At 60.8% G+C, this 56,232-nt stretch carries 57 protein-coding genes (2 of these 57 cut by a window edge); 35 read left to right on the forward strand and 22 right to left on the reverse strand.

Annotated features, from left to right (window positions below; genetic code table 11):
• From kdgD to HXW87_RS08190, 5 genes are all read left to right on the forward strand, one after another.
• Positions 1-398, forward strand: partial view of a 5-dehydro-4-deoxyglucarate dehydratase gene (gene kdgD, locus HXW87_RS08170; RefSeq protein WP_047291262.1) — the 3' portion only. It extends 514 nt beyond the left edge of the window; the window shows 398 of its 912 coding nt (coding positions 515-912); the start codon falls outside the window, past its left edge; the stop codon is at positions 396-398.
• 74 nt (positions 399-472) lie between these two features.
• A complete protein-coding gene (locus tag HXW87_RS08175; protein WP_239778735.1) occupies positions 473-1,918 on the forward strand; it encodes an aldehyde dehydrogenase family protein in 1,446 nt (481 codons plus the stop codon).
• Between the two features lie 159 nt (positions 1,919-2,077).
• A complete protein-coding gene (locus HXW87_RS08180) occupies positions 2,078-3,442 on the forward strand; it encodes an MFS transporter (RefSeq protein ID WP_095667497.1) in 1,365 nt (454 codons plus the stop codon).
• A gap of 11 nt (positions 3,443-3,453) precedes the next feature.
• Entirely contained in the window at positions 3,454-5,007 is a 1,554-nt protein-coding gene (gene garD / locus HXW87_RS08185; protein WP_121183706.1) for a galactarate dehydratase, read from the forward strand.
• Positions 5,008-5,159: 152 nt separating this feature from the next.
• The gene (locus tag HXW87_RS08190; protein WP_121183708.1) at positions 5,160-6,101 is read left to right on the forward strand and encodes an AEC family transporter; all 942 of its coding nucleotides are present in this window, start codon (positions 5,160-5,162) and stop codon (positions 6,099-6,101) included.
• A gap of 85 nt (positions 6,102-6,186) precedes the next feature.
• On the opposite strand, the gene HXW87_RS08195 is transcribed toward HXW87_RS08190, so the two are convergent.
• The 6 genes from HXW87_RS08195 to gatC form a co-directional block, all read right to left on the reverse strand.
• Positions 6,187-6,564, reverse strand: coding sequence for a carboxymuconolactone decarboxylase family protein (locus HXW87_RS08195; protein ID WP_007966091.1), 378 nt, complete (start codon positions 6,562-6,564; stop codon positions 6,187-6,189).
• Positions 6,561-7,622, reverse strand: coding sequence for a calcium/sodium antiporter (locus HXW87_RS08200; RefSeq protein WP_047291277.1), 1,062 nt, complete (start codon positions 7,620-7,622; stop codon positions 6,561-6,563). The genes HXW87_RS08195 and HXW87_RS08200 overlap by 4 nt, the downstream gene beginning before the upstream one ends.
• Before the next feature lie 46 nt (positions 7,623-7,668).
• A complete protein-coding gene (locus HXW87_RS08205; RefSeq protein ID WP_041072815.1) occupies positions 7,669-8,043 on the reverse strand; it encodes a septal ring lytic transglycosylase RlpA family protein in 375 nt (124 codons plus the stop codon).
• Between the two features lie 229 nt (positions 8,044-8,272).
• A complete protein-coding gene (gene gatB, locus HXW87_RS08210; RefSeq protein ID WP_103521629.1) occupies positions 8,273-9,718 on the reverse strand; it encodes an Asp-tRNA(Asn)/Glu-tRNA(Gln) amidotransferase subunit GatB in 1,446 nt (481 codons plus the stop codon).
• A 10-nt stretch (positions 9,719-9,728) separates the two neighbouring features.
• Positions 9,729-11,180 carry an Asp-tRNA(Asn)/Glu-tRNA(Gln) amidotransferase subunit GatA gene (gatA, locus tag HXW87_RS08215; protein ID WP_239778736.1) on the reverse strand — a complete coding sequence of 484 codons (1,452 nt, stop codon included), beginning with the start codon at positions 11,178-11,180 and terminating at the stop codon, positions 9,729-9,731.
• A 16-nt stretch (positions 11,181-11,196) separates the two neighbouring features.
• The gene (gene gatC, locus HXW87_RS08220; RefSeq protein ID WP_003221657.1) at positions 11,197-11,484 is read right to left on the reverse strand and encodes an Asp-tRNA(Asn)/Glu-tRNA(Gln) amidotransferase subunit GatC; all 288 of its coding nucleotides are present in this window, start codon (positions 11,482-11,484) and stop codon (positions 11,197-11,199) included.
• 211 nt (positions 11,485-11,695) lie between these two features.
• Between gatC and mreB the strand changes: the two genes are divergently transcribed.
• The 8 genes from mreB (at position 11,696) to tldD (ending at position 22,974) form a co-directional block, all read left to right on the forward strand.
• Complete coding sequence (gene mreB / locus HXW87_RS08225; RefSeq protein ID WP_002555108.1) at positions 11,696-12,733, forward strand: rod shape-determining protein MreB; 1,038 nt, start codon at positions 11,696-11,698, stop codon at positions 12,731-12,733.
• A 177-nt stretch (positions 12,734-12,910) separates the two neighbouring features.
• Complete coding sequence (mreC, locus tag HXW87_RS08230; RefSeq protein ID WP_230679356.1) at positions 12,911-14,002, forward strand: rod shape-determining protein MreC; 1,092 nt, start codon at positions 12,911-12,913, stop codon at positions 14,000-14,002.
• Entirely contained in the window at positions 14,002-14,493 is a 492-nt protein-coding gene (mreD, locus tag HXW87_RS08235; RefSeq protein WP_003221660.1) for a rod shape-determining protein MreD, read from the forward strand. Before mreC ends, mreD begins: the two co-directional genes overlap by 1 nt.
• 44 nt (positions 14,494-14,537) lie before the next feature.
• The gene (locus HXW87_RS08240; protein WP_095667491.1) at positions 14,538-15,134 is read left to right on the forward strand and encodes a Maf family protein; all 597 of its coding nucleotides are present in this window, start codon (positions 14,538-14,540) and stop codon (positions 15,132-15,134) included.
• 58 nt (positions 15,135-15,192) lie between these two features.
• Positions 15,193-16,650: a ribonuclease G gene (gene rng / locus HXW87_RS08245; RefSeq protein WP_007961585.1), complete on the forward strand. Its 1,458-nt coding sequence runs from the start codon at positions 15,193-15,195 to the stop codon at positions 16,648-16,650.
• Between the two features lie 75 nt (positions 16,651-16,725).
• On the forward strand, positions 16,726-20,529 hold the full coding sequence (locus tag HXW87_RS08250) for a YhdP family protein (protein WP_239778737.1): 3,804 nt from the start codon (positions 16,726-16,728) through the stop codon (positions 20,527-20,529).
• Positions 20,530-20,666: 137 nt separating this feature from the next.
• Positions 20,667-21,527 carry a carbon-nitrogen hydrolase family protein gene (locus HXW87_RS08255; RefSeq protein ID WP_047291290.1) on the forward strand — a complete coding sequence of 287 codons (861 nt, stop codon included), beginning with the start codon at positions 20,667-20,669 and terminating at the stop codon, positions 21,525-21,527.
• Positions 21,528-21,531: 4 nt separating this feature from the next.
• On the forward strand, positions 21,532-22,974 hold the full coding sequence (gene tldD, locus HXW87_RS08260) for a metalloprotease TldD (RefSeq protein ID WP_007961588.1): 1,443 nt from the start codon (positions 21,532-21,534) through the stop codon (positions 22,972-22,974).
• A gap of 92 nt (positions 22,975-23,066) precedes the next feature.
• On the opposite strand, the gene yjgA is transcribed toward tldD, so the two are convergent.
• On the reverse strand, positions 23,067-23,591 hold the full coding sequence (yjgA, locus tag HXW87_RS08265) for a ribosome biogenesis factor YjgA (RefSeq protein ID WP_007961589.1): 525 nt from the start codon (positions 23,589-23,591) through the stop codon (positions 23,067-23,069).
• Positions 23,592-23,693: 102 nt separating this feature from the next.
• Between yjgA and pmbA the strand changes: the two genes are divergently transcribed.
• From pmbA to HXW87_RS08295, 6 genes are all read left to right on the forward strand, one after another.
• Positions 23,694-25,046: a metalloprotease PmbA gene (gene pmbA, locus HXW87_RS08270; RefSeq protein ID WP_239778738.1), complete on the forward strand. Its 1,353-nt coding sequence runs from the start codon at positions 23,694-23,696 to the stop codon at positions 25,044-25,046.
• 216 nt (positions 25,047-25,262) lie between these two features.
• Positions 25,263-25,670, forward strand: coding sequence for a hypothetical protein (locus HXW87_RS08275; protein WP_047291295.1), 408 nt, complete (start codon positions 25,263-25,265; stop codon positions 25,668-25,670).
• Positions 25,651-27,027, forward strand: coding sequence for a class II fumarate hydratase (locus tag HXW87_RS08280; protein WP_239778739.1), 1,377 nt, complete (start codon positions 25,651-25,653; stop codon positions 27,025-27,027). The genes HXW87_RS08275 and HXW87_RS08280 overlap by 20 nt, the downstream gene beginning before the upstream one ends.
• A gap of 27 nt (positions 27,028-27,054) precedes the next feature.
• A complete protein-coding gene (locus HXW87_RS08285) occupies positions 27,055-27,495 on the forward strand; it encodes a hypothetical protein (RefSeq protein WP_239778740.1) in 441 nt (146 codons plus the stop codon).
• A gap of 1 nt (position 27,496) precedes the next feature.
• Positions 27,497-28,120: a superoxide dismutase gene (locus HXW87_RS08290; protein ID WP_047291301.1), complete on the forward strand. Its 624-nt coding sequence runs from the start codon at positions 27,497-27,499 to the stop codon at positions 28,118-28,120.
• Positions 28,121-28,139: 19 nt separating this feature from the next.
• A complete protein-coding gene (locus HXW87_RS08295) occupies positions 28,140-29,033 on the forward strand; it encodes a ZIP family metal transporter (RefSeq protein WP_239778741.1) in 894 nt (297 codons plus the stop codon).
• A 100-nt stretch (positions 29,034-29,133) separates the two neighbouring features.
• Here the strand turns inward: HXW87_RS08295 and HXW87_RS08300 are convergent, their stop codons facing one another.
• From HXW87_RS08300 to HXW87_RS08345, 10 genes are all read right to left on the reverse strand, one after another.
• Positions 29,134-29,409, reverse strand: coding sequence for an HPr family phosphocarrier protein (locus HXW87_RS08300; RefSeq protein ID WP_047291306.1), 276 nt, complete (start codon positions 29,407-29,409; stop codon positions 29,134-29,136).
• Positions 29,410-29,424: 15 nt separating this feature from the next.
• Positions 29,425-30,282, reverse strand: coding sequence for an RNase adapter RapZ (gene rapZ / locus HXW87_RS08305; RefSeq protein ID WP_047291309.1), 858 nt, complete (start codon positions 30,280-30,282; stop codon positions 29,425-29,427).
• A gap of 2 nt (positions 30,283-30,284) precedes the next feature.
• A complete protein-coding gene (ptsN, locus tag HXW87_RS08310) occupies positions 30,285-30,749 on the reverse strand; it encodes a PTS IIA-like nitrogen regulatory protein PtsN (protein ID WP_041072845.1) in 465 nt (154 codons plus the stop codon).
• A gap of 12 nt (positions 30,750-30,761) precedes the next feature.
• Positions 30,762-31,070 (reverse strand): ribosome-associated translation inhibitor RaiA, encoded by a 309-nt coding sequence (gene raiA / locus HXW87_RS08315; protein WP_025109458.1) that lies wholly within the window; start codon positions 31,068-31,070, stop codon positions 30,762-30,764.
• A 73-nt stretch (positions 31,071-31,143) separates the two neighbouring features.
• Complete coding sequence (locus HXW87_RS08320) at positions 31,144-32,637, reverse strand: RNA polymerase factor sigma-54 (protein WP_239778742.1); 1,494 nt, start codon at positions 32,635-32,637, stop codon at positions 31,144-31,146.
• A gap of 188 nt (positions 32,638-32,825) precedes the next feature.
• Positions 32,826-33,551, reverse strand: coding sequence for an LPS export ABC transporter ATP-binding protein (gene lptB, locus HXW87_RS08325; protein WP_041072850.1), 726 nt, complete (start codon positions 33,549-33,551; stop codon positions 32,826-32,828).
• Entirely contained in the window at positions 33,551-34,096 is a 546-nt protein-coding gene (gene lptA / locus HXW87_RS08330; RefSeq protein WP_025109456.1) for a lipopolysaccharide transport periplasmic protein LptA, read from the reverse strand. Before lptA ends, lptB begins: the two co-directional genes overlap by 1 nt.
• Positions 34,083-34,655, reverse strand: a complete 573-nt coding sequence (lptC, locus tag HXW87_RS08335; protein WP_041072852.1) for an LPS export ABC transporter periplasmic protein LptC — start codon at positions 34,653-34,655, stop codon at positions 34,083-34,085. Before lptC ends, lptA begins: the two co-directional genes overlap by 14 nt.
• A gap of 8 nt (positions 34,656-34,663) precedes the next feature.
• Entirely contained in the window at positions 34,664-35,188 is a 525-nt protein-coding gene (locus HXW87_RS08340; protein ID WP_007967216.1) for an HAD family hydrolase, read from the reverse strand.
• Positions 35,188-36,162, reverse strand: a complete 975-nt coding sequence (locus tag HXW87_RS08345; RefSeq protein ID WP_239778743.1) for a KpsF/GutQ family sugar-phosphate isomerase — start codon at positions 36,160-36,162, stop codon at positions 35,188-35,190. Before HXW87_RS08345 ends, HXW87_RS08340 begins: the two co-directional genes overlap by 1 nt.
• A 275-nt stretch (positions 36,163-36,437) precedes the next feature.
• Between HXW87_RS08345 and HXW87_RS08350 the strand changes: the two genes are divergently transcribed.
• The 10 genes from HXW87_RS08350 (at position 36,438) to hisC (ending at position 44,390) form a co-directional block, all read left to right on the forward strand.
• Positions 36,438-37,247: an ATP-binding cassette domain-containing protein gene (locus HXW87_RS08350; protein ID WP_047291316.1), complete on the forward strand. Its 810-nt coding sequence runs from the start codon at positions 36,438-36,440 to the stop codon at positions 37,245-37,247.
• Entirely contained in the window at positions 37,247-38,044 is a 798-nt protein-coding gene (gene mlaE, locus HXW87_RS08355; RefSeq protein ID WP_025109452.1) for a lipid asymmetry maintenance ABC transporter permease subunit MlaE, read from the forward strand. Before HXW87_RS08350 ends, mlaE begins: the two co-directional genes overlap by 1 nt.
• A complete protein-coding gene (gene mlaD, locus HXW87_RS08360; RefSeq protein WP_007967220.1) occupies positions 38,044-38,511 on the forward strand; it encodes an outer membrane lipid asymmetry maintenance protein MlaD in 468 nt (155 codons plus the stop codon). Before mlaE ends, mlaD begins: the two co-directional genes overlap by 1 nt.
• Before the next feature lie 11 nt (positions 38,512-38,522).
• Entirely contained in the window at positions 38,523-39,176 is a 654-nt protein-coding gene (locus tag HXW87_RS08365; protein WP_041072855.1) for an ABC transporter substrate-binding protein, read from the forward strand.
• Positions 39,173-39,478 carry an STAS domain-containing protein gene (locus HXW87_RS08370; protein ID WP_041072857.1) on the forward strand — a complete coding sequence of 102 codons (306 nt, stop codon included), beginning with the start codon at positions 39,173-39,175 and terminating at the stop codon, positions 39,476-39,478. Before HXW87_RS08365 ends, HXW87_RS08370 begins: the two co-directional genes overlap by 4 nt.
• 116 nt (positions 39,479-39,594) lie before the next feature.
• Complete coding sequence (locus HXW87_RS08375) at positions 39,595-39,834, forward strand: BolA family protein (protein ID WP_007953556.1); 240 nt, start codon at positions 39,595-39,597, stop codon at positions 39,832-39,834.
• A 22-nt stretch (positions 39,835-39,856) separates the two neighbouring features.
• Positions 39,857-41,122 carry a UDP-N-acetylglucosamine 1-carboxyvinyltransferase gene (gene murA, locus HXW87_RS08380; protein WP_045122295.1) on the forward strand — a complete coding sequence of 422 codons (1,266 nt, stop codon included), beginning with the start codon at positions 39,857-39,859 and terminating at the stop codon, positions 41,120-41,122.
• A gap of 126 nt (positions 41,123-41,248) precedes the next feature.
• Complete coding sequence (gene hisG / locus HXW87_RS08385) at positions 41,249-41,884, forward strand: ATP phosphoribosyltransferase (protein ID WP_041072861.1); 636 nt, start codon at positions 41,249-41,251, stop codon at positions 41,882-41,884.
• 125 nt (positions 41,885-42,009) lie between these two features.
• A complete protein-coding gene (hisD, locus tag HXW87_RS08390) occupies positions 42,010-43,335 on the forward strand; it encodes a histidinol dehydrogenase (protein WP_095667485.1) in 1,326 nt (441 codons plus the stop codon).
• Positions 43,336-43,337: 2 nt separating this feature from the next.
• The gene (gene hisC, locus HXW87_RS08395; protein WP_182403862.1) at positions 43,338-44,390 is read left to right on the forward strand and encodes a histidinol-phosphate transaminase; all 1,053 of its coding nucleotides are present in this window, start codon (positions 43,338-43,340) and stop codon (positions 44,388-44,390) included.
• Positions 44,391-44,512: 122 nt separating this feature from the next.
• Here hisC and algW read toward each other — a convergent pair whose 3' ends face one another.
• Positions 44,513-45,667, reverse strand: a complete 1,155-nt coding sequence (gene algW / locus HXW87_RS08400) for a Do family serine endopeptidase AlgW (protein WP_041072868.1) — start codon at positions 45,665-45,667, stop codon at positions 44,513-44,515.
• A gap of 103 nt (positions 45,668-45,770) precedes the next feature.
• Between algW and HXW87_RS08405 the strand changes: the two genes are divergently transcribed.
• The 3 genes from HXW87_RS08405 (at position 45,771) to cysN (ending at position 49,535) form a co-directional block, all read left to right on the forward strand.
• Complete coding sequence (locus HXW87_RS08405; RefSeq protein WP_047291328.1) at positions 45,771-46,529, forward strand: Nif3-like dinuclear metal center hexameric protein; 759 nt, start codon at positions 45,771-45,773, stop codon at positions 46,527-46,529.
• A 180-nt stretch (positions 46,530-46,709) separates the two neighbouring features.
• Positions 46,710-47,627, forward strand: coding sequence for a sulfate adenylyltransferase subunit CysD (gene cysD / locus HXW87_RS08410; protein ID WP_007912374.1), 918 nt, complete (start codon positions 46,710-46,712; stop codon positions 47,625-47,627).
• 9 nt (positions 47,628-47,636) lie between these two features.
• Positions 47,637-49,535, forward strand: a complete 1,899-nt coding sequence (gene cysN / locus HXW87_RS08415) for a sulfate adenylyltransferase subunit CysN (RefSeq protein ID WP_239778744.1) — start codon at positions 47,637-47,639, stop codon at positions 49,533-49,535.
• Positions 49,536-50,143: 608 nt separating this feature from the next.
• Here the strand turns inward: cysN and HXW87_RS08420 are convergent.
• The 3 genes from HXW87_RS08420 to HXW87_RS08430 are packed head-to-tail and all read right to left on the reverse strand — an operon-like array spanning position 50,144 to position 53,506.
• Positions 50,144-51,049, reverse strand: coding sequence for an acyltransferase (locus HXW87_RS08420; RefSeq protein ID WP_095667482.1), 906 nt, complete (start codon positions 51,047-51,049; stop codon positions 50,144-50,146).
• Positions 51,050-53,149: a phosphate acetyltransferase gene (gene pta / locus HXW87_RS08425; RefSeq protein ID WP_047291738.1), complete on the reverse strand. Its 2,100-nt coding sequence runs from the start codon at positions 53,147-53,149 to the stop codon at positions 51,050-51,052.
• A 60-nt stretch (positions 53,150-53,209) separates the two neighbouring features.
• Positions 53,210-53,506 carry a DUF3565 domain-containing protein gene (locus HXW87_RS08430; protein WP_182403876.1) on the reverse strand — a complete coding sequence of 99 codons (297 nt, stop codon included), beginning with the start codon at positions 53,504-53,506 and terminating at the stop codon, positions 53,210-53,212.
• On the opposite strand from HXW87_RS08430, the gene HXW87_RS08435 reads away from it, so the two are divergent.
• From HXW87_RS08435 to HXW87_RS08445, 3 genes are all read left to right on the forward strand, one after another.
• A complete protein-coding gene (locus tag HXW87_RS08435) occupies positions 53,505-53,990 on the forward strand; it encodes a peptidylprolyl isomerase (RefSeq protein ID WP_003221719.1) in 486 nt (161 codons plus the stop codon). The two genes, HXW87_RS08430 and HXW87_RS08435, sit on opposite strands and share 2 nt — an antisense overlap.
• A 123-nt stretch (positions 53,991-54,113) precedes the next feature.
• On the forward strand, positions 54,114-54,596 hold the full coding sequence (locus HXW87_RS08440; protein ID WP_182403868.1) for a glutathione peroxidase: 483 nt from the start codon (positions 54,114-54,116) through the stop codon (positions 54,594-54,596).
• A gap of 220 nt (positions 54,597-54,816) precedes the next feature.
• Positions 54,817-55,920, forward strand: a complete 1,104-nt coding sequence (locus HXW87_RS08445) for an NADH:flavin oxidoreductase (protein WP_047291742.1) — start codon at positions 54,817-54,819, stop codon at positions 55,918-55,920.
• A gap of 135 nt (positions 55,921-56,055) precedes the next feature.
• On the opposite strand, the gene HXW87_RS08450 is transcribed toward HXW87_RS08445, so the two are convergent.
• Positions 56,056-56,232, reverse strand: the 3' end of a protein-coding gene (locus HXW87_RS08450; RefSeq protein WP_239778745.1) for a glycosyltransferase family 1 protein. 1,023 nt of this gene lie beyond the right edge of the window; 177 of the gene's 1,200 nt are visible here — the last part of the coding sequence; its start codon lies beyond the right edge, outside the window; the stop codon is at positions 56,056-56,058.

Raw genomic sequence — 56,232 nt, forward strand, 5'->3', positions numbered from 1 at the left:
ATATCGAGTTGATGGTGTCGATCCGTCGCCGCCTCGGTGATCGCTTCAGCTACCTCGGCGGCCTGCCGACCGCGGAAGTCTACGCCGCTGCCTACAAGGCACTGGGCGTGCCGGTTTACTCGTCGGCGGTGTTCAACTTCATCCCGAAAACCGCGATGGACTTCTACCACGCGATTGCCCGCGACGATCACGCCACCGTCGGCAAGATCATCGACGACTTCTTCCTGCCGTACCTCGACATCCGCAACCGCAAGGCTGGCTACGCCGTGAGCATCGTCAAGGCAGGCGCGAAAATCGCCGGCTATGACGCAGGCCCGGTGCGGGCACCGCTGACCGACCTGACCGGCGAAGAGTACGAAATGCTGGCTGCGCTGATCGACAAGCAAGGTGCGCAGTAACACCCGACAAAAACGCGGCCGCTGAGTAATCAGCGGCTTTTTGCGTAAAGGCTTTGAGATTTGAGGGCTGCCCTGTGACAACTGCAAAACGCTACGACAACTACATCAACGGTGAATGGGTCGCCGGTGCCGACTACTCGGCGAACATCAACCCGTCCGAACTGAGCGACACCATCGGCGACTACGCCAAGGCTGACCTGACGCAGGTTCACGCCGCCATCGATGCGGCCCGCGCCGCGTTCCCGACCTGGTCGGTTTCGGGCATTCAGGCCCGTCACGATGCGCTGGATAAAGTCGGCACGGAGATCCTCGCCCGTCGCGAAGAACTCGGTACCCTGCTGGCCCGCGAAGAGGGCAAGACCCTGCCCGAAGCCATCGGCGAAGTGACCCGCGCCGGCAACATCTTCAAGTTCTTCGCCGGTGAATGCCTGCGTCTGTCCGGCGACTACGTGCCGTCGGTACGCCCGGGCGTCAATGTCGAAGTCACCCGCGAAGCTCTCGGCGTGGTCGGTCTGATCACCCCGTGGAACTTCCCGATTGCCATCCCGGCATGGAAGATTGCTCCGGCGCTGGCCTACGGCAACTGCGTGGTGCTCAAACCTGCCGATCTGGTGCCAGGTTGTGCCTGGGCGCTGGCGGAAATCATCTCCCGCGCTGGCTTCCCGGCCGGCGTGTTCAACCTGGTGATGGGCAGCGGTCGGGTGGTCGGCGAAGCGCTGGTCAACAGCCCGAAAGTCGATGGCATCAGTTTCACCGGTTCGGTCGGCGTGGGTCGGCAGATCGCCGTTAATTGTGTGTCGCGCCAGGCCAAGGTTCAGCTGGAAATGGGCGGCAAGAACCCGCAGATCATTCTCGACGACGCCGACCTCAAGCAGGCGGTCGAGCTGTCGGTGCAGAGCGCGTTCTACTCCACCGGCCAGCGTTGCACGGCGTCGAGTCGTTTGATCGTCACTGCCGGGATTCATGACAAGTTCGTTGAAGCCATGGCCGAGCGCATGCAGTCGATCAAGGTCGGCCACGCGCTGAAATCCGGCACCGACATCGGCCCGGTAGTTTCCCAGGCGCAGCTGGAACAGGACATGAAGTACATCGACATCGGCCAGTCCGAAGGTGCACGTCTGGTCAGCGGCGGTGGTCTGGTGACCTGCGACACCGAAGGCTACTTCCTCGCGCCAGCGCTGTTTGCCGACAGCGAAGCGTCGATGCGCATCAGCCGTGAAGAAATCTTTGGCCCGGTGGCCAACATCGTTCGCGTGGCCGATTACGAGGCGGCGCTGGCGATGGCCAACGACACCGAGTTCGGTTTGTCCGCCGGTATCGCCACCACGTCGCTGAAGTACGCCAACCACTTCAAGCGCCATTCGCAGGCCGGGATGGTGATGGTCAACCTGCCGACCGCCGGTGTCGATTACCACGTTCCGTTCGGGGGCCGTAAGGGTTCATCCTATGGCTCACGTGAGCAAGGCCGCTATGCGCAAGAGTTCTACACGGTCGTGAAGACCAGCTACATCGGCTCCTGATACACGCAATACCTGTGGGAGCTGGCTTGCCAGCGATGCGGACGACGCGATAGTTCGTCGTACCGCGGTGATGCCATCGCTGGCAAGCCAGCTCCCACAAAAGCCAGACCAAAGAAAGATTCACCCGCGCATAAAAATAATCAGTGGGAGTACATCTACATGCAATCGTCCAAGCCGACTCACGTCCGCTATTTGATCCTGCTCATGCTGTTTCTGGTGACCACGATCAACTACGCCGACCGAGCGACCATCGCCATCGCCGGTTCCAGCCTGCAAAAAGACCTCGGTATCGACGCGGTCACCCTCGGTTATATCTTCTCCGCTTTCGGGTGGGCCTACGTTGCCGGACAGATTCCCGGTGGCTGGCTGCTCGATCGCTTCGGCTCGAAAAAAGTCTACGCCCTGAGCATTTTCACCTGGTCGCTGTTCACCGTGCTGCAAGGCTTTGTCGGTGAATTCGGCATGTCCACGGCGATCGTTGCGCTGTTCATGCTGCGCTTCCTGGTCGGTCTGGCGGAGGCGCCATCTTTTCCCGGTAACGCACGGATTGTCGCGGCCTGGTTCCCGACCGCTGAACGCGGTACGGCCTCGGCGATCTTCAACTCGGCGCAATACTTCGCCACTGTGCTGTTTGCACCGCTGATGGGCTGGATCGTGTATCGCTTCGGCTGGGAGCACGTGTTTATTGTCATGGGTATCCTCGGCATCATCTTCTCGCTGGTCTGGCTCAAGGTTATCCACAGCCCGCGTCAGCATCCGCTGGCCAACGAAGCCGAAGTGCAGTTCATCGCCGACAATGGCGGCATGGTCGACATGGACGTCAAGCAAGGCAAAAAAGCCGACGGGCCGAAGTGGGATTACATCCGTCAGTTGCTGACCAACCGCATGATGCTCGGCGTGTATCTGGGCCAGTACTGCATCAACGGCATCACTTATTTCTTCCTGACCTGGTTCCCGGTGTACTTGGTGCAGGAGCGCGGCATGACCATCCTCAAGGCCGGTTTCATTGCCTCGTTGCCGGCGATCTGCGGCTTTATTGGTGGGGTGCTCGGCGGGGTGATTTCCGATTACCTGCTGCGCAAAGGGCATTCGCTGACCTTCGCCCGCAAGGCGCCGATCATTGCCGGCTTGCTGGTATCGAGCAGCATCGTGGCCTGCAACTATGTTGACGTGGAATGGATGGTCGTTGGTTTCATGGCCCTGGCCTTCTTCGGCAAAGGCGTGGGCGCGCTGGGTTGGGCGGTGGTGTCCGACACTTCGCCAAAACAGATCGCTGGCCTGAGCGGCGGGTTGTTCAACACCTTCGGCAACCTCGCTTCGATTACCACGCCGATCGTGATCGGCTACATCATCAGCTCCACCGGTTCGTTCAAGTGGGCGCTGGTGTTCGTCGGTGCCAACGCACTGGTTGCGGTGTTCAGCTACCTGGTGATCGTCGGCCCGATCAAACGTGTGGTGCTCAAAGAGCCGCCAACCAACGGTGGTTCTGAAATCACTGGCAAATTGTCTCAAGCGCATTCCTGAGGAGCGGCGTCATGCAGTTGATTGAACATTCCGACTCGCCGCGCTACATCCGCCTGCACGAGCGGGACAACGTAGTGATTGTGGTCAACGACCAAGGCGTACCGGCCGGCACCGAGTTTCCGGACGGTCTGGTGACCGTGGATTTTGTGCCGCAGAGCCACAAGGTGACTCTTGAGGACATTCCCGAGGGCGGCCAGGTGATTCGCTACGGCCAGACCATCGGCTACGCGTTGCAGCCGATCCCGCGGGGCAGCTGGGTCAAGGAAGATCAACTGCGCATGCCGACTGCGCCGCCGCTGGACAGCCTGCCGCTGTCCACCGAAGTGCCGGCCGCGCAGGCACCGCTGGAAGGCTTCACGTTCGAGGGTTATCGCAACGCCGACGGCACCGTCGGCACGCGCAACATTCTCGGGATCACCACCACGGTGCAGTGCGTCACCGGCGTGCTCGATCACGCGGTGAAACGCATCAAGGACGAGTTGCTGCCGAAGTATCCGCACGTTGATGACGTGGTGGCGCTGACCCACAGTTACGGCTGCGGCGTGGCGATCACTGCCACCGATGCGTACATCCCGATCCGCACCGTGCGCAATCTGGCGCGCAACCCGAACCTGGGTGGCGAAGCGCTGGTGATCAGTCTGGGCTGCGAGAAATTGCAGGCCGGGCAGGTGATGCACGAGGACGATGCCTCGGTCGATCTCAGCGAGCCATGGCTGTATCGCCTGCAGGATTCCAGTCACGGTTTCACCGAGATGATCGAGCAGATCATGGCGCTGGCTGAAGTCCGTTTGCAGAAACTTGACCAGCGCCGCCGCGAAACCGTGCCGGCCTCCGAGCTGATACTCGGCATGCAGTGCGGCGGCAGCGATGCGTTTTCCGGGATCACCGCCAACCCGGCGTTGGGGTATGCCTCGGACTTGCTGCTGCGCGCCGGGGCGACGGTGATGTTTTCCGAAGTCACCGAAGTGCGCGATGCGATCTATCTGCTGACGTCCCGTGCCGAAACCAAGACCGTGGCGCAGGAACTGGTGCGCGAGATGGACTGGTACGACCGCTATCTGGCCAAGGGCGAAGCGGATCGCAGCGCCAATACCACGCCGGGCAACAAGAAGGGCGGTTTGTCGAACATTGTCGAAAAGTCGCTGGGCTCGATCGTCAAATCCGGCAGCAGCGCGATCAATGGCGTGCTCGGCCCTGGTGAGCGTTTCAAGCAGAAGGGTTTGATTTTCTGCGCGACGCCGGCGAGTGATTTTGTCTGCGGCACCTTGCAGTTGGCCGCGGGGATGAACCTGCATGTGTTCACCACCGGGCGGGGCACGCCGTATGGCCTGGCGATGGCGCCGGTGGTGAAGGTCTCGACCCGGACCGAGCTGGCGCAACGCTGGCCGGATCTGATCGACATCGATGCCGGACGTATCGCCACCGGGCGCGCGACCATCGAGGCGTTGGGCTGGGAGTTGTTCCACTATTACCTGGATGTGGCGAGCGGCAAGCAGCAGACATGGGCGGAGAAGCACAAGCTGCATAACGACATCACCCTGTTCAATCCGGCGCCGATTACCTGAGCCCAAAAAAGATCGCAGCCTGCGGCAGCTCCTACAGGGAAACGCGAATTCCACTGTAGGAGCTGCCGCAGGCTGCGATCTTTTGATCTTCAATGGCAACTCAGTGGCTTATCATTAGCCCCTGACGACGCTCACCCAAAGGCTCCCCCGGCATGCTGGCAATCTTCCTCGAAACCCTGAACATCACCGCGCCGGTGTTCGCCATGCTGTTCCTCGGGGTGTTGCTCAAGCGCATCGACTGGATCAACGACAACTTCATCCACACCGCCTCCTCGCTGGTGTTCAACGTCAGCATGCCGGCACTGCTGTTTCTCGGGATCCTGCATGCGGACCTGCATGCCGCGTTGCAACCGGCGCTGCTCATCTATTTCGCCCTCGCCACGCTGGTCAGTTTTGCCCTGGCCTGGGGCTGGGCGATTTTCCGCTGCCCGCGTGAAGACCGGGGCATCTACACCCAAGGCGCGTTTCGCGGCAACAACGGCGTGATCGGCCTGGCGCTGGCGGCGAGCATGTACGGCGACTACGGGATTTCCCTCGGGGCAATTCTCGCGGCGCTGGTGATCCTGTTCTACAACACCCTGTCGACAATCGTGCTGGCGGTGTACAGCCCGGTGATCAAGTCCGATCCGTGGAGCATCTGCAAAAGCGTGTTCAGCAATCCGCTGATTATCAGCGTGATCGCGGCGGCGCCGTTCGCTTATTTCAAGATCGGTCTGCCGGGCTGGCTGGAAACCTCCGGCCAGTACCTGGCGCAAACCACGCTGCCGCTGGCCCTGATCTGCATTGGCGGTACGCTGTCGCTGGCGGCGCTGCGCAAAAGCGGCAACATGGCGCTCAGCTCGAGTCTGGTGAAGATGATCGGCCTGCCGGTGATTGCCACGCTGGGCGCATGGCTGTGGGGCTTTCGCGGGGCGGAGCTGGGGATTCTGTTTCTGTACTTCGGCAGCCCGACCGCCGCCGCCAGTTTCGTTATGGCCCGTGCGGCGCAGGGCAACCATGAACTGGCGGCGGCGATCATTGTGCTGACCACGCTGATGGCGGCGGTGACCACCAATATCGGGATCTTTCTGTTGCAGTGGGGTGGGTGGATCTGAAGGGCAAGATCAAAAGATCGCAGCCTGCGGCAGCTCCTACATTGGAATGCGTTCTCATGTAGGAGCTGCCGAAGGCTGCGATCTTTTAGTTTTTCTGGTAACTGTCGATCACTTCCTGCGCCGCGCGAAACGCATCGATCGCTGCCGGTACGCCGGCGTACACCGCGCAATGCAGCAGCGCCTCACGAATCTCCTCGACCGTGCAGCCATTGTTCAACGCGCCACGTACGTGACCTTTCAATTCCTGCGGGCACTTCAACGCGGTCAGCGCGGCGAGGGTGATCAGGCTGCGAGTCTTCAGCGGCAAACCTTCGCGATTCCACACGCCGCCCCAGGCGTGTTCGTTGACGAAATCCTGCAAGGGTTGAGTGAACTCGGTGGCATTGCCCAGCGCGCGGTCGACAAACGCGTCGCCCATTACCTGACGGCGGATTTCAACCCCGGTTTTCTGCGAATCGGTCATGGCACATCCCTCTTGTGGTGTTGGCGGCGCCAAGCGCGTACGGACGTGAACAACAGAAACGCCAGCAGCGTTGGCAGCACGTAAAACAGCATCAGCTTTTCCAGTTTGCCGGCCAGTGGCATGCCGGTGGTGAACGACACCACGTGCAGCCCGTAGGCCGCGTACAAACCGAGCAACAACAAACCTTCAGCGCGGGTCACGCGATAGCCGGAATAGAACACCGGCAGGCACAACGCGGCGACGCCGAGCATCACCGGCAGGTCGAAATCCAGTGCGTTGGGCGAGACCGACAGCGGTGTCGGTGCGATCAGTGCGGTAACGCCGAGCACCCCGAGCAGGTTGAACAGGTTGGCGCCGATCACGTTGCCCACGGCGATATCGCGCTGCCCGCGCAGTGCGGCGATCAGCGAGGTGGCGAGTTCCGGCAGCGAGGTGCCGACCGCGACCACGGTCAGGCCGATCACCCGTTCGGAAAAACCCAAGTCCGTCGCCACCGCCACCGCTGCGCCGAGCAGCAAATGCCCGGCGAACACCAGCAGCGCCAGGCCGACAACGATCATCAACAGACTGCTGAACCACGGCACCTGCGGGGCTTGCGGCAATTGCGAATGCGGACGCGCCGAGTGCCGCGACTGGCGCAGCAACAAACTGAGGTACAACGCCAAAGCCGCAAGTAACAGTACGCCGTCGAAGCGACCGATCTGTTCGTTCCAGGCGAGGACAAACACCAGCACGCTGGCGCCGATCATCAGCGGAATATCCAGGCGCACCAGTTGCCGCGAGACCCGCAGCGGAATGATCAGCGCCGACAGACCAAGGGTCACGAGGATGTTGAAGATGCTGCTGCCGATCACGCTGCCGACGGCGATGTCGGGGTTGTGCGTCAGGGTCGCTTGCAGGCTGACCGCCATTTGCGGGGCGCTGCTGCCGAGGGCGACGATGGTCAGGCCGATGATCAGTGGTCGCACATGCAGGCGCGCGGCCAGACGCACAGCAGCGCGCACCATCAGTTCGGCGCCGAGGATCAACAGGATCAGGCCGCTGAGCAACTCGATCACGTTGATCAGCGGTAAATCGGCCAGAGCAAAAATGGTCAGCGCTCCATCAGTCGTCGAGGGCCTGTATGCGCACGCGTGCCGTGCCGCTGCCGAGCATGCCGAGGCGTTCGGCGGCTTCACGGGAGACATCGATCAAGCGGCCACGGGTGTGCGGGCCGCGATCGTTGATGCGCACAACGCAGGATTTGTCGTTTTTCAGGTTGGTGACCTTCACCCGCGTGCCGAACGGCAGTTGGCGATGGGCGGCGGTCAGGGAGTTCTGGTTGAACGCTTCGCCGCTGGCGGTGCGTTTACCGTGGTGTTTGGCACCGTAATAGGAAGCGACGCCAGTCTGGTCGTAACCGTGCGGGTCGATGATGTCGTTGCTGGCGCAACCGGCGAGCAAGGAGAGCAGGGCGCAGGCGCCGAGCAGGCGTTTCATTCGAAAGCTCCACAAAACAAATGTGGAAACAACACAATGTGGAGATCAGCGTCTGTGGCGAGGGGATTTATCCCCGATGAGGCGCGCAGCGCCCCCAAATTCCAGATACAGAAGAATCGGGGCCGTTTCGCAGCCCATCGGGGATAAATCCCCTCACCACAAAACCCCTTCAGCCATAGATTGTTCCCACAGGGGATGGAGCCAGGCTGTTTGTCTGGCTCCATTTTCATCAGCCTTCGAGCTTGCTTTTCAGCAGTTCGTTCACTTGCTGCGGGTTGGCTTTGCCTTTCGAAGCCTTCATGGCCTGACCGACGAAGAAGCCGAACATCTTGCCGCGTTTGGCTTCGTCTGCCGCGCGGTATTGTTCGACCTGCTCGGCGTTGGCCGCGAGCATTTCGTCCAGTACCGCCGAGATCGCGCCGGTGTCGGTCACTTGCTTGAGGCCGCGCTTGTCGATGATCTCGTCCGCCGTGCCTTCGCCGTTGGCCATCGCTTCGAACACCACTTTGGCGATCTTGCCGGAGATGGTGTTGTCCTTGATGCGCTGCAGCATGCCACCCAACAGCTCGGCAGAGACCGGCGAGTCCTCGATGTCCAGGCCTTGCTTGTTGAGCAGGCTGCCCAACTCGACCATCACCCAGTTCGCCGCCAGTTTGGCGTCGCCGCCGATGGCCGCGACTTTCTCGAAGTAATCCGCTTGCTCACGGCTGGTGGCCAGCACGTTGGCGTCGTAGGCCGACAGACCGAACTGGCTCTGGAAACGCTCGCGCTTTTGCGGTGGCAGTTCCGGCAGGGTGGCGCGCACCTCGCCGAGGAACGACTCTTCGATGACCACCGGCAGCAGATCCGGATCGGGGAAGTAACGGTAGTCGTTGGCTTCCTCTTTGGAACGCATCGGACGGGTCTCGTCCTTGTTCGGATCGTACAGACGGGTCTGCTGGATCACTTTGCCGCCGTCTTCGATCAGCTCGATCTGCCGCTGGATCTCGGAGTTGATCGCCTTCTCGATGAAGCGGAACGAGTTGACGTTCTTGATCTCGCAGCGGGTGCCGAATTCGACCTGGCCTTTCGGGCGGACCGACACGTTGCAGTCGCAACGCAGCGAGCCTTCGGCCATGTTGCCGTCGCAGATGCCCAGGTAACGCACCAGCGCGTGGATCGCTTTGACGTAAGCCACGGCTTCCTTGGCGCTGCGCATGTCCGGCTCGGAAACGATTTCCAGCAGCGGCGTGCCGGCACGGTTCAGGTCGATGCCGGTGGCACCATTGAATTCTTCGTGCAGGCTCTTGCCGGCGTCTTCTTCCAGGTGCGCGCGGGTGATGCCGACGCGTTTGACCGTGCCGTCTTCCAGGGCGATGTCCAGGTGGCCCTTGCCGACAATCGGCAATTCCATCTGGCTGATCTGATAACCCTTCGGCAGGTCCGGGTAGAAGTAGTTTTTACGCGCGAACACGTTGTGCTGACCGATCTCGGCGTCAATCGCCAGACCGAACATCACCGCCATGCGTACCGCTTCCTGGTTCAGCACCGGCAATACGCCGGGCATGCCCAGGTCGATCAGGCTGGCTTGGGTGTTCGGCTCGGAGCCGAACTGGGTGGAACTACCGGAAAAGATTTTCGACCGGGTAGTGAGCTGAGTGTGAATCTCCAGCCCGATCACGACTTCCCATTGCATGTGTGTCTCCTCAGAAGCCGGTTGGGGTGCGGGTGTGCCAGTCAGTGTTGAGCTGATACTGGTGCGCAATGTTGAGCAAACGGCCTTCCTGGAAATACGGCGCGAGCAACTGCACGCCCACCGGCAGACCGTCGACAAAACCGGCCGGCATCGACAGACCCGGCAGGCCCGCGAGGTTGGCGGTGATGGTGTAGACGTCTTCCAGATAGGCAGCGACCGGATCGCTGTTCTTTGCGCCGAGCTTCCAGGCCGGGTTCGGCGTGGTCGGGCCGAGGATGATGTCGACTTCATTGAAGGCCGCCATGAAGTCGTTCTTCACCAAGCGACGGATCTTCTGCGCTTTCAGGTAGTAGGCGTCGTAGTAACCGGCGGACAGCGCGTAGGCGCCGACCATGATCCGGCGCTGCACTTCAGGCCCGAAGCCTTCGCCACGCGAACGCTTGTACAGGTCGATCAGGTTTTCCGGGTTCTCGCAGCGATGGCCGAAGCGCACGCCGTCGAAACGCGACAGGTTCGAGGACGCTTCGGCCGGGGCGATCACGTAGTACGCAGGAATCGCGTGCTGCATGTTCGGCAGGCTGATTTCCTTGATCACGGCGCCGAGCTTCTGCAGCGCTTTGATGCTGTTCTGGATCAGTTCAGCGATGCGCGGGTCGAGACCGGCGCTGAAGTATTCCTTCGGCACGCCGATGCGCAGGCCTTGCAGCGAAGTGTTGAGACCCGCGGAGTAATCCGGAACCGGCTCATCGATGCTGGTGGAGTCGTTCTGGTCGAACCCGGCCATACCTTGCAACAAAATCGCGCAGTCTTCGGCGGTGCGCGCCAGCGGGCCGCCCTGATCGAGACTGGAGGCATACGCGATCATGCCCCAGCGCGATACGCGACCGTAGGTCGGTTTCAGGCCGGTGAGGTTGGTGAACGCGGCGGGCTGACGGATCGAACCTCCGGTGTCGGTGGCCGTGGCCGCCGGCAACAGGCGCGCGGCAACCGCCGCGGCCGAACCACCGGACGAACCGCCCGGTACGTGTTCCAGGTTCCACGGGTTTTTCACCGCGCCGTACCAGCTCGACTCGTTGGCCGAACCCATGGCGAACTCGTCCATGTTGGTCTTGCCCAGCGTCACGGCGCCGGCAGCCGCGAGTTTCGCAACCACGGTGGCGTCGTACGGGGCCTTGAAGTTGTCGAGCATTTTCGAGCCGCAGCTGGTGCGGATGCCCTGGGTGCAGAACAGGTCCTTGTGGGCGATCGGCGCGCCTAGCAGGGCGCCGCTCTCACCGTTGGCCCGGCGCGCGTCGGCGGCTTTCGCCTGCGCAAGCGCCAGCTCTTCGGTGAGGCTGATGAAGCTGTTGAGCTGCGGATCGAGCTGGGTAATACGCGCCAGCAGGACTTTGGTCAGCTCTTCGGAGGAAAACTTTTTATCGGCGAGACCGCGGGCGATCTCGGCCAGAGTCATTTGATGCATTGCAGGCTCTTTCCCTTTAGTCGATGACTTTCGGAACCAGATACAGGCCGTTTTCGACCGCTGGTGCGATGGACTGGTAAGCCTCGCGGTGATTGGTCTCGGTCACGACGTCGGCGCGCAGGCGCTGACTGGCTTCCAGCGGGTGGGCCAAAGGCTCGATACCGTCGGTATCGACGGCCTGCATTTCGTCGACCAGCCCGAGAATGCTGTTGAGGGCGGAAGTAATGTGCGGAAGATCGGCATCATTCAGGCCAAGGCAGGCCAGATGCGCGATTTTTTCCACGTCGGAGCGTTCTAGCGCCATCGGGATTCTCCAGTGGAAAACAGAACGGACGGCGTCCGTGTGTTAGATTGTCGGAACACTACCGCACTTCTACGGTCATAAGGCCGCGATTGTGGGGCTTGGTGCACAGAAAAGCGGCCAATTTAACATATTGGCGCCTTGCCCAAAATCCCTGTCGTTGTTAGAGTTTGCCGCACTTTTTTACCCACGCGTTGCCTAGGGTCCCTTTCCCATGTTCAAGAAACTGCGTGGCATGTTTTCCAGCGATCTCTCCATTGACCTGGGCACTGCCAACACCCTTATTTACGTGCGCGAGCGCGGTATCGTCCTGAATGAGCCATCGGTTGTGGCCATTCGGACACACGGTAACCAGAAAAGTGTCGTCGCTGTCGGCACCGAAGCCAAGCGCATGCTCGGCCGTACGCCGGGCAACATTGCTGCCATTCGTCCGATGAAGGACGGCGTGATTGCCGACTTCAGCGTCTGCGAAAAGATGCTGCAATACTTTATCAACAAGGTTCACGAAAACAGCTTTCTGCAGCCCAGCCCTCGTGTGCTGATCTGCGTTCCATGCAAATCCACCCAGGTCGAGCGTCGTGCCATCCGTGAATCGGCCCTTGGTGCCGGTGCCCGTGAAGTGTTCCTGATCGAAGAGCCGATGGCTGCTGCGATCGGTGCCGGCCTGCCGGTTGAAGAAGCCCGTGGCTCGATGGTCGTCGATATCGGCGGTGGTACCACCGAAATCGCGCTGATCTCCCTGAACGGTGTGGTCTACGCCGAATCCGTCCGCGTGGGCGGCGACCGCTTCGACGAAGCGATCATCACCTACGTGCGCCGTAACTACGGCAGCCTGATCGGTGAATCGACGGCCGAGCGCATCAAGCAGGAAATCGGTACAGCCTACCCGGGCGGCGAAGTTCGCGAAGTCGACGTTCGCGGTCGCAACCTGGCCGAAGGCGTTCCACGCGCATTCACCCTGAACTCCAATGAAGTGCTGGAAGCTCTGCAAGAGTCCCTGGCAACCATCGTTCAGGCCGTGAAAAGCGCCCTGGAGCAGTCGCCGCCAGAACTGGCTTCCGACATCGCCGAGCGTGGTCTGGTGCTGACCGGTGGGGGCGCGCTGCTGCGTGACCTCGACAAGTTGCTGGCTCAGGAAACCGGTCTGCCGGTGATCGTTGCCGAAGACCCGCTGACCTGCGTTGCTCGCGGCGGTGGCCGTGCATTGGAAATGATGGACAAGCACACCATGGACCTGCTCTCCAGCGAATAAGCGCTGGGTTGCAATACGTGGGTGAGCGCACAGGCAGCACTTTGCAGTGCTGCCTGTTGGCGTTTATCTTCTGTCAGTCTTCATCCAGGCCGGTTTGATGCCGTATGAATAAACAGAACATTTGCCTGGGAGGAGCGGCTTATTAAACCGCTTTTCGCCAAGGGCCCTTCGTTGGGCGTGCGCCTGTTGGTGCTGGCCGTGCTGTCGATCGCGCTGATGGTGGTCGATGCCCGCTTTGACCTGCTCAAGCCTGCGCGCAAGCAAGCGTCGCTGGTGCTGATGGATGCCTACTGGATCACCGACCTGCCCGGCCGGTTGTGGGACGGTGTCGCCAGTCAGTTTGGCAGTCGCACCGAGCTGGTCGCCGAAAACGAAAAACTCAAGACCGAGAACCTGCTGTTGCAGGGCCGCATGCAAAAGCTCGCCGCTCTCACCGAGCAGAACGTGCGGCTGCGCGAGTTGCTCAATTCCTCCGCACTGGTCAACGAAAAGGTCGAAGTGGCCGAGTTGATCGGCATGGACCCCAATCCCTTCACCCATCGCATCATCATCAATAAGGGTGAGCGCGATGGCGTGGTGCTCGGTCAGCCGGTGCTCGATGCGCGCGGTCTGATGGGCCAGGTGGTCGAGTTGATGCCGTACACCTCCCGCGTGCTGCTGCTGACCGACACCACGCACAGCATTCCTGTCCAGGTGAACCGTAACGGTCTGCGGGCGATTGCCAGCGGCACCGGCAACCCGGAACGTCTGGAACTGCGCCACGTCGCCGACACCGCTGACATCAAGGAAGGCGATCTGCTGGTCAGCTCCGGTCTCGGGCAACGCTTCCCGGCCGGCTATCCGGTGGCAACGGTCAAGGAAGTCATCCACGACTCCGGTCAGCCTTTCGCGATTGTCCGTGCGGTGCCGACCGCTGCGTTGAACCGCAGCCGTTATCTGCTGCTGGTATTCAGCGACAACCGCACCGCCGAAGAGCGCGCCAACGATGCGGCGCAGGCTCAGGAAAATCTTGATGCGCAGGGCGGTGGACCGGTGATTCCGGCCACGGTGCCGAAAACCGTGACACCGCCTGCAGCGGTGACTGCGCCGGCCGCGACCGCCACGCCGGCAGTCAGTGCTACGCCGGCCAAACCGGTCGCCAGCAAGCCGCCTGCCAAACCAACTGCAGCCACGCCCGCGAATAGCCGGCCTGCAGCGTCCCAGCCGGCGGTTCGACCAGCGGCCAAACCGCCTGTCACCACGCCGGCCAACACCGGGAGACAAGAATAATGGTCGGGGCTACCGCTTCGCGTAACGGTTGGATGGTCTGGCTGACGTTTCTCATCGGCCTGCTGCTCAGTGTGTCGCCGATGCCGCAATTCATGGAGATCCTGCGCCCGCTGTGGCTGGCGCTGCTCCTGGCGTTCTGGGCTCTGGCCCTGCCGCAAACGGTCGGCATGGTTACCGCGTTTTGCCTGGGACTGGCCGAAGACGTGCTGTACGGCACGCTGCTTGGGCAGAACGCGTTGATCCTGACGCTGATCACCTTCCTGGTGCTGTCGTTGCAGCAGCGTCTGCGGATGTTCCCGATGTGGCAGCAATGCCTGGTGATCCTGGTGATCTTCGGCCTCGCTCAGCTGGTTCAACTGTGGCTCAGCGCCCTGACCGGCAACCGCCAGCCAACGCTGGCACTGGTACTGCCGGCACTGACCAGCGCGTTGCTCTGGCCTTGGGTCAGCTTCGCTTTGCGTGGATTGCGCCGACGCTACAAAATCAACTGATTCGGTCAGGCATGTGCCCGCACCTCGACAAGGGAGATGTCTTGATGAAGCCGCTTTACCTCGCCTCTGGTTCGCCGCGCCGGCGTGAATTGCTCACGCAGATCGGCGTGCCGTTCTCCGCCATCAGCGCGGAAATCGACGAAACCCCGCTTGCCGAAGAATTGCCTTCGGCCTATGTCGAGCGCCTGGCGCGTGGCAAGGCCGAGGCCGGTCGACGCGCGCTCGCCTGCGACGCGGCGTTTTGCGTACTGGGGGCGGACACTGCCGTGGTCCTCGACGATAAAATTCTTGGCAAACCGGTGGACGAAGCCGACGCATGCGCCATGCTGATGATGTTGTCCGGCAAAGAGCATGAAGTGCTGACCGCCATCGCTGTGCTGGACGGCCAGCGTTGCGAGTCGCGCGTGGTGCGCAGTCTGGTGCGCTTTCGCCCGATCAGCCGCGAAGAGGCGGCGGCCTACTGGGCCAGTGGCGAACCTCGGGACAAGGCCGGCGGTTATGGCATTCAGGGCCTCGGCGCGGTGTTTGTCGCCGGGCTCAATGGCAGCTATTCGGCGGTGGTCGGGTTGCCGGTTTGCGAAACCGCAGAACTGTTGGGCCATTTCGGCATACCCTGTTGGCAAAACCTGAACGCGCAATGAGCGTCGTATGGATCAAGATGCGGCCATTATCGTGAACATGCCTGAACGAGACCCTGCCATGAGTGAAGAGATTCTGATCAACATCACGCCGATGGAATCGCGCGTGGCGGTGGTCGAAAACGGTGTGCTGCAAGAAGTCCACGTCGAGCGCACGCAAAAACGCGGGATCGTCGGCAACATCTATAAAGGCAAGATCGTCAGGGTGCTGCCGGGCATGCAGGCGGCATTTGTCGATATCGGTCTGGACCGTGCGGCATTCATTCACGCCTCGGAAATCTCCCTGCGCGAAGGCCCGGCGGTGGAAAGCATCAGCGCGCTGGTGCACGAAGGGCAGAGCCTGGTGGTACAGGTCACCAAGGACCCGATCGGTTCCAAAGGCGCGCGCTTGACCACGCAGCTGTCGATTCCGTCGCGCTATCTGGTGTACATGCCGCGCACCGCCCATGTCGGCATTTCCCTGAAGATCGAGGACGAAGCCGAGCGCGAGCGCCTCAAGCAGGTGGTCAGCGATTGCGTGGCCAAGGAAGGGATCAAGGAGGCTGGCGGCTTCATCCTGCGTACCGCCGCCGAAGGCGCCGGGGCCGATGAAATCCTCATGGACATCCGCTACCTGCGGCGCCTGTGGGACCAGATCAACGCGCAGATCCAGACCATCGGCGCACCGAGTGTCATCTACGAAGACCTCGGTCTGGCGCTGCGTACCCTGCGCGATCTGGTCAGCCCGAAGATCGAGAAGATCCGTATCGACTCCCGGGAAACCTTCCAGAAAACCACACAGTTTGTCGCCGAACTGATGCCGGAAATCGCCGATCGTCTGGAACACTACCCGGGCGAGCGGCCGATTTTCGACCTGTATGGCGTCGAAGACGAAATCCAGAAAGCCCTCGAGCGCAAAGTGCCGCTCAAGTCCGGCGGCTATCTGGTGGTCGATCCGGCGGAAGCCATGACCACCATCGACGTTAACACCGGCGCGTTTGTAGGCCATCGCAACCTTGAAGAAACCATCTTCAAGACCAACCTCGAAGCCGCCACCGCGATTGCCCGGCAGATGCGCCTGCGCAATCTGGGCGGGATCATCATCATCGACTTCATCGACATGGAAGATGAAGAACATCAGCGCCAGGTGCTGCGCACCCTGGAGAAACAGCTCGAACGTGATCACGCCAAGACCAACATCATTGGCATCACCGAGTTGGGCCTGGTGCAGATGACCCGCAAACGTACCCGCGAAAGTCTCGAGCAAGTGCTGTGCGAGCCGTGCAGCAGTTGCCAGGGCCGGGGCAAGTTGAAGACCCCGGAAACCATCTGTTACGAGATTTTCCGCGAAATTCTGCGTGAAGCCCGGGCCTATCAGGCTGAGGGTTATCGGGTGTTGGCGAACCAGAAAGTAGTGGACCGTTTGCTCGATGAAGAGTCCGGTAACGTCGCCGAGCTTGAAGGGTTCATCGGTCGCACCATACGCTTTCAGGTCGAAACCATGTATTCCCAGGAACAATATGATGTGGTGCTGCTCTGATCCCCTGCGGCACATTTAATCCACAACGGCTGGCCTCAGCTTTTCGCAGTTTTTTCGCCATGGGAGCCAACTGACATGGAGCGTCTGACACGCATTTTGGCCGCACTCACCCGCTGGGGACTGGGCCTGTGCGCGTTGGTTCTGGTGCTGTTGGCGTTGTACGTCAGCCTCGGTCGGGAATTGACGCCGCTGGTGGCGGAGTACCGTACCGACATCGAAGACAAGGCCAGTGCCGCGCTCGGCATACCGTTGCAGATCGGCGAACTGGAAGGTGACTGGAGCGGATTTGCACCGATCCTGCTGGCCCATGACGTGATGGTCGGTGACGGCACGAATGCCTTGCGTCTGGACCGGGTACGTGCGGTGCCGGATCTCTGGGGCAGCCTGCTGGCGCGCGAAGTGCGTATCGCCCATCTGGAATTGAACGGTCTGAAAATCAGCGTCAAGGAAGCGCAGGACGGTAGTTGGTCGCTGGAAGGCCTGCCGGTGCAGAACGACCAGCCGCTTGATCCCGAACAACTGTTCAAGCGCTCGCAGATCGTTCAGCAATTGTCGGTGCTCGACAGTCAGGTGACCGTGCAGCCGCTGGACCATGCGCCGATGACCTTCACCTACGTCGGCCTCAACCTGAAAACCGGCAGCAGCCGGCAGCGCCTCGACGCTCGTCTGACTTTGCCCGACGGGCAGCCGATGGCGATGAGCCTGCGTACACGGATTCGCCCCTCCCGACTGCCGGACAGCTCGGTGGAAGGCTATGTCAGCCTGCCGCAAAGCGACTGGTCGAAGTGGCTGCCCGAGCGTTTGACCCAGCAATGGAATTTTTCCGAGGTCAAGGCGGGCGGCGAGCTGTGGGTGAACTGGAACGACGGCGCCCTGCAAAGCGCCGCTGTCCGTTTGAACGCACCGCAGGTGACCGGCGCTTATGCCGAGCGCAAGCCGATCAAAATCAGCAATCTGGCGCTCAATGGCTATTACCAGCGCGACGATGACGGCGCGACCGTTACGCTCGATTCGCTGGCGATGAGTTTTGGCGAAACCCGCTGGGAAACTCACGTGCAGCTCAAGCAGACGGCAGCCACTGATACAGTCGACGAGCTGTGGCATCTGCAGGCTGACCGCCTCGATTTGCAGCCGATCACCCCGTTGCTGAATGCACTGGGGCCGCTGCCTGAAGGCTTCGCCACTGTTGTCGATCACCTGAAAGTGACCGGCGGGTTGCGCAACGTGTTGCTGGATTTTCGCCCGAACGCTACCGATGGCTCGAAATTCGGCTTCGCGGCCAATCTGGATAAAGTCGGGTTCGACGCCTATCACGGTGCCCCGGCGGCGCGGAACGTCAGTGGCAGCCTCAGCGGCAACCTTGACGGCGGCGAGCTGCGCCTGGACAGCAAGGATTTCGTCCTGCACCTCGATCCGATCTTCGCCAAGCCGTGGCAATACATTCAGGCCAATGCCCGACTGACCTGGAAGCTCGATAAAGAAGGTTTCACCCTGATCGCGCCTTACCTGAAAGTGCTGGGCGAGGAGGGCAAGATTGCCGGCGATTTCCTGATCCGCCTGCACTTCGATCATAGCCAGGAAGACTACATGGATCTGCGCGTCGGGCTGGTCGATGGCGACGGTCGCTACACCGCCAAATACCTGCCCGAAGTCTTGAGTCCGGCCCTCGACGAGTGGCTGCGCACGGCGATCCTCAAAGGCGCGGTGGACCAGGGGTTTTTCCAGTACCAGGGTTCGCTGAGCAAAAATGCCAAGGATGTCGATCGCAGCATCAGCCTGTTCTTCAAGGTGCATGACGCCGAGCTGGCGTTCCAGCCAGGCTGGCCGCACGTGAGCAAGGTCAGTGGCGACGTGTTCATCGAGGACAGCGGTGTGCGCATCGTGGCCGACAAGGGGCAGTTGCTCGACACCCAGGTCAGCGATGTTTTCGTCAATATTCCTCATGTCCCGGCGGGGCAGCATACGCATCTGTTCCTCGACGGCGGGTTTGCCGGTGGATTGGGCGATGGCCTGAAAATTCTCCAGACCGCGCCGATCGGCACTGGCGAAACGTTTGCCGGCTGGGAAGGCGAGGGCGATCTGCAGGGCAAGGTCAAACTCGATATCCCGCTGGAAAAGGGCGATTTGCCGAAGATCCTCGTCGACTTCAAGACTGCCAATGCGCGCTTGAAACTGGCGGAGCCGAAACTGGAGCTGAGCCAGCTCAAAGGCGATTTCCGTTTCGACAGCGCCAAGGGGTTGAGTGGGCAGAACATCGCCGCCAAGGCTTTTGACAAGCCGGTGACCGCGCAGATTTTCGCTGATGGCAGCCCGGGCAAGCTCAAGACGCGGGTCTCGGCTTCCGGGCAGGTCGAGGTCAAGAAACTCACTGACTGGCTGGGCGTGACTCAGCCGTTGCCGGTGTCTGGGACCCTTCCCTATCAGTTGCAGGTCAACCTGGACGGCACCGACAGTCAACTGACGGTCAACTCCAGCATGAAAGGCGTCGCGGTGGATCTGCCGGCGCCGTTCGGCATGTCGGCCCAGCAAGGGCGTGACACGGTGTTCCGCATGAGCTTGCAAGGTCCGGAGCGGCGTTTTTGGGTCAGTTACGATCAACTGGCCAGCTTCACCTTCGCCGCACCGCCGAGCAGTTTCGCCGATGGTCGTGGCGAGCTGTTTCTCGGAACTGGCGACGCAGTCCTGCCGGACGCCAAAGGCCTGCGCATTCGCGGTGTGCTGTCGGAGCTGGACGTCGCGCCGTGGCAGGACCTGGTCAATAAATACGCCGGTAACGACCCGGGTGGCAGCGCCAAGCAATTACTCAACAGTGCCGACTTCAAGGTGGGCAAGCTCACCGCATTCGGCACCACCCTCGACCAGGCGGCAGTTCAGGTCAATCGCAAACCGTGGGCGTGGAATCTGGCACTCGACAGCCAGCAGGCCAAAGGCTCGGCCAGTCTTCCCGATGCCAAGGGCGCGCCGATCGCGGTCAATCTGCAATACGTGCGGCTGCCGGCACCGGATCCGACGGTGCAGGCCGACGAGAACTCGCCTGATCCGCTGGTTTCCGTCGACCCGACGAAGATTCCCGCGCTGGACATCACCATCAATCAATTGTTTCTCGGCGCGGATCTGGTGGGCGGCTGGTCGCTCAAGGTACGGCCGACGGCCAAAGGTCTCGCCCTGAACAATATGGACATGGGCCTCAAGGGCATCCTGTTGCAAGGCAATGGCGGCTGGGAAGGCACCCCGGGCTCGACCAACAGCTGGTTCAAAGGCCGGGCCAGCGGCAAAAACCTCGCCGATGTACTGAAGGGCTGGGGTTTTGCGCCGAGCGTGACCAGCGAAGAATTCCACATGGACGTCGATGGCCGCTGGCCGGGATCGCCGGCGTGGCTGGCGACCAAGCGTTTCTCCGGCACGCTGGATGCCTCGCTGAATAAAGGTCAGTTCGTTGAAGTGGAGGGCGGCGCGCAGGCGTTGCGGGTGTTCGGTCTGCTCAACTTCAATTCCATTGGTCGCCGTCTGCGTCTGGACTTCTCCGACTTGTTTGGCAAAGGCTTGAGCTACGACCGGGTCAAGGGTTTGTTGGTGGCCAATAACGGCGTGTATGTCACCCGCGAGCCGATTCGGCTGACCGGTCCTTCAAGCAATCTTGAGCTGGACGGTACGCTGGATCTGGTTGGCGATCAGGTCGATGCAAAATTGCTGGTGACCTTGCCGGTGACCAACAATCTGCCGATCGCCGCGCTGATTGTCGGCGCGCCAGCGGTCGGCGGGGCATTGTTCCTTATCGACAAGCTGATCGGTGACCGCGTGGCACGCTTCGCCAGCGTCAAATACACCGTCAAGGGCCCATGGAAAGAGCCGAAAATCACCTTCGACAAGCCTTTTTGAGTAGCATGAGGCTTTTCCCCGTGCAGGAGCTGCCGCAGGCTGCGATCTTTTGATGTGGTTTTTAAAAGCAAAATCAAAAGATCGCAGCCTGCGGCAGCTCCTGCAGTGATAAGTGGACTCCCTGTCAGGAAGCGGCCATGTCTTTAGCGGTGATTCAAATGGTCAGCCAGAGCGATGTGCTGGCCAATCTGGCGCAGGCCCGACGCCTGCTTGAGCAGGCGGCAACCGGCGGCGCGAAGCTGGCAGTGCTGCCGGAAAACTTCGCCGCCATGGGTCGTCGTGACATTGCCGACATCGGCAGGGCCGAAGCGCTCGGTGAAGGCCCGATCCTGCCATGGTTGAAACAGACCGCTCGCGACCTCAAGTTATGGATAGTTGCCGGCACCTTGCCGTTGCCGCCGCTCGGGCAACCGGACGCCAAGTCTCACGCCTGCTCGCTGTTGGTCAATGATCAGGGTGAAACCGTTGCACGGTATGACAAGTTGCACCTGTTCGATGTCGATGTGGCGGACAATCGCGGGCGGTATCGCGAATCCGATGACTATGCTTATGGCAGTGGCGTCGTGGTGGCGGACACACCGGTCGGCCGAGTCGGCCTGACCGTGTGCTACGACCTGCGCTTTCCGGAGTTGTACAGCGAATTGCGCGCTGCCGGTGCCGAGTTGATCACCGCCCCGTCGGCCTTCACCGCTGTGACCGGTGCGGCGCACTGGGAGGTGCTGATTCGCGCACGGGCCATCGAGACCCAGTGTTATGTATTGGCGGCAGCGCAGGGCGGGACTCACCCGGGACCGCGTGAAACCTTCGGTCATGCGGCAATTGTCGACCCGTGGGGCCGGGTGCTGGCGCATCAGGATCAAGGCGAGGCGGTGCTGTTGGCCGCGCGCGACAGTGACGAACAAGCGTCTATCAGGGCGCGAATGCCAGTGACGAGTCATCGGCGGTTTTTCTCGCAGGGCGCCCAGCGGCCTGCTTCAGAACATGAATTTAAGGCGTAAACCTATGAGCGAGTTGTTGTCCTCAGTCAGTGATCACCTGTTGGCGCCCGGCGGCGTGACCATCGAGAGCCTGCAAGGCGTGCTCGGCGATCTGGCCGGCCCGGGGATCGATGCGGCCGACCTGTATTTCCAGGGCCAGATCTCCGAGTCGTGGTCGCTGGAAGACGGTATCGTCAAGGAAGGCAGCTTCAACCTCGACCAGGGCGTTGGCGTGCGTGCGCAGTCCGGTGAGAAAACCGGTTTTGCCTACAGCAACGCGATCACGCTTGAAGCCCTTGGTGCGGCGGCGCGTGCTGCGCGTTCGATCTCCCGCGCCGGGCAGAACGGCACGGTGCAGGCCTTCAGCACTCAGGATGTCGCACAGCTGTACGCGCCGGACAATCCGCTGGAAGTGCTGAGCCGCGCCGAGAAAGTCGAGCTGCTCAAGCGCATCGACGTCGCTACCCGCGCCCTTGATCCACGGATTCAACAGGTCAGCGTGAGCATGGCCGGGGTCTGGGAACGGATTCTGGTGGCGTCCACCGACGGTGGCCTGGCTGCTGACGTGCGTCCGCTGGTGCGTTTCAACGTCAGCGTGATCGTCGAGCAGAATGGCCGTCGCGAGCGCGGCGGGCATGGCGGTGGCGGGCGTACCGATTACCGCTATTTCCTCGCCGAAGACCGCGCCATGGGCTACGCCCGCGAAGCGCTGCGCCAGGCGCTGGTGAACCTGGAAGCGATTCCGGCACCGGCCGGCACCTTGCCTGTCGTCCTCGGTTCGGGTTGGTCCGGCGTGCTCCTGCACGAAGCGGTCGGCCACGGTCTGGAGGGGGATTTCAACCGCAAGGGCAGTTCGGCCTACAGCGGGCGAATGGGTGAAATGGTCGCTTCCAAACTCTGCACCATTGTCGATGATGGCACGTTGAGCGGCCGTCGCGGTTCGCTGAGCGTCGATGACGAAGGCACTCCGACCGAGTGCACCACGCTGATCGAGAACGGTGTACTCAAGGGTTACATGCAGGACAAGCTCAACGCGCGCCTGATGGGGGTAGCCCGTACCGGCAACGGTCGTCGTGAGTCATACGCGCATCTGCCGATGCCGCGCATGACCAACACCTACATGCTCGGTGGCGAAAGCGATCCGGCGGAAATCATCGCATCGGTGAAGAAAGGCATCTACTGCGCCAACCTCGGCGGCGGTCAGGTTGACATCACCAGCGGCAAGTTCGTGTTCTCCACCAGCGAGGCGTACCTGATCGAGGACGGCAAGATTACCGCACCGGTCAAGGGCGCGACGTTGATCGGCAACGGCCCCGAGGCGATGAGCCGGGTGTCGATGGTCGGTAACGATCTGGCACTGGACAGCGGTGTGGGCACGTGCGGCAAGGACGGGCAGTCGGTACCGGTGGGTGTCGGTCAGCCGACGCTGAAGATCGATGCGATTACCGTGGGGGGCACGGGCGCATAAAAAAACAGCTGTAGGAGCTGCCGCAGGCTGCGATCTTTGTTTTTACAAGATCAAAAGATCGCAGCCTGCGGCAGCTCCTACAGGGGCGAATCTCAACGCAGACCGCGTTGCGTATCGTCCAGCTCACGGATGTACTTGAAGATCTTGCGGCTGGAAGCAGGAGGTTTGTTGTGTGCAACCTCGTGCTGAGCCTGACGGATCAGCGAACGCAGTTGCTGGCGATCGGCATCGGGGTATTCGACGACGAATTTCTCCAGCACGGCATCGTCACCGGCGATCAGCCGGTCACGCCAGCGTTCGAGGTTGTGGAAACGCTCGTTGTACTGACGGGTGGAGGCATCGAGTTGATCGAGCAGGACCAGAATCGCGTCAGTGTCCTGATCGCGCATCAGTTTGCCGATGAACTGCAGGTGCCGTTTACGCGCGATGTTCGCGGTGTGCTTCGGCGCATCGGCCAGGGCCCGGCGCAGAGCGTCGGTCAATGGCAGTTTTGCCTGCAAGTCGGGCTTGAGTGTTGTAAGGCGCTCGCCAAGGTCAACCAGAGCATGCAGCTCGCGTTTGACCTGAGATTTGCTTTTTTCTCCCGTATCGAGGGAGTCGTCGTAAGAATCAACCATGGTGGCAGTCCGCAAAGAAACGCCGCCATGATAACCAGTCGGGGGCCGCTTGTCCGGCCCGGTCGCTCGATGACCCCAGCCGAAAGCAGAATTTGAGTGGAGATGAGCATGAGTGCAGTTCAAAGCGTCGGCCCGCAAGCATTGCCGGCACTGCAGGAACAGGTCGAGCAGATCATCGCCGAAGCCAAGCGTCAGGGCGCCAGTGCCTGCGAAGTCGCGGTGTCGCTGGAGCAGGGTTTGTCGACCTCGGTGCGCCAGCGTGAGGTCGAGACGGTCGAGTTCAATCGCGACCAGGGCTTTGGCATCACCCTGTACGTCGGCCAGCGCAAAGGCTCGGCCAGCACCTCCGCCACCGGGCCGGATGCGATTCGTGAAACCGTTGCTGCCGCACTGGCGATCGCCAAACACACCTCTGAAGACGAAGCCTCGGGCCTCGCCGATGCCGCGTTGATGGCCAGGGAGGTGCAGGATTTCGACCTGTTCCACGAATGGGACATCACCCCGGAGCAGGCGATCGAGAAGGCGTTGCTCTGTGAAGCGGCGGCGTTCGACGCCGATGCGCGAATCAAGAACGCCGACGGCACCACCCTCAGCACCCATCAGGGCTGCCGTGTGTATGGCAACAGCCACGGTTTCATCGGCGGCTACGCGTCGACCCGGCACAGCCTGAGCTGCGTGATGATCGCCGAAGCTGATGGCCAGATGCAGCGCGATTACTGGTATGACGTCAATCGTCAGGGCAGCCTGCTGGCGGATCCGGTGAGCATCGGCCAGCGTGCCGCGCAACGGGCCGCGAGTCGTCTGGGCGCGCGTCCGGTGCCGACCTGCGAAGTGCCGGTGCTGTTTTCCGCCGAGCTGGCGGGCGGGTTGTTCGGCAGCTTCCTGTCGGCGGTGTCTGGCGGCAGTCTGTATCGCAAATCGTCGTTCCTCGAAGGCACGCTGGGGCAGAAGCTGTTTCCGGAATGGCTGACCATCGATGAGCGTCCACATCTGATGCGCGCCATGGGCAGTGCGTCCTACGACGGTGATGGTCTGGCCACCTACGCCAAACCGTTCGTCGAGAAGGGCGAGTTGGTTTCGTACATCCTCGGCACGTACTCCGGGCGCAAACTCGGCATGCCAAGCACCGCCAACGCGGGGGGCGTGCATAACCTGTTCGTGACGCATGGTGATGAAGATCAGGCAGCGCTGCTGCGTCGTATGGGCCGTGGGCTGCTGGTTACCGAGTTGATGGGGCATGGCTTGAACATGGTCACTGGCGATTATTCGCGTGGTGCGGCGGGTTTCTGGGTCGAGAACGGCGAAATCCAGTTCGCGGTGCAGGAAGTGACCATCGCCGGCAACATGCGTGACATGTTCAAGCAGATCGTCGCCGTCGGTAATGATCTGGAGCTGCGCAGCAATATTCGCACGGGCTCTGTGTTGATTGAGCGGATGACGGTGGCGGGCAGCTAAGCTCCCATCTTCACAAAAAAGGCGCGCCATCCATCCGGATGGCGCGCCTTTTTCATGTCCGCCCTGTAGGAGCTGCCGTAGGCTGCGATCTCTTGATCTTGTGTGTGAAAGCAAAATCAAAAGATCGCAGCCTGCGGCAGCTCCTACAAAGGCACTCTTGTTTTGGTTCTCATTATCATCTAATAATTAATCTCATCTCCGAACGAGTCCCGGATCATGAGTTCTGCCTTGCACGAGCAGCCATACCTCGAAAGCTGGCGCTGGATGAGTCGCCAGATCCGTTGCGCGATGGACCCCGACGAACCGCGCCTGATCGAACATTACCTGGCCGAGGGCCGTTATCTGGCCTGCTGCACGGCGACTTCCCCGTGGACCATCGCTGAAACCTCCTTCCGCTTGCTGCTCGACACAGCCACCGACATCGCGTTGCCATGGCATTGGCGCAGCTTGTGTCTCGATCAAGCCTGGCGCCCGCTGCGTGAAATGGAGCGCCTGTCGCTGTGCAACTGCCGACTCCAGCGTTGGCAGCGCTACACCTGGCAACTGGCGACCTGCGAGTTGCAACCTTCGATTCCTCTCATTGAATCAGTCCAAGGATTTTCAGATGACCAAGACTCGTATTGAGCGCGACAGCATGGGCGAACTGCGGGTGCCGGTGGACGCTCTCTACGGCGCGCAGACCCAGCGCGCAGTGGATAACTTCCCGATCAGCGGCAAACCGATGCCAACGCAGTTCATCCGTGCGCTGATCCTCGCCAAAGCCGCCGCCGCGCGGGCCAACGTTGAACTCAACCAGCTCAGCGCCTCGCAAGGCAAGGCCATCAGCGACGCCGCGCAAGGCCTGCTCGAAGGCGATTTCATGCAGCATTTTCCGGTGGATATCTTCCAGACCGGCTCCGGCACCAGTTCCAACATGAACGCCAATGAAGTGATCGCAACCCTCGCCAGTCGCCTGCTCGGCGAGCCGGTCAACCCGAACGATCACGTCAACTGCGGCCAGAGCAGCAACGACATCATCCCGACCACCATTCACGTCAGCGCTGCCCTGGCGTTGCACGAACAACTCCTGCCGGCGTTGCTGCATCTGGTGCAGGTCATCGAAAACAAAGCCGTGCAAGTGCATCACCACGTTAAAACCGGCCGCACGCACCTGATGGATGCGATGCCGGTGCGCATGAGTCAGGTGCTCAACGGTTGGGCGCAGCAACTCAAGGCCAACATCGCCCACCTGCAGGATCTGCTGCCGAGCCTGCAATCGCTGGCGCAGGGTGGCACGGCCGTCGGCACCGGGATCAATGCGCACCCGGAATTCGCCGCGCGTTTCAGCCGCCAATTAAGCCAGCTGACCCATGTGCAATTCACTCCGGGCAAGGATCTGTTCGCCCTGATCGGCTCGCAGGACACCGCCGTCGCCGTCTCTGGCCAACTCAAGGCCATTGCCGTGTCGCTGATGAAAATCGCCAACGACTTGCGCTGGATGAACTCCGGCCCGCTCGCCGGTCTCGGCGAAATCGAGCTGGAAGCTTTGCAGCCGGGGTCGTCGATCATGCCGGGCAAGGTCAATCCGGTGATCCCGGAAGCCACCGCGATGGTCGCCGCGCAAGTCATCGGCAACGATTCGGTGATCACCATCGCCGGCCAGTCGGGCAACTTCGAGCTGAACGTGATGCTGCCGATCATCGCCCAGAACCTGTTGAGCAGCATCGAACTGCTGGCCAATGCCAGCCGTCTGCTCGGCGACAAAGCCATCGCCAGCTTCAAGGTCAACGAGTCGCGGCTCAAGGAAGCGCTGTCGCGCAACCCGATTCTGGTCACCGCGCTCAACCCGATCATCGGTTACCAGAAAGCCGCGGAAATCGCCAAGCAGGCCTACAAACAGGGTCGTCCGGTGATTGACGTCGCGCTGGAGCAAACCGACCTGTCGCGCAGCCAACTGGAAGAGTTACTCAACCCCGAGAAACTCACTGCCGGCGGCGTGTAAATCCCGCAACTGCTTTGGAGGTTCACCATGGAGCACTGGAAACGCACGATCGAACGGGCCAATCGCTGCTTCATGCTCGGCGAACTGATTGATGCCCGTGAGGCTTACCTGCAAGCCCTGGCCTTGGCGCAAGTGCTGTTCGAACGCTGGGCGGACGCCGACGAAGCAGTGGCGGCCTGCGTCATCTCCCACCACAACCTGGCGGATCTGCACCTGCGCCTGAACCAGCCGGAGGAGAGCGCCGAGTACCTCTGCGCGATTCATCAACGGTTATTGCAGACCATGCAGGACGAGCGCCTGCGCCCGGCCCTGCGGGAAGCGGCGTTGCGCCAGAGCAGCAAGACCTACGTCGAGCTGCTGAATTTCATCGGCGAACACGGCGAATACCCGCGCACCCAGCGCCTGCTGCACCCGGACACCGGCAATGCACGCCGCGCGTCAGCCTCACATCACCATGGAGTCCACTGAAATGGCTTTTACCTTGCCTGCCTTGCCGTACGCCTACGACGCCCTGGAACCGCACATCGATGCGCAAACCATGGAGATTCACTACACCAAGCACCACCAGACCTACATCAACAACCTCAACGCTGCCGTCGAAGGCACTGAGTACGCCGAGTGGCCGGTGGAAAAACTGGTCGCCAGCGTCCAGCAGTTGCCGGAAAAACTCCGTGCGGCCGTGATCAATCAGGGTGGCGGGCATGCCAACCATTCGCTGTTCTGGGAAGTCATGGTGCCCAACGGTGGCGGCAAGCCTGACGGTGCACTGGCCAAGGCAATCGAGGAGCAACTGGGCGGTCTCGACAGCTTCAAGGAGGCCTTCACCAAAGCCGCGCTGACCCGTTTCGGCAGTGGCTGGGCCTGGCTCAGCGTGACCCCGGAAAAAGAACTGGTCGTGGAAAGTAGCGGCAATCAGGACAGCCCGTTGATGAACGGCAACACGCCGATTCTCGGTCTGGACGTCTGGGAACACGCCTACTACCTGCGTTACCAAAACCGTCGCCCGGAATACATCAACGCGTTCTACAACGTGATCAATTGGCCTGAAGTTGCCGCGCGTTATCAGGCTGCTCTGGTTTTAAGTCATCCATAAAAACAATCCAAGGCTGACTATGAGCACTGAAACACTGGCGGCTGGCGGTGGACGCATGTTTCGTTACGCGATCGGGTCGCTGTTGCTGCTGGCGGGCATGACTTTGCTGGCGGCGCATGGGCTGGAGTGGCTGGATCTGCAGCCGAAACTGTCGCGGGCCTTGCAGGGTGGCGCGATTTGCGCCCTCGGCACGGCGCTCGGCGCGGTGCCGGTGCTGGTGATCCGGCGCATGCCGCAGAGGCTCAGCGATACGCTGCTGGGTTTTGGTGCCGGCGTGATGCTGGCGGCGACTGCGTTTTCGCTGATCGTGCCAGGTATCGCTGCTGCTGAAAGTCTGGGCCTGACACCGTGGGCTGCCAGCGGGTTGATCTGCTTCGGCATCATGCTCGGTGCATTCGGTCTGTATCTGGCGGACCTGAAACTGTCCGGCGCCTCACCGGAAATGCTCGTCGGTACCTCTGAGCGCCCGGTGATCCCGCCAAGGATCTGGTTGTTTGTCTTCGCCATCATTGCCCACAACATCCCGGAAGGCATGGCGGTGGGGGTGTCTGCTGGCGGCGGCATGCCGGATGCCGACAGCCTGGCGATGGGCATCGCCTTGCAGGATGTGCCAGAGGGGTTAGTGATTGCGCTGGTGTTGGCCGGGGCCGGGATGTCGCGGGTCAAGGCGTTTTTGATCGGTGCGGCGTCAGGGCTGGTCGAGCCGGTGTTTGCGCTGCTCTGTGCGTGGCTGGTCAGCCTGGCAGAGTTGTTGTTGCCGTTGGGGCTGGCGCTGGCCGCGGGAGCGATGTTGCTGGTAGTGACGCATGAGGTGATCCCCGAGTCGCGACGCAATGGTCATGACAAGCTGGCCAGTCTTGGCTTGCTGATCGGGTTTTGTCTGATGATGGTGATGGATACCGCATTGGGCTGAATATCAAAAGATCGCAGCCTGCGGCAGCTCCTGCATTGGAATGCGTTCACTGTAGGAGCTGCCGCAGGCTGCGATCTTTTGATCTTTTGATCTTTAACGATCAACCACCCTCATCGAAGTAGTTGTTGATCAACGCCACCAGCGCATCCAGCGCTTCTTTTTCCTGATGGCCTTCGGTACTCAGATAGATCTTCGTGCCCTTGCCGGCAGCCAGCATCATCATCGCCATGATGCTTTTACCGTCCACGGTTGTTTCTGGTGTACGACCCACTCTGATCGTGCAATCCGGGAACTGACCCGCCACCCCGACGAACTTGGCCGAAGCTCGGGCATGCAGGCCCAGTTTATTGATGATTTCGATTTCCAGAGCAGGCATCGCGGTGTGAATCCTTTAAGTGAGGTCGCGGTGGCGAACCTGGACGTTCTTCAGGGTTTTCTGCAGGGCCTGACCCAGGCGTTCGGTCAGGTAAACGGAGCGGTGATGCCCACCTGTGCAGCCAATGGCAATGGTGACGTAGGCGCGGTTGCTCGCCGCAAAGCGTGGCAGCCATTTATTCAGATAGCCGAAGATATCCTGATACATCTCCTCGACTTCCGGCTGCGCCGCCAGGTATTCGGCGACTGGTGCATCGAGACCCGATTGGGCGCGTAGCTCCGGCTTCCAGTACGGGTTGGGCAGGCAGCGCACATCGAATACCAGATCCGCATCCACCGGCATGCCGCGCTTGAAGCCGAACGACTCGACCAGAAACGCCGTGCCCGGCTCCGGCTGGTTCAGCAGGCGCAACTTGATGGTGTCACGCAGTTGGTACAGATTCAGGTTGGTGGTGTTGACCTTGAGGTCGGCCAGGTCGGCAATCGGGCCGAGCAGGGCAGTTTCGTCGTTGATCGCTTCGGCCAGCGAGCGGTTGGCAGTGCTCAGCGGATGGCGTCGGCGGGTTTCCGAGAAGCGCTTGAGCAGGGTTTCTTCGTCAGCATCCAGATACAGCACATCGCACTGGATGTGGCGGGCGCGGACTTCTTCAAGCAGTTCGGGGAAACGCGACAGGTGGCTCGGCAGATTGCGTGCATCGATCGACACGGCCACCAGCGGCTGGGCCAGCTCCGTATGAATCAGGGCGCGTTCGGCGAGTTCCGGCAGCAAGCCGGCCGGCAGGTTGTCGATGCAGTAGTAGCCGTTGTCCTCAAGGACATCCAGGGCAGTACTTTTACCCGAGCCGGAGCGGCCGCTGACGATGATCAAACGCATGATTAATGACCGTTCTGCTCGCTCAGGACGACCTGATACAAGGCTTCGTTACTCGGTGCGCTGCGCAGTTTTTCGCGCACTTCCTTGCGATCAAGCATGCTGGCGATCTGGCGCAGTAATTCCAGGTGAGCATCGGTGGCCGCTTCCGGGACCAGCAGGACAAACAGCAAGTCAACCGGAGCGCCGTCGATGGCATCGAAATCAATGGGGGCATCAAGGTGCATCAATGCGCTGATAGGCGCTTCGCAGCCTTTGAGGCGACAGTGGGGAATGGCGATGCCGTTGCCGAAACCGGTGGAACCGAGTTTCTCACGGGCGATCAGCGCATCGAACACATCCTGCATGGCCAGATCCGGCACTTCTTTATGGATGAGGTTGGCAATCTGTTCGAGGGCTTTCTTTTTACTGCCGCCCGGCACGTTCACCAGGGAACGGCCGGGGGTCAGGATACTTTCAAGTCGGATCATGGGTTGGGAGTGTTAACGACCGGTTGCGCCCTGAAGGAGGCTCTGGGTCTTTTCCTTATGCTTTTTGAGTTGGCGATCCAGCTTGTCGGTCAGTGAGTCGATCGCAGCATACATGTCGGTATCTTCTGCGTTGGCGACCACTTCGCTGCCGGGAATATGCAAGGTGGCTTCGATTTTCTGCTTCAGCTTCTCGACGCACATCGTGACCTGCACGTTGGTGATCTTGTCGAAATGGCGCTCCAATCGTTCGAGTTTCTCGTTGATGTAGGTGCGCAGAGGTTCGGTCACTTCCAGTTGGTGTCCACTGATGTTGACTTGCATACAGCTTCTCCTTCGTTGCCAGTGCATAAAGCGGCAGGCCGGATAGCCTGCCACTGGAACGCTGTAACGTGGCTTACATCAACCGCTTGCGTTCGCTCGAAGGCGCGATCCCGAGGGATTCACGGTACTTGGCGACGGTGCGGCGAGCCACCTGAATGCCTTGTGCCTCCAGTAAACCAGCGATCTTGCTGTCACTCAATGGCTTTTTCTGATTTTCCGCCGCGACCAGTTTTTTGATGATCGCGCGGATCGCCGTGGAAGAGCATTCGCCGCCTTCAGAGGTGCTGACGTGGCTGGAGAAAAAATATTTCAGTTCATAAATGCCCCGAGGGGTATGCATGAATTTCTGCGTGGTGACCCGGGAAATCGTCGATTCGTGCATGCCGACCGCCTCGGCGATGTCATGCAGGACCAACGGTTTCATGGCTTCGTCGCCGTATTCCAGGAAGCCACGTTGGTGCTCGACGATCTGGGTGGCCACCTTCATCAGGGTTTCATTGCGGCTTTGCAGGCTCTTGATGAACCAGCGCGCTTCCTGCAACTGATTGCGCATGAAGGTGTTGTCGGCGCTGGTGTCGGCGCGCCGCACGAACCCGGCGTACTGCGCATTGACCCGCAGACGAGGCACCGACTCCTGATTCAGCTCGACCAGCCAGCGTTCGTTGTCCTTGCGCACAATCACGTCGGGCACCACGTACTCGGCTTCGGTGGATTCGATCTGTGAACCCGGGCGCGGATTGAGGCTCTGCACCAGCTCGATGACCTGACGCAGCTCGTCTTCCTTGAGCTTCATGCGTCGCATCAGCTGGCTGTAGTCGCGACTGCCAAGCGGATCGATGTAATCGCTGACCAGACGCTTGGCTTCGTTCAGCCAAGGAGTCTTGGCCGGGAGCTGACGCAGTTGCAGCAACAGGCATTCACCGAGGTTGCGCGCGCCGATGCCGGCGGGTTCGAATTGCTGGATGCGGTGCAGGACGGCTTCGATCTCGTCCAGCTCGATGTCGAGTTCCGGATCAAAGGCGTCGAGAATTTCTTCGAGGGTTTCGTCGAGATAACCCTGATTGTTGATGCAATCGATCAGGGTCACGGCGATCAGGCGGTCGGTGTCGGACATCGGCGCCAGGTTCAGTTGCCACAGCAGATGGCTTTGCAGGCTTTCCCCGGCGGAGGTGCGGGTGGTGAAATCCCACTCGTCGTCATCGCTGCTGGGCAGGCTGCTGGCGCTGGTCTGGTAGACGTCTTCCCAGGCGGTATCGACGGGCAATTCGTTAGGAATGCGCTCGTTCCATTCGCCTTCCTCCAGGTTGTCCACCGTCGGGGCGGTTTCCTGATAGGAGGGTTCCTGAATCTCGGTGTTGGGTTTTTGTTCGGCGTTGTCGGCCAATGGATCGGAGTTGTCGAAGTCGTCGCCTTCTTCCTGGCGCTCGAGCATCGGATTGGATTCCAGGGCCTCCTGGATTTCCTGTTGCAGATCCAGGGTCGACAATTGGAGCAGGCGGATGGCCTGTTGCAGCTGCGGTGTCATCGTCAGCTGCTGGCCCATTCTCAAGACTAGCGATGGTTTCATGGCAGGGGCTTAACACCTTATTCGCCGGCGCGCATGCGCCATCCACTACAGGGCGCCGAAGCGCCAAACTTAAGCAAATTATATGCCTGAAACTGTCGTGTTTGCCTAGAGCGCTGTAACAATAAAGCGTATAAAAAAAGCGCTTCAACGTTACAGCACCCGGACGGCTGGCCGAATGCGCTCGCGCTTTAGAGGCGGAACTCGTGGCCCAGGTACACTTCCTTCACCAGGTCGTTGGCAAGGATGGTTGCCGCATCGCCTTCAGCGATCAGTTGACCGTCGTTGACGATGTAGGCGGTCTCGCAGATATCCAGCGTCTCACGCACGTTATGGTCGGTGATCAGTACACCGATGCCCTTGGCCTTGAGGTGATGGATGATCTGCTTGATGTCGCCGACCGAGATCGGGTCGACACCGGCGAACGGTTCGTCGAGCAGGATGAATTTCGGGGCGGTCGCCAGGGCGCGGGCGATTTCCACCCGACGGCGTTCACCACCGGACAGGCTCATGCCGAGGTTGTCGCGGATGTGGCTGATATGGAACTCCTGCAGCAGGCTTTCCAGCTCCTTGCGACGACCGGCCTTGTCGAGCTCCTGACGGGTCTCGAGGATGGCCATGATGTTGTCGGCCACCGACAGTTTGCGGAAGATCGATGCTTCTTGCGGCAGATAGCCGATACCGGCCTTGGCGCGACCGTGCATCGGCTGGTGGCTGACGTCCAGATCGTCGATCAGTACGCGGCCCTGATCGGCCTGCACCAGGCCGACGATCATGTAGAAGCAGGTGGTCTTGCCGGCGCCGTTCGGGCCGAGCAGGCCGACGATCTGGCCGCTGTCGATCGACAGGCTGACGTCACGCACGACCTGGCGGCTTTTATAGGCCTTGGCCAGGTGCTGAGCTTTCAGAGTTGCCATTACTGGGTTTTCTCGTCGGTTTTCTTCTTCGGCTGGATCACCATGTCGATGCGCGGACGCGTCTCGGTGACCTTGTTGCCGGTAGCGCGACCGGCGCTGGCCAGTTTTCTCACCGTGTCATAGACGATTTTCTCGCCCTGGGTGGTGTTGTTGTCCTTGTCGACAACCTTGGCCTTGTCGATCAGCACGACGCGGTTTTGCGCGGCGTGATACTGGATCGTCACGCCCCAGCCCTGTACAGGCTTGGTGTCACCCTGGGTTTGCAACTGCTCGAAGTAGGCAAGGTTACCCACCGAGGTCACCACGTCGATGTCGCCGGTCGGGGTGCGGGTGATGGTCACCGTATTGCCCTTAACGATCATCGAACCCTGGGTGATGATCACGTCACCTTTATAGGTGGCGATGCCATTCTTGTCGTCCAGTTGGGCGTCGTCGGCCTGAATGCGGATAGGTTGCTGCTGATCGTTCGGCAGAGCCCAGGCGCTCACGCTTCCCAGTGCTGCGCCCAGACTGAGCAAAATAGGGAGGGTTTTAACGAGCCTCATACTGTCCTCTTACGTTCGATTGCAGGTGTATCCTGCTTTCCTTCAAATACGCCTTCATTCCCACGCCAGTCGATACACCGCCAGCGCCGTCGATTCTAACGGGTTGCTCGGTCTGCGCATATTGCTGCTGAGGGAACACCGTCATGCGGGTGCTGGTGATCAGGGTGTCGCGGTTCTTTTCATCGGTGCGCTTGATGCGTACCGAGTCGATCAGTTCTACCTGGGTTCCGTCCGGGTTCACTTCGCCACGCTCGCTGGTCACGTGCCATGGAAAGTCTGTGCCGCGGAACATGTTGAGGTCGGGTTTGGTGACCAGTGTCACATCCGTCGCTTTCAGATGCTCGGCCTTGTCCGACGTCATTTCGTACTGCACCTTGCCGTCCGGAAGGTATTGCAGGGTATGCGTGTTCGTGGCGTACCAGTCGATGGCGGTGTCTTCGACCTTGGTCACAGGCTTGTCGAGGAACCGTTCAGGGCTGATGTTCCAGTAGCCGACCGCTGCAAACAGGGCAGCGATACAGCCGAACAACAGGAAGTTGCGAAATTTTTTGCTAAACATGGTTTGGCTCACAGGTACGCGGCGTTGGCCGCATCGAGGCGGCCCTGGGCGCGCAGGATCAATTCGCAGAACTCTCGGGCGGCACCTTCGCCACCGCGGGCCCGGGTCACGCCATGGGCGTGTTCGCGCACGAAGTCGGCAGCATTGGCCACGGCCATGCCCAAGCCTACGCGGCGGATCACCGGCAGGTCAGGCAGGTCGTCACCGAGGTAGGCGACCTGTTCATAGCTTAGGCCCAGTTGCGCCAATAGGCCGTCCAGAACCACCAATTTGTCTTCGCGGCCCTGAAACAGGTGCGGGATGCCGAGGTTCTTCGCCCGGCGCTCGACCACCGGCGTCTTGCGGCCGCTGATGATGGCGGTTTCTACGCCGGCATTCATCAGCATCTTGATGCCCTGGCCGTCGAGGGTGTTGAAGGTCTTGAATTCGCTGCCGTCTTCGAGGAAGTACAGGCGCCCGTCGGTGAGGACGCCATCGACGTCGAACACCGCCAGTTTGATCGCTTTGCCGCGTTGCAGCAGATCGGTTGTCATTACATCACTCCTGCACGCAGCAGATCGGAGAGGTTGAAGGCGCCGATCGGGCGATCTTCTTCGTCCACGACCACCAGTGCGTTGATTCGGTGGTCTTCCATGATTTTCAGCGCTTCGGCGGCGAGCATCTCCGGCCGTGCGGTCTTGCCGTGTGCGGTCATGACCTGGTCGATGGTGGCGCTGCGGATGTCGATGCTGCGATCCAGGGTGCGGCGCAAGTCGCCGTCGGTGAAGATCCCGGCGAGTTTGCCATCGGCTTCAACGATCGCGGTCATGCCCAGGCCCTTGCGGGTCATTTCCATGAGCGCGTCCTTGAGCAGGGTACCGCGTTGCACTTGCGGCAGCTCCTGGCCGGCGTGCATGACGTTTTCCACTTTCAGCAACAGGCGTCGACCCAGGGCGCCGCCCGGGTGGGAGAAAGCAAAATCTTCCGCGGTAAAACCCCGGGCTTCCAGCAGCGCCACGGCCAGGGCATCGCCCATGACCAGCGCAGCGGTGGTCGAGGAAGTCGGTGCCAGGTTCAGCGGGCAGGCTTCGTGCTCGACGTGAACGTTGAGATTGACTTCGGCGGCCTTGGCCAGCGGTGACTGTGGATTGCCGGTCAGGCTGATCAACCGGATGCCCAGGCGCTTGATCAACGGCAGCAGGGTGACGATTTCGTTGGTCGAGCCGGAGTTGGAGAGGGCAAGGATCACGTCATCGCGGGTGATCATGCCCATGTCGCCGTGGCTGGCTTCGGCTGGATGAACAAAAAATGCCGGGGTGCCGGTGCTGGCCAGGGTCGCGGCAATCTTGTTGCCGACGTGCCCGGATTTGCCCATGCCGACCACGACCACACGGCCCTTGCTGGCCAGAATCATCTCGCAAGCGCGTACGAAATCGGCGTCGATATGGGGCAACAAGCCTTGTACGGCTTCCACTTCGAGGCGGATGGTGCGTTGTGCCGATTGAATCAGGTCGCTGGATTGGCTCATGTCAGAAATCGTATAGCCCGATGAAAAGGCGGCGATTATAGCGGTTATGTTGAAAAGCCTCACGCAAGTTCGTCGAGCTTTGTCATTCCTGGCAACCAAAACCCTGAAAAAGTGCCATCGGGCCTGTCATATCGTTGAACGCGGAAGGGCATGGGCCTTGGGCGCTTGGCGTTTGCAGTGATATAGTTCGCCGCCAGTTCGGCCTGCCCGGGAGGTATGTGCTTTCTACGGAAAGCCAGGCGTCCGAGTGAGAGGCTGCATCGCAAGGAGTTTAGATGAGTGCCGATAACGCCTACGCGGTCGAGCTGAAGGGAGTCTCCTTCAAGCGCGGTGCGCGCAGCATTTTCAATAACGTCGATATTCGCATCCCGCGCGGCAAGGTTACCGGCATCATGGGGCCTTCCGGGTGTGGCAAGACCACGCTGCTGCGATTGATGGGCGCGCAATTACGTCCCTCCAGCGGGGAAGTCTGGGTCAACGGTCAGAACCTGCCGTCGCTGTCGCGCAGTGATCTGTTCGATGCGCGAAAGCACATGGGCGTGCTGTTTCAGAGTGGCGCGCTGTTCACCGATCTCGATGTCTTCGAGAACGTCGCTTTCCCCCTGCGGGTTCATACCCAATTACCGGACGAGATGATCCGCGACATCGTCCTGCTCAAATTGCAGGCGGTTGGACTGCGCGGCGCGATCGAGTTGATGCCGGACGAGCTGTCGGGCGGCATGAAACGTCGCGTGGCGCTGGCGCGGGCGATCGCGCTCGATCCGCAGATTCTCATGTATGACGAGCCTTTCGTTGGTCAGGATCCGATCGCCATGGGCGTGCTGGTGCGTCTGATCCGTCTGCTCAACGATGCGCTGGGCATTACCAGCATTGTGGTTTCCCACGACCTGGCCGAAACCGCGAGCATCGCTGACTACATCTATGTCGTGGGTGATGGTCAGGTGCTGGGACAGGGCACGCCGGACGAATTGATGAACTCGGATGAACCGCGTATTCGCCAGTTCATGACCGGCAACCCCGATGGCCCGGTGCCGTACCATTTTCCAGCGACGGATTACCGCGCAGATCTTCTGGGGAAGCGCTGATGCGCAGAATTTCATTGATAGAACGCGTCCGCCGCTTCGGCGAGACGGCGATCGACGCCGTGGCGGTGTTTGGCCGCGCGACCCTGTTCCTGTTTCACGCCCTGCTCGGTCGTGGCGGCATCAGCGGCGGTTTTGGTCTGCTGGTCAAGCAACTGCATTCGGTTGGCGTGATGTCGCTGGTGATCATCGTCGTCTCGGGGATTTTCATCGGCATGGTGCTGGCGCTGCAGGGCTTCAGTATTCTGTCGAGCTACGGTTCGGAGCAGGCAGTGGGACAGATGGTTGCCCTGACTTTGTTGCGAGAGTTGGGTCCGGTGGTGACGGCGTTGCTGTTTGCCGGGCGTGCCGGTTCGGCGCTGACGGCCGAAATCGGCAACATGAAGTCCACCGAACAGCTTTCCAGCCTGGAAATGATCGGCGTCGACCCGCTCAAGTACATCATTGCTCCGCGCCTGTGGGCCGGTTTCATTTCCCTGCCGGTGCTGGCGATGATTTTCAGCGTGGTAGGCATCTGGGGTGGTTCGTGGGTGGCTGTCGACTGGCTGGGTGTGTATGAAGGCTCTTATTGGGCGAACATGCAGAACAGCGTGAATTTCACCAGCGACGTGCTCAACGGCGTGATCAAAAGTATTGTTTTTGCCTTTGTAGTGACCTGGATTGCCGTATTCCAAGGCTATGACTGTGAGCCCACTTCCGAGGGGATCAGTCGTGCCACCACCAAGACCGTGGTGTTTGCCTCGCTGGCAGTGCTCGGCCTGGACTTTATTCTGACCGCTTTGATGTTTGGAGATTTCTGATGCAAAACCGCACCCTGGAAATCGGTGTCGGCCTGTTCCTGCTGGCAGGGATCCTGGCCTTGTTGCTGCTGGCGCTGCGGGTCAGTGGCCTGTCTCCGACCTCGACCACCGACACCTATAAGCTGTATGCCTACTTCGACAATATCGCCGGTTTGACGGTCAGAGCCAAAGTGACCATGGCCGGTGTAACCATCGGCAAGGTCACGGCCATCGATCTGGATCGCGACAGCTTCACCGGTCGGGTCACCCTGCAAGTGGATAAAAAGGTCGACAACCTGCCGACCGACTCCACAGCGTCTATCCTGACCGCTGGCCTGTTGGGCGAGAAGTACATCGGCATCAGCGTGGGTGGGGAGGACACTCGTCTGAAGGATGGTGGAACCATCCACGACACGCAGTCGTCTCTGGTACTGGAAGACCTGATCGGTAAATTCCTGCTCAATACCGTTAGCAAAGACGCCAAATGAGGAGCTTTTGAATGATCTCTACCTTGCGACGTGGCCTGTTGGTGTTGCTCGCGACACTGCCACTGCTGGCTAACGCTGCGCCCGGGCAATCGGCGCACGATCTGGTTCAGGACACCACGAACCGGATGCTGGCCGACCTGTCGGCCAACAAAGCGAAATACAAGCAGGATCCGGCTGATTTCTATGCCGCGTTGAACAACATCGTCGGCCCGGTAGTGGATGCCGAGGGCATTTCCAAGAGCATCATGACGGTCAAGTATTCGCGCAAGGCCACGCCTGCGCAGATGCAGACCTTCCAGGAAAACTTCAAGAAAGGCCTGTTCCAGTTCTACGGCAATGCCTTGCTCGAATACAACAATCAGGGCATCACGGTTGATCCGGCCAAGGATGAATCGGGCGATCGCACCAGCGTCGGCATGACCGTCAAGGGCAGCAACGGCGCGATCTATCCGGTGCAGTACACGCTGGAGAAGATCAACGGCGAGTGGAAGCTGCGCAACGTGATCATTAACGGCATCAACATTGGCAAGCTGTTCCGTGATCAGTTCGCGGATGCGATGCAGCGCAATGGCAACGATCTGGACAAGACCATCAACAATTGGGCTGGCGAAGTGGCCAAGGCCAAGGAAACCACCGAGAAAGCTGCCGAGAAGCCAGCGCAATGAATGAGGCGGCAGTTCGTATGAGTGATGTCGACGAGCTATTGCTCAGCGGAGTGCTGGACTATCGCACAGGCCCCGACCTGCGCAAGGAAGGCCAGGCGCTGATCAAGTCCAGCAAGGCGGCATCGCTGGTGATTGATTGTTCGGCAGTGAAGAAGTCCAGCAGCGTCGGCTTGTCCTTGCTGCTGTGCTTCATGCGCGATGCCCGGGCGGCCGGCAAGGCCGTCAGCATCCGCGCGATGCCGGAAGACATGCGCGAAATCGCTCAGGTCAGCGAACTGACCGAGTTGCTGGCGCACCCCTGAACCCGCATCGACAAACAAGCCCCCCGTCAGAGTCCTGCCAATGCGGGGTTCGCAGGCGCGGGGCTTTTTTGTATGATGTCCGACCCGTGCGCACAGGGCGCCGATTGAGGTTGAGCATGCAGGCCGTAGAAGTGAAGAGCTTCCTTGAAGGAAAGCTGCCAGGAACGCAGGTGGAAGTTGAAGGCGAAGGCTGCAACTTCCAGCTGAACGTGATTAGTGATGAACTGGCGGCGTTGAGCCCGGTCAAGCGTCAGCAAAGCATCTATGCCCATTTGAACCCTTGGATCGCTGATGGCAGCATCCACGCGGTCACTATGAAATTTTTCAGCAGCGCGGCCTGGGCCGAGCGCACCTGAGCCCTAGGGCGTCGAGATTCTTATGGATAAATTGATTATTACCGGTGGCGTTCGTCTTGATGGCGAAATCCGTATCTCCGGGGCGAAGAACTCCGCCCTGCCGATTCTGGCCGCCACCCTGCTGTGCGATGGCCCGGTGACCGTTGGCAACCTGCCGCACCTGCACGACATCACCACCATGATCGAGCTGTTCGGTCGCATGGGCATCGAGCCTGTGATCGACGAGAAACTCAGCGTTGAAATCGACCCACGCACCATCAAGACCCTGATCGCGCCGTACGAACTGGTGAAAACCATGCGTGCCTCGATCCTGGTTCTGGGGCCGATGGTTGCCCGTTTCGGTGAAGCCGAAGTCGCCCTGCCTGGCGGTTGCGCCATCGGTTCGCGCCCGGTTGACCTGCACATCCGTGGTCTTGAAGCCATGGGCGCGGTGATCGACGTCGAAGGCGGCTACATCAAGGCCAAGGCGCCTGAAGGCGGCCTGCGCGGCGCAAGCTTCTTCTTCGATACCGTCAGTGTGACCGGTACCGAAAACATCATGATGGCTGCAGCCCTCGCCAAGGGTCGCAGCGTGCTGCAGAACGCTGCGCGCGAGCCGGAAGTGGTTGACCTGGCGAACTTCCTCAACGCCATGGGCGCCAAGGTTTCCGGCGCTGGTACCGACACCATTACCATCGATGGCGTCGAGCGCCTGGGCTCGTGCTTCTACAAAGTCATGCCTGACCGTATCGAAACCGGCACCTACCTGGTGGCCGCAGCGGTCACCGGTGGCCGTGTGAAGGTCAAGGACACCGATCCGACCATCCTCGAAGCCGTTCTGGAAAAGCTCCGTGAAGCCGGCGCTGAAGTCACCAGCGGTGAAGACTGGATCGAGCTGAACATGCACGGCAAGCGCCCGAAAGCGGTCAACGTGCGCACGGCACCGTATCCAGCGTTCCCGACCGACATGCAGGCGCAGTTCATCTCGCTCAACGCCATTGCCGAAGGCACCGGTGCGGTAATCGAGACGATCTTCGAAAACCGTTTCATGCACGTGTACGAACTGCACCGCATGGGCGCCAAAATCCAGGTCGAAGGCAACACTGCGATCGTCACCGGTACTGAAGTGCTGAAGGGCGCGCCAGTGATGGCCACCGACCTGCGTGCTTCGGCGAGTCTGGTCATCTCGGCCCTGGTGGCCGAAGGCGATACCCTGATCGACCGCATCTACCACATCGACCGTGGTTACGAGTGCATCGAAGAAAAACTGCAGATGCTGGGCGCCAAGATCCGTCGCGTTCCGGGCTAGTCGCTGCACTGGGCACAGGGAGGTGTCCACTGAATTTGTTTCGAGTCGAGCCGGTATCCGGCTCGATGTGTGTCCGGCGCCGATTGCGACCGGACATGAGTACCTTGATAAGGACTGACGTTTCCCATGTTGACCATCGCACTGTCCAAGGGCCGCATCCTTGACGATACCCTGCCGCTTCTCGCTGAAGCCGGCATCGTGCCGACCGAGAATCCGGACAAGAGCCGCAAACTGATCATCCCCACCACTCAGGATGACGTACGTCTGTTGATCGTGCGTGCCACCGACGTGCCGACCTATGTCGAGCATGGCGCGGCCGACCTCGGCGTCGCCGGTAAAGACGTGCTGATGGAATACACCGGCCAGGGCCTCTACGAGCCGCTGGATCTGCAGATTGCCCAGTGCAAGCTGATGACGGCCGGCAAGATCGGCGCAGCCGAGCCCAAGGGCCGTTTGCGCGTGGCGACCAAGTTCGTCAACGTTGCCAAGCGCTACTACGCCGAGCAGGGCCGTCAGGTCGACATCATCAAGCTCTACGGCTCGATGGAGCTGGCGCCGCTGATCGGTCTGGCCGACAAGATCATCGACGTGGTCGACACCGGCAACACACTGCGCGCCAACGGCCTGGAACCTCAGGAACTGATCGCGACGATCAGCTCGCGCCTGGTGGTCAACAAGGCTTCGATGAAGATGCAACACGCCCGAATCCAGGCGTTGATCGATACCCTGCGCACGGCAGTGGAATCGCGACACCGCGGCTGATGTACCTGCGCGACCTTGAGTCGCGCCCGTCTATCCGCCTCATAGCCAGAATCTCAGGTGCCCAAGCGGAAACGACTGCTAAGTTAGGGCGCCTGAGTTTTTGCCATTCCTATGAGGCTCTCGCTATGACCGCACCGACTGCAATTCGCCGACTCAACGCTGCTGACCCGGATTTCGCGCATCATCTGGATCATCTGCTGAGCTGGGAAAGTGTGTCTGACGACTCGGTCAATCAGCGCGTGCTGGACATCATCAAGGCGGTGCGCGAACGCGGTGACGCCGCGCTGGTCGAGTTCACCCAGAAATTCGACGGTCTCGAAGTCGCCTCGATGGCTGACCTGATCCTGCCGCGCGAGCGTCTGGAACTGGCCCTGACTCGCATCACCGTGGCACAGCGCGAAGCGCTGGAAAAAGCCGCGGCGCGGGTGCGCAGCTACCACGAAAAACAGAAACAGGACTCCTGGAGCTACACCGAGGCCGACGGCACCGTGCTCGGCCAGAAGGTTACGCCGCTGGATCGCGCCGGCCTGTACGTGCCGGGCGGCAAGGCGTCATACCCGTCGTCGGTGTTGATGAACGCGATTCCGGCCAAGGTTGCCGGCGTGGCCGAAGTGGTCATGGTGGTGCCGACCCCGCGCGGTGAAATCAATGAGCTGGTGCTGGCGGCGGCGTGCATTGCCGGCGTTGACCGGGTGTTCACCATTGGCGGCGCACAAGCGGTTGCCGCACTGGCTTACGGCACCGAAAGCGTGCCGCAGGTGGACAAAGTGGTCGGCCCGGGCAACATCTATGTCGCCACTGCCAAACGCCACGTATTCGGTCAGGTCGGCATCGACATGATCGCCGGCCCCTCGGAAATTCTCGTAGTGTGCGACGGCCAGACCGATCCGGACTGGATCGCCATGGACCTGTTCTCCCAGGCCGAGCACGACGAAGACGCGCAGGCGATTCTGGTCAGTCCCGACGCCGAGTTCCTCGACAAGGTCGCGGCGAGCATCGACAAACTGCTGCCGACCATGGACCGCGCGGCCATCATCGAAACTTCGATCAATGGTCGCGGTGCGCTGATTCACGTGCGTGACATGGCGCAAGCCATCGAAGTCGCCAACCGCATCGCCCCGGAACATCTAGAGCTGTCGGTCGCTGACCCACAAGCGTGGTTGCCGCAGATCCGTCACGCCGGCGCGATCTTCATGGGCCGTCACACCTCCGAGGCGCTGGGCGACTACTGCGCCGGCCCGAACCACGTGCTGCCAACCTCCGGCACTGCGCGGTTCTCCTCGCCACTGGGGGTGTACGACTTCCAGAAACGTTCGTCGATCATCTTCTGCTCCGAGGCCGGTGCTTCCGAGCTGGGCAAGACCGCGTCCGTGCTGGCCCGTGGCGAATCCCTGAGCGCGCACGCCCGCAGTGCCGAATACCGCATCAAAGACGAAGTGAAGGGGAATTGAACATGAGTAAATTCTGGAGCCCGTTCGTCAAGGATCTGGTGCCGTATGTGCCGGGCGAACAGCCGAAGCTGACCAGACTGGTCAAGCTCAACACCAACGAAAACCCTTACGGCCCGTCGCCCAAAGCCCTGGCGGCGATGCAGACCGAGCTCAACGACAATCTGCGCCTGTACCCGGACCCGAACAGCGATCTGCTGAAAACCGCCGTCGCCCACTACTACGGCGTGCAGAGCAATCAGGTGTTCCTCGGCAACGGTTCGGACGAAGTGCTCGCGCACATTTTCCACGGTCTGCTGCAACACGAGCAGCCGCTGCTGTTTCCGGACATCAGCTACAGCTTCTATCCGGTGTATTGCGGTCTGTACGGCATCCAGTTCGACGCCGTGCCGCTGGACGCACAGTTCCAGATCAACCCGGCGGACTACGCCAAACCCAACGGCGGGATCATTTTCCCCAACCCGAACGCACCGACCGGTTGCCTGCTGGCACTGGAAGCGGTCGAGCAGATCCTCCAGGCCAGCCCGGATTCGGTGGTCGTGGTGGATGAGGCCTACATCGACTTCGGCGGCGAAACGGCGATCAGCCTGGTGGATCGTTATCCGAACCTGCTGGTGACCCAGACCCTGTCCAAGTCGCGCTCGCTGGCCGGACTGCGTGTCGGCCTGGCGGTGGGTCATCCGGATCTGATCGAAGCGCTGGAGCGAATCAAAAACAGCTTCAACTCCTATCCGCTGGATCGTCTGGCGATTGTCGGGGCGGCGGCCGCGTTCGAGGATCGCGAGTACTTCGACAAGACGTGCCGTCTGGTCATCGAAAGTCGCGAGTGGGTCATTGCGCAGTTGCAGGCCAAGGGTTTCGAAGTGCTGCCGTCGGCGGCGAACTTCATCTTTGCCCGTCACCCGCAACACGATGCGGCAGGGCTGGCGGCCAGGCTGCGCGAGCAGGGCGTGATCGTGCGTCACTTCAAGCAGGAGCGGATTGCCCAGTTCCTGCGGATTTCGATCGGTACGCCGGAGCAGAATCAGGCGCTGATCGACGGCCTCGGCGACCTCTAAACCGCCGCTGAACCTGTGGGAGCGAGCCTGCTCGCGAAAGCGCTTGGCCATTCAATAACGATGTTGAATGTGCCGGCCTCTTCGCGAGCAAGCTCGCTCCCACAGTGTTTTTGGGTTGTTGTTTACTCTTCTTCCTTGACCGGCGCCGGCGGTGGACGCAGGCCGATTTCCGCGGTCAGCTTGAGCTCCTTGCCATTGCGCATCACTTGAATCGTGACCTTGTCAGTCGGCTTGATCCGCGCCACCTGGTTCATCGACTTGCGGCCATCACCCGCCGGTTCGCCGTCGATACTCAGAATCACGTCACCCAGCTGCAGGCCGGCCTTCTGTGCCGGGCCATCGCGGAAGATTCCCGCCACGACAATTCCCGGACGCCCGGACAGGCCAAACGACTCGGCCAGCTCCTGAGTCAGCGGCTGCACTTCAATACCGAGCCAGCCACGTATCACCTGACCGTGCTCGATGATCGACTTCATCACTTCCATCGCCAGTTTCACCGGGATCGCAAAACCGATGCCCTGCGAGCCGCCGGACTTGGAGAAGATCGCGGTGTTGATGCCGGTGAGGTTGCCGTTGGCATCGACCAGTGCGCCGCCGGAGTTGCCCGGGTTGATCGCCGCGTCGGTCTGGATGAAGTCTTCGTAGTTGTTCAGGCCCAACTGGTTGCGCCCGGTGGCGCTGATGATGCCCATGGTCACGGTCTGGCCGACGCCGAACGGGTTGCCGATGGCCAGCGCGACGTCGCCGATACGGATGTTGTCGGAGCGGCCGACGGTGATCGCCGGGAGGTTTTTCAGGTCAATCTTCAGCACCGCGAGGTCGGTTTCCGGGTCGCTGCCGATGACGCGGGCGAGGGTTTCGCGCCCATCCTTGAGTGCCACCACGATCTGATCGGCGCCAGTGGTTACGTGGTTGTTGGTCAGGATGTAGCCTTCCGGGCTCATGATCACGCCGGAACCGAGGCTCGATTCCATGCGTTTCTGCTTCGGCGAGTTGTCACCGAAGAAGCGCCGGAACTGTGGGTCCTCAAACAGCGGGTGCGCCGGTTTGTTGATGACTTTGGTGGTGTAGAGGTTGACCACCGACGGTGCGGCGATGGTCACCGCGTCGGCATAGGACACCGGGCCCTGCTGCACACTGGTGGTTTGCGGGGCCTGTTGCAGGTTGACGTCGAGGCTCGGAAGCCCGACCCACTGCGGGTAACGCTGAATAATCAACAGAGCGATAAGCACGCCGGCCAACAGCGGCCAGCCAAAAAAACGCAGCGCCTTGAGCATTAAGCACGTCCTGGAAAAGTTGCAGGCGGGGGCAGACCGCCGATAATGTCGCGCATTATACGAGGCCGCGCGCGCCTCTGAACGGGATATTTAGGAGTCTTTCATGGCTGTCGCCCTCAGCACCCTGGTCGAAGAAGCCGACCGTTACCTCGGCAGTGCGAAAATCGCCGATTATTGCCCCAATGGCCTGCAGGTCGAAGGTCGTCCGCAGGTGATGCGCATTGTCAGTGGCGTCACCGCCAGTCAGGCCTTGCTCGATGCTGCAGTGGAAGCCGAAGCCGATCTGATACTCGTGCATCACGGCTATTTCTGGAAAGGCGAAAACCCGTGCATCACCGGCATGAAGCAGCGCCGCCTGAAGACCCTGCTCAAGCACGACATCAGTCTGCTCGCTTATCACCTGCCACTGGACCTGCACCCGGAGGTTGGCAACAACGTGCAACTGGCGCGTCAACTGGACATCACCGTCGAAGGGCCGTTGGACCCGGACAACCTGAAGATCGTCGGGCTGGTCGGCTCGTTGAACGAGCCCATGACCCCGCGTGATTTCGCGCGCAAGGTTCAGGATGTCATGGGGCGCGAGCCACTGCTGGTCGAAGGCAGTGCGATGATTCGCCGGGTCGGCTGGTGCACTGGTGGCGGGCAGGGCTATATCGATCAGGGCGTGGCGGCGGGCGTTGATCTGTTCCTCAGTGGCGAAGCCTCCGAGCAGACCTTCCACAGCGCCCGGGAAAACGACATCAGCTTCATCGCCGCCGGCCACCATGCCACCGAGCGCTATGGAGTGCAGGCGCTGGGCGACTACCTGGCAAAACGTTTTGCTCTGGAACACATCTTCATCGACTGCCCGAACCCGATCTGACGACTCCCGGCGAGCCTGATCTGAGATGCTGTCCTACAGGGTTAGTGGGGCAAACTGGTGGGCATATTCATATGCCCTTTCGATCTAGTTGGCGTCCTGATTAGAAGAGGGCGCTGTGCTAGGATTCCCCGCTCGAACACGGCCCGCTGGCCGTTCATAAGAAAGCTTTCGTGAGTAGCCATGGTCGACAAACTGACGCATCTGAAACAGCTGGAGGCGGAAAGCATCCACATCATCCGCGAGGTGGCCGCCGAGTTCGACAACCCGGTGATGCTGTACTCCATCGGTAAAGACTCCGCCGTGATGCTGCACCTGGCACGCAAGGCGTTCTTCCCGGGCAAACTGCCGTTTCCGGTGATGCACGTCGACACTCGCTGGAAATTCCAGGAGATGTACAAGTTCCGCGACAAGATGGTCGAAGAGCTGGGCCTGGACCTGATCACCCACATCAACCCCGATGGCGTGGCGCAGAACATCAACCCGTTCACCCATGGCAGCGCCAAGCACACCGACATCATGAAGACCGAGGGCCTGAAGCAGGCACTCGACAAGCATGGTTTCGACGCCGCGTTCGGTGGTGCCCGTCGTGACGAAGAGAAGTCCCGCGCCAAGGAGCGCGTGTATTCGTTCCGCGACAGCAAGCATCGCTGGGACCCGAAGAATCAGCGTCCGGAGCTGTGGAACGTCTACAACGGCAAGGTCAACAAGGGCGAATCCATTCGTGTGTTCCCGTTGTCGAACTGGACCGAACTGGACATCTGGCAGTACATCTACCTCGAAGGCATCCCGATCGTGCCGCTGTACTTCGCCGCCGAACGCGAAGTGATCGAGAAGAACGGCACCCTGATCATGATCGACGACGAGCGCATCCTTGAGCATCTGTCCGACGAGGACAAGGCGCGTATCGTCAAAAAGAAAGTGCGTTTCCGTACCCTTGGCTGCTACCCGTTGACGGGCGCGGTGGAGTCCGAGGCCGAAAGCCTCACGGACATCATTCAGGAAATGCTCCTGACGCGAACTTCCGAGCGCCAGGGCCGGGTCATCGACCACGATGGCGCCGGCTCGATGGAAGATAAAAAACGTCAAGGCTATTTCTAAGGGGTTGTCATGTCGCACGCATCTGATTTGATCAGCGAGGACATCCTCGCCTACCTGGGCCAGCACGAACGTAAAGAGCTGCTGCGCTTTTTGACCTGCGGTAACGTCGACGACGGCAAAAGTACCCTGATCGGGCGCCTGCTGCACGACTCCAAGATGATCTACGAAGATCATCTGGAAGCCATTACCCGCGATTCGAAGAAAGTCGGCACCACCGGTGACGACATCGACCTGGCATTGCTGGTCGACGGCCTGCAGGCCGAGCGTGAGCAGGGCATCACCATTGATGTCGCCTACCGCTATTTCTCCACCGCCAAGCGCAAGTTCATCATCGCCGACACCCCCGGCCATGAGCAGTACACCCGCAACATGGCCACCGGTGCATCCACCTGTGACCTGGCGATCATTCTGGTCGATGCCCGTTACGGCGTGCAGACCCAGACCCGTCGCCACAGCTTCATCGCCTCGTTGCTCGGCATCAAGCACATCGTCGTCGCCATCAACAAGATGGACCTGAAAGACTTCGATGAAGGCGTGTTCGAGTCGATCAAGGCCGACTACCTGAAGTTCGCCGAAGGCTTGAAGATGAAGCCGACCAGCATGCACTTCGTGCCGATGTCTGCTCTCAAGGGCGACAACGTGGTGAACAAGTCCGAGCGCTCGCCGTGGTACACGGGCCAGTCGCTGATGGAAATTCTCGAGACCGTGGAGGTGTCGGGCGATCGCAACTTCACCGATCTGCGCTTCCCGGTGCAATACGTCAACCGTCCGAACCTGAACTTCCGCGGCTTCGCCGGCACCCTCGCCAGCGGCATCGTGCACAAGGGCGACGAAGTGGTGGTGCTGCCGTCGGGCAAGAGCAGCCGTGTCAAATCCATCGTTACCTTCGAAGGTGAGCTGGAGCAGGCCGGTCCTGGTCAAGCGGTGACGCTGACCATGGAAGACGAAATCGACATCTCCCGTGGCGACTTGCTGGTGCATGCCGACAACGTGCCGCCGGTCACCGACAGCTTCGAAGCGATGCTGGTGTGGATGGCTGAAGAGCCGATGTTGCCGGGCAAGAAATACGACATCAAGCGCGCCACCAGTTACGTGCCCGGCTCGATTGCCAGCATCGTCAACAAGGTCGACGTCAACACCCTTGAAGAAGGTCCGGCGAGCGCGTTGCAGCTCAACGAAATCGGCAAGGTGAAGGTCGCGCTCGACGCGCCGATCGCCCTCGACGGTTACGACAGCAACCGCACCACCGGCGCGTTCATCGTTATTGATCGTCTGACCAACGGCACCGTTGGCGCCGGCATGATCGTCGCTCAGCCACTGAGCCACGGCACGGCCACCCACCACGGCAAACTGGCCCACGTTGCTACCGAAGAACGTGCCCAGCGCTTTGGCCAGCAACCGGCTACCGTGCTGTTCAGCGGTCTGTCGGGCGCGGGCAAGAGCACGCTGGCCTATGCGGTCGAGCGCAAGTTGTTCGACATGGGCCGTGCGGTGTTTGTGCTGGATGGTCAGAATCTGCGTCACGACCTGAACAAAGGTCTGCCGCAGGATCGTGCCGGTCGTACCGAGAACTGGCGTCGTGCCGCACATGTGGCGCGTCAGTTCAACGAAGCCGGTCTGTTGACCCTGGCGGCGTTTGTTGCGCCGAGTGCTGAAGGTCGCGAGCAGGCCAGGGAGCTGATCGGCAAGGAGCGTCTGCTGACGGTTTATGTGCAGGCTTCGCCGGCGGTGTGTGCCGAGCGTGATCCGCAAGGCTTGTATGCTGCGGGTGGCGATAATATTCCGGGTGAGTCGTTCCCGTATGACGTGCCGCTGAATGCCGATCTGGTGATCGACACGCAGTCGCTGTCGCTGGAAGAGAGCGTCAAGCAGGTGTTGGATCTGCTGCGCAAGCGTGGCGCGATTTAAGCGTTAGCCGGAAATGAAAGGCCCGCGGATGAGTGATCATCGGCGGGCTTTTTTATTGGGGGCGATTTGGTTTTCGGCGATGGCGGCTTTTGGGCCGACCATGCTCTTGTTGATTGAGTACATATCCGTTGCTGCGGTAACGGCTGCTTAGGGTTTCGCCCTTACGGCGAGTCACCTTTTCCAAACGCCGAAAAGGTAACCCAAAAGGCTTGCTCCTGCGTTCGGCCCGCTCGCTGGGGCTCGGGGTCCCTTCGCTGCGGGATTGATCCGGGGGCAGCGCCTACGGTTTGCTTCGCTGCACCTCCTCTCGCTGTGTTTGGCTGCGCCAAACGGTCGCTGCGCTCCCACCCCCGGATCAATCCCTTCGCTCAGCCTTCCGACGTCGCCCGTGGATCAAGATCAAGAGCTGCAGCCGAGCTTGCGCTCATCCTGGAGTGGGGCGGCATGCGCCGCGTGCGGGTTGTATTATCTTCCCTGTAGGAGCTGCCGCAGGCTGCGATCTTTTGATCTTGTTTTTGTGGGAGCTGGCCTGCCAGCGATGGCGCTATGTCATTCACCAGTGATGCTTGCTGATCTCGGCCATCGCCAGCAGGCCAGCTCCCACAAGGTTAGTGCCGGTTCGGGAATTCGCGGTGCATCTGCTCCAGCAGCGCATCCTTGTCCTGCCACAGCTGGTTGATCCAGCCCTGAAACTGCAGACGGTATTCGCCGTCCTGGTCGTAGTTCTTGCCGATGAAGGCCGGCGGGATTTTCAGTTCTTCAAAGTGCACCACCACGTCGCGCACGTTGCCGCACAACAGATCCCAGAACCCTGGACGCCCGCCCGGGTAGTGGATGGTCACGTTGACGATCGACTCCAGTTGCTCACCCATCGCGTCCAGCACAAAGGCGATGCCGCCAGCCTTGGGCTTGAGCAGGTATTTAAACGGTGATTGCTGCTGCGCGTGCTTGCCTTCGGTGAAGCGTGTGCCTTCGACAAAGTTGAAAATCCCCACCGGGTTGTCGCGAAACTTCGCGCAGGTCTTGCGCGTGGTTTCCAGGTCTTTGCCTTTCTTCTCCGGGTGTTTTTCCAGATAGGCCTTGGAGTAGCGTTTCATGAACGGAAAGCCCAGCGCCCACCACGCAAGGCCAATCACCGGGACCCAGATCAGCTCCTGCTTGAGGAAGAATTTCAGTGGCTGGATGCGCCGGTTGAGCACGTATTGCAGCACCAGAATGTCGACCCAGCTCTGGTGGTTGCTGGTGATCAAATACGAGTGTTTGTAATCCAGGCCTTGCAAGCCGCTGATGTGCCAGCGGGTGCGGCGTACCAGGTTCATCCAGCCCTTGTTGTTACTGATCCAGGCTTCGTGGGTGTGGCTCATCAGCCACAGCGAGGCGCGGCGGGCGAGGTCGAAGGGCAGCACTTTGATCAGCGCCACACAGAACAGAAACGAGCACAGCAGAATCGTATTGAGCGCCAACAGCAGTGCGGCGATCACGCCGCGAATCGGGGCGGGCAGGAAGTCCAGCATTTACACATCCATAGGTCGGTTGGCGGCTTGAATCGCGGTCAGGGCGATGGTGTAGACGATGTCGTCGACCTGCGCGCCGCGCGGCAGGTCGTTCACCGGTTTGCGCAGACCTTGCAGCATCGGGCCGAGGCTGACGCAGTCGGCGCTGCGCTGCACGGCTTTGTGGGTGGTGTTGCCGGTGTTCAGGTCGGGGAACACGAACACCGTGGCGCGGCCGGCCACCTGGCTGTTGGGCGCCAGTTGCCGGGCCACATCGGCGTTGGCAGCGGCGTCGTATTGCAGCGGCCCGTCGATCAGCAGCGAGTGCTGTTGCTCGTGGGCGAGCAGGGTGGCTTCGCGGACTTTCTCGACTTCTTCGCCGCTGGCCGACTCGCCGCTGGAGTAACTGATCATCGCCACGCGCGGGGTGATGCCGAAGGCCGCTGCCGAGTCGGCGCTTTGCAGGGCGATCTCGGCCAGCTCAGTTGCGCTTGGGTGCGGATTCATCACGCAGTCACCGTAGACCAGCACTTCTTCGGGGAACAGCATGAAGAACACCGAAGACACCAGCGTGCAGCCTGGCGCGGTCTTGATCAGTTGCAGCGCCGGGCGGATGGTGTTGGCGGTGGTGTTGATCACGCCCGACACCAGACCATCGACTTCATCCAGCGCAAGCATCATGGTGCCAATGACCACGGTGTCTTCCAGTTGCTGTTCGGCCATCGGCGCGTTGAGGCTTTTGCTTTTGCGCAGGGCGACCATTGGCTCGATATAGCGCTCGCGGATCAGGTCCGGATCGAGAATCTCCAGCCCCGGCGGCAGCTCGATGCCTTGCGCGCGGGCCACGGCTTCAACGTCCGCCGGTTTGGCCAGCAACACGCAACGGGCGATGCCGCGCTCCTGACAGATCGCCGCCGCCTGCACGGTGAGCGGCTCGCTGCCTTCGGGCAGGACGATGCGCTTGTTTGCCGACTGCGCCCGTTGAATCAGTTGATAGCGGAATACCGCTGGCGACAGGCGCATTTCCCGCGGGGTGCCGCAGCGCTGGTGCAACCACTTGGCGTCGAGATGGCTGGCGACGAAGTCGGTGATGATCTCCGCGCGCTCGCGGTCATCAATGGGGATTTCCTTGTTCAGGCCATTGAGCAGGTTGGCGGTGTCGTAGGAGCCGGTGCTCACCGACAATACCGGCAGACCGGCCTGCAACGCGCCACGGCACAAGTCCATGATGCGTGGATCGGGCAGGGTGTCACTGGTCAGCAACAGCCCGGCCAATGGCACGCCGTTGAGCGCCGCAAGGCTGACCGCAAGAATGATGTCGTCGCGGTCGCCCGGGGTTACCACCAGCACGCCGGGTTTGAGCAGCTCCACGGTGTTGCGCATGGTGCGCGCGCAGATGATGATTTTGGTCATGCGCCGGGTTTCATAGTCGCCGGCGTTGAGCACCTGTGCGCCCATCAGGTCGGCAACGTCGCGGGTACGTGGGGCGTTGAGTTCGGGCTGGAACGGAATGCAGCCGAGCAGGCGGAAGTCACCGCTGCGCAGCAACGGCGAATGCTCCTTCAGCCGCGTGGCGAAGGCCTCCATGCTCTCCTCGGTTTTGACCTTGTTGAGGATCACGCCGAGGACTTTCGGATCCTTCGGACCGCCGAACAGTTGCGCCTGCAATTCCACGCGGCCGGAGAGTTCGGCGAGCACTTCGTTTTCCGGAGCCGAGACCAGAATCACCTCGGCATCCAGGCTTTTGGCCAGGTGCAAATTGACCCGCGCGGCGTAGCTGGCGCTGCGGGTCGGCACCATGCCTTCGACCACCAGCACGTCCTTGCCGACAGCCGCTTGCTGATACAGGGCGATGATTTCTTCGAGCAGTTCATCGAGCTGACCGTCGCCGAGCATCCGCTCGACGTGGGCCAGGCCCAATGGTTGCGGCGGTTTCAGGCCGTGGGTGCGCGCCACCAGTTCGGTGGAACGCTCGGGGCCGGTGTCGCCGGGATGCGGCTGGGCAATCGGTTTGAAGAAGCCGACTTTCAGTCCGGCCCGCTCCAGGGTACGCACCAGCCCCAGGCTGATGGAGGTCAGACCCACGCCAAAATCGGTGGGTGCGATAAAAAAAGTTTGCATGCGGATTCTCTGAGGGTGCATGGCAAGGGTGGCGATCTATATGTGACCGCCTACCGAAATTCAGTCGCCAAGGTTATCGCTAACCGAGCCTTGTGCGCACCAACCGCAGGTAAAGGGTTGGCCTATTTTTTCCACACGTTGTGCCGGGTCAAGGATCCACGCGCGCGATTGCCAGGGCGGCTGATGACGCACGTGCTGGGTGTGGCCACAGGATAGCTCGGCCACCCAGTGACCCTCCTCGTCCTGATGGAAGCCGGTGATCGTTGATTCCCGTTTGTCCGGGTTGTGTTCGCTTTCGCGCGATTGCTTCGCTAAACTGGGTCTTTCTATATTCTTATACAAAAGGTTTCGCCCCATGCTGATCGCCGCCAACAAGGCTGTCTCTATCGACTATACCCTGACCAACGACGCTGGTGAGGTCATCGACAGCTCCGCCGGCGGCGCTCCGCTGGTCTACCTGCAAGGCGCAGGCAACATCATCCCGGGCCTGGAAAAAGCGCTGGAAGGCAAGGCTGTTGGTGACGAGCTGGAAGTGTCCGTTGAGCCGGAAGACGCTTACGGCGAATACGCTGCCGAACTGGTCAGCACCCTGAGCCGCAGCATGTTCGAAGGCGTTGACGAGCTGGAAGTCGGCATGCAGTTCCACGCTTCGGCGCCGGACGGCCAGATGCAGATCGTGACCATCCGTGACCTGGACGGCGACGATGTCACCGTTGACGGTAACCACCCACTGGCCGGTCAGCGCCTGAACTTCAAAGTGAAGGTCGTTGCTGTCCGTGACGCCAGCCAGGAAGAAGTCGCGCATGGTCACGTCCATGGCGAAGGTGGCCATCACCACTGATTTTCTGCGCTAAGCTTCGAGTACTGGAGAGGCGCCTGCGGGCGCCTTTTTAGTCCGCGGCTGTCCTTGGTGGCCTCGCCAAGTGGCTGTTTCGAGTAGAACACGGGAATCCTGGAGTACGTCATGAGTGCTTTTCACGACCTTAAGTTGACAGCCCTGGATGGTCAGGAGCTACCGCTGGCGCCGTTCAAGGGCCAAGTCGTGCTGGTGGTCAACGTCGCCTCCAAATGCGGCTTGACTCCACAGTACGCGGCACTGGAAAACCTCTATCAGCAATTCAAAGACAAAGGCTTCAGTGTGCTGGGCCTACCGTGCAACCAGTTTGCCGGCCAGGAACCAGGCACGGAGCAGGAAATCCAGGAATTCTGCAGCCTGAACTACGGCGTGACGTTCCCGTTGTCGAGCAAGCTTGAAGTCAACGGTCACGAGCGGCACCAGCTGTACCGCTTGCTGGCGGGCGAGGGCGCGGAGTTTCCCGGGGATATCACCTGGAACTTCGAGAAGTTTCTGCTTGGCAAGGACGGCCGGGTGCTGGCGCGGTTTTCGCCGCGTACGGCGCCGGATGATCCGACCATCGTTCACGCGATTGAAAAAGCGTTGGGCTGAAATAGTCAGAGCGAAAGATCGCAGCCTGCGGCAGCTCCTACAAGGACTGTCGAAGCTGCGATTTTTTCGTTTCTGCACTGACCGTTGCAGGCGCTGCCGCAGACTGCGATCTTTGCTTTGTGTCTTTTGATCCTTGATCACTCAAATCAATAATGCTGTTCAAGGCTTGCGACTCTCCATATTATCGCCGTCATAAAGTCATTCCCTGTGGAGCCTTCCAATGCCGGTGCAAGCCCTGTTCAAACCGTTCCACCTCGGTGCCCTCGAACTGCCGACCCGCGTGGTCATGGCGCCAATGACCCGCTCGTTTTCCCCGGGTGGCGTGCCCAACTCCAAAGTGATCGAGTACTACCGTCGCCGCGCTGCGGCCGGTGTCGGTCTGATCATCACCGAAGGCACCACGGTCGGTCACAAGGCCTCCAACGGTTACCCGAACGTGCCGCAGTTCTTCGGTGAAGCGCCACTGGCCGGCTGGAAAAAAGTGGTCGACGCGGTGCATGCCGAGGGCGGCAAGATTGTTCCGCAACTGTGGCATGTCGGCAGCGTGCGCCGTATCGGCACCGAGCCGGACGCCAGCGTGCCGGGTTACGGCCCGACGGAAAAACTCAAGGACGGTCAGGTCGTGGTGCACGGCATGACCAAGCAGGACATTCAAGACGTGATCGCCGCATTCGCCCAAGCTGCCAAAGACGCCAAAAGCATCGGCATGGACGGCGTGGAAATCCATGGTGCCCACGGTTACCTGATCGACCAGTTCTTCTGGGAAGGCAGCAATCAGCGCAGCGACGAATACGGCGGCAGCCTGGCCAACCGCTCGCGTTTCGCCATCGAATTGATTCAAGCGGTGCGCGCCGCCGTCGGCGAAGGCTTCCCGATCATCTTCCGTTTCTCGCAGTGGAAGCAGCAGGATTACACCGCGCGTCTGGTACAAACGCCCGAGGCGCTGGGCGAATTCCTCAAGCCGCTGGCCGACGCCGGTGTGGATATTTTCCACTGCTCGACGCGGCGTTTCTGGGAGCCCGAGTTCGACGGTTCCGAGCTGAACTTGGCCGGCTGGACACGCAAGCTGACCGGCAAGCCGACCATTACCGTTGGCAGCGTCGGCCTGGACGGCGAGTTCCTGCAGTTCATGGTCAACACCGACAAGGTCGCACAACCGGCGAGCCTGGAGAAACTGCTGGAGCGTCTGAACAACGACGAGTTCGATCTGGTGGCGGTGGGCCGTGCGCTGCTGGTGGATCCGGACTGGGCGCTGAAAGTCCGTGAAGGGCGTGAGCAGGACATTCTGCCGTTCAGCCGTGAGGCGTTGATGACGCTGGTTTAAGCGGCGCTCAAACTGATGCTATCGCTGGCAAGCCAGCTCCCACAGGTATTGCGGGTGTTCACAAAAATTGTGTTCACCGCAGGCCCTTGTGGGAGCTGGCTTGCCAGCGATGGCGGCTTCAAAATCAGCAAAGATCTAAGGCAATGTCTGCGCATTCGGCAACACCTGCTCCCGCAGACACGCCCCACGCAAATGCTTTTCAAATTGCTCGATGATCGCCGCCCACCCCTGGCGACTGGCATGCTGACGCGCATTCAGGCGCACGCAGCGCAACCGCTCATCTTCTTCCAGCAGCCAAGCCGCCGCATCGCA

Origin of the sequence: Pseudomonas sp. Y5-11 (genome assembly GCF_022368695.1) — a bacterium.
In the GTDB taxonomy this organism is placed as follows: Bacteria; Pseudomonadota; Gammaproteobacteria; order Pseudomonadales; family Pseudomonadaceae; genus Aquipseudomonas; species Aquipseudomonas parakoreensis.

Coding starts and splice junctions, on each gene's coding strand:
- HXW87_RS08180 (WP_095667497.1), top strand. CDS start 2,078: ATGCAATCGTCCAAGCCGACTCACGTCCGCTATTTGATCCTGCTCATG.
- garD (WP_121183706.1), top strand. CDS start 3,454: ATGCAGTTGATTGAACATTCCGACTCGCCGCGCTACATCCGCCTGCAC.
- HXW87_RS08190 (WP_121183708.1), top strand. CDS start 5,160: ATGCTGGCAATCTTCCTCGAAACCCTGAACATCACCGCGCCGGTGTTC.
- HXW87_RS08195 (WP_007966091.1), bottom strand. CDS start 6,564: ATGACCGATTCGCAGAAAACCGGGGTTGAAATCCGCCGTCAGGTAATG.
- HXW87_RS08205 (WP_041072815.1), bottom strand. CDS start 8,043: ATGAAACGCCTGCTCGGCGCCTGCGCCCTGCTCTCCTTGCTCGCCGGT.
- gatB (WP_103521629.1), bottom strand. CDS start 9,718: ATGCAATGGGAAGTCGTGATCGGGCTGGAGATTCACACTCAGCTCACT.
- gatA (WP_239778736.1), bottom strand. CDS start 11,180: ATGCATCAAATGACTCTGGCCGAGATCGCCCGCGGTCTCGCCGATAAA.
- gatC (WP_003221657.1), bottom strand. CDS start 11,484: ATGGCGCTAGAACGCTCCGACGTGGAAAAAATCGCGCATCTGGCCTGC.
- mreB (WP_002555108.1), top strand. CDS start 11,696: ATGTTCAAGAAACTGCGTGGCATGTTTTCCAGCGATCTCTCCATTGAC.
- mreD (WP_003221660.1), top strand. CDS start 14,002: ATGGTCGGGGCTACCGCTTCGCGTAACGGTTGGATGGTCTGGCTGACG.
- HXW87_RS08240 (WP_095667491.1), top strand. CDS start 14,538: ATGAAGCCGCTTTACCTCGCCTCTGGTTCGCCGCGCCGGCGTGAATTG.
- rng (WP_007961585.1), top strand. CDS start 15,193: ATGAGTGAAGAGATTCTGATCAACATCACGCCGATGGAATCGCGCGTG.
- HXW87_RS08250 (WP_239778737.1), top strand. CDS start 16,726: ATGGAGCGTCTGACACGCATTTTGGCCGCACTCACCCGCTGGGGACTG.
- HXW87_RS08255 (WP_047291290.1), top strand. CDS start 20,667: ATGTCTTTAGCGGTGATTCAAATGGTCAGCCAGAGCGATGTGCTGGCC.
- tldD (WP_007961588.1), top strand. CDS start 21,532: ATGAGCGAGTTGTTGTCCTCAGTCAGTGATCACCTGTTGGCGCCCGGC.
- yjgA (WP_007961589.1), bottom strand. CDS start 23,591: ATGGTTGATTCTTACGACGACTCCCTCGATACGGGAGAAAAAAGCAAA.
- pmbA (WP_239778738.1), top strand. CDS start 23,694: ATGAGCATGAGTGCAGTTCAAAGCGTCGGCCCGCAAGCATTGCCGGCA.
- HXW87_RS08275 (WP_047291295.1), top strand. CDS start 25,263: ATGAGTTCTGCCTTGCACGAGCAGCCATACCTCGAAAGCTGGCGCTGG.
- HXW87_RS08280 (WP_239778739.1), top strand. CDS start 25,651: ATGACCAAGACTCGTATTGAGCGCGACAGCATGGGCGAACTGCGGGTG.
- HXW87_RS08285 (WP_239778740.1), top strand. CDS start 27,055: ATGGAGCACTGGAAACGCACGATCGAACGGGCCAATCGCTGCTTCATG.
- HXW87_RS08290 (WP_047291301.1), top strand. CDS start 27,497: ATGGCTTTTACCTTGCCTGCCTTGCCGTACGCCTACGACGCCCTGGAA.
- HXW87_RS08295 (WP_239778741.1), top strand. CDS start 28,140: ATGAGCACTGAAACACTGGCGGCTGGCGGTGGACGCATGTTTCGTTAC.
- HXW87_RS08300 (WP_047291306.1), bottom strand. CDS start 29,409: ATGCCTGCTCTGGAAATCGAAATCATCAATAAACTGGGCCTGCATGCC.
- rapZ (WP_047291309.1), bottom strand. CDS start 30,282: ATGCGTTTGATCATCGTCAGCGGCCGCTCCGGCTCGGGTAAAAGTACT.
- ptsN (WP_041072845.1), bottom strand. CDS start 30,749: ATGATCCGACTTGAAAGTATCCTGACCCCCGGCCGTTCCCTGGTGAAC.
- raiA (WP_025109458.1), bottom strand. CDS start 31,070: ATGCAAGTCAACATCAGTGGACACCAACTGGAAGTGACCGAACCTCTG.
- HXW87_RS08320 (WP_239778742.1), bottom strand. CDS start 32,637: ATGAAACCATCGCTAGTCTTGAGAATGGGCCAGCAGCTGACGATGACA.
- lptB (WP_041072850.1), bottom strand. CDS start 33,551: ATGGCAACTCTGAAAGCTCAGCACCTGGCCAAGGCCTATAAAAGCCGC.
- lptA (WP_025109456.1), bottom strand. CDS start 34,096: ATGAGGCTCGTTAAAACCCTCCCTATTTTGCTCAGTCTGGGCGCAGCA.
- lptC (WP_041072852.1), bottom strand. CDS start 34,655: ATGTTTAGCAAAAAATTTCGCAACTTCCTGTTGTTCGGCTGTATCGCT.
- HXW87_RS08340 (WP_007967216.1), bottom strand. CDS start 35,188: ATGACAACCGATCTGCTGCAACGCGGCAAAGCGATCAAACTGGCGGTG.
- HXW87_RS08345 (WP_239778743.1), bottom strand. CDS start 36,162: ATGAGCCAATCCAGCGACCTGATTCAATCGGCACAACGCACCATCCGC.
- HXW87_RS08350 (WP_047291316.1), top strand. CDS start 36,438: ATGAGTGCCGATAACGCCTACGCGGTCGAGCTGAAGGGAGTCTCCTTC.
- mlaE (WP_025109452.1), top strand. CDS start 37,247: ATGCGCAGAATTTCATTGATAGAACGCGTCCGCCGCTTCGGCGAGACG.
- mlaD (WP_007967220.1), top strand. CDS start 38,044: ATGCAAAACCGCACCCTGGAAATCGGTGTCGGCCTGTTCCTGCTGGCA.
- HXW87_RS08365 (WP_041072855.1), top strand. CDS start 38,523: ATGATCTCTACCTTGCGACGTGGCCTGTTGGTGTTGCTCGCGACACTG.
- HXW87_RS08370 (WP_041072857.1), top strand. CDS start 39,173: ATGAATGAGGCGGCAGTTCGTATGAGTGATGTCGACGAGCTATTGCTC.
- HXW87_RS08375 (WP_007953556.1), top strand. CDS start 39,595: ATGCAGGCCGTAGAAGTGAAGAGCTTCCTTGAAGGAAAGCTGCCAGGA.
- murA (WP_045122295.1), top strand. CDS start 39,857: ATGGATAAATTGATTATTACCGGTGGCGTTCGTCTTGATGGCGAAATC.
- hisG (WP_041072861.1), top strand. CDS start 41,249: ATGTTGACCATCGCACTGTCCAAGGGCCGCATCCTTGACGATACCCTG.
- hisD (WP_095667485.1), top strand. CDS start 42,010: ATGACCGCACCGACTGCAATTCGCCGACTCAACGCTGCTGACCCGGAT.
- hisC (WP_182403862.1), top strand. CDS start 43,338: ATGAGTAAATTCTGGAGCCCGTTCGTCAAGGATCTGGTGCCGTATGTG.
- algW (WP_041072868.1), bottom strand. CDS start 45,667: ATGCTCAAGGCGCTGCGTTTTTTTGGCTGGCCGCTGTTGGCCGGCGTG.
- HXW87_RS08405 (WP_047291328.1), top strand. CDS start 45,771: ATGGCTGTCGCCCTCAGCACCCTGGTCGAAGAAGCCGACCGTTACCTC.
- cysD (WP_007912374.1), top strand. CDS start 46,710: ATGGTCGACAAACTGACGCATCTGAAACAGCTGGAGGCGGAAAGCATC.
- cysN (WP_239778744.1), top strand. CDS start 47,637: ATGTCGCACGCATCTGATTTGATCAGCGAGGACATCCTCGCCTACCTG.
- HXW87_RS08420 (WP_095667482.1), bottom strand. CDS start 51,049: ATGCTGGACTTCCTGCCCGCCCCGATTCGCGGCGTGATCGCCGCACTG.
- pta (WP_047291738.1), bottom strand. CDS start 53,149: ATGCAAACTTTTTTTATCGCACCCACCGATTTTGGCGTGGGTCTGACC.
- HXW87_RS08435 (WP_003221719.1), top strand. CDS start 53,505: ATGCTGATCGCCGCCAACAAGGCTGTCTCTATCGACTATACCCTGACC.
- HXW87_RS08430 (WP_182403876.1), bottom strand. CDS start 53,506: ATGGGGCGAAACCTTTTGTATAAGAATATAGAAAGACCCAGTTTAGCG.
- HXW87_RS08440 (WP_182403868.1), top strand. CDS start 54,114: ATGAGTGCTTTTCACGACCTTAAGTTGACAGCCCTGGATGGTCAGGAG.
- HXW87_RS08445 (WP_047291742.1), top strand. CDS start 54,817: ATGCCGGTGCAAGCCCTGTTCAAACCGTTCCACCTCGGTGCCCTCGAA.